Source organism: Alteromonas sp. 4NS20-0143 (assembly GCF_057542855.1).
The window spans coordinates 1-57,671 of the sequence record NZ_BAAJLR010000006.1 but is presented as its reverse complement, the minus strand read 5'-3'; the positions used below and the strand labels follow the sequence as shown (position 1 = coordinate 57,671).

Annotated in this window: 48 protein-coding genes and 1 tRNA gene (1 of these 49 running past the window's edge); 32 read left to right on the top strand and 17 right to left on the bottom strand. The window is 45.2% G+C overall.

What is annotated here, in order from left to right:
• The 4 genes from AC27HD_RS13205 to AC27HD_RS13190 all read left to right on the top strand — a co-directional run.
• On the top strand, positions 1-7 hold the end of the coding sequence (locus tag AC27HD_RS13205) for a lipase chaperone family protein (RefSeq protein ID WP_032097718.1). Its footprint begins 968 nt before the window's first position; the window shows 7 of its 975 coding nt (coding positions 969-975); the start codon falls outside the window, past its left edge; its stop codon occupies positions 5-7.
• Positions 8-122: 115 nt separating this feature from the next.
• The gene (locus tag AC27HD_RS13200; RefSeq protein ID WP_487106439.1) at positions 123-731 is read left to right on the top strand and encodes a glutathione S-transferase family protein; all 609 of its coding nucleotides are present in this window, start codon (positions 123-125) and stop codon (positions 729-731) included.
• Entirely contained in the window at positions 731-1,390 is a 660-nt protein-coding gene (locus tag AC27HD_RS13195) for a glutathione S-transferase family protein (protein ID WP_487106437.1), read from the top strand. The genes AC27HD_RS13200 and AC27HD_RS13195 overlap by 1 nt, the downstream gene beginning before the upstream one ends.
• Before the next feature lie 181 nt (positions 1,391-1,571).
• The gene (locus AC27HD_RS13190) at positions 1,572-3,548 is read left to right on the top strand and encodes an alpha/beta hydrolase family protein (protein ID WP_235207849.1); all 1,977 of its coding nucleotides are present in this window, start codon (positions 1,572-1,574) and stop codon (positions 3,546-3,548) included.
• A gap of 81 nt (positions 3,549-3,629) precedes the next feature.
• Here the strand turns inward: AC27HD_RS13190 and AC27HD_RS13185 are convergent, their stop codons facing one another.
• Entirely contained in the window at positions 3,630-4,571 is a 942-nt protein-coding gene (locus AC27HD_RS13185; RefSeq protein WP_032097791.1) for a homocysteine S-methyltransferase family protein, read from the bottom strand.
• Positions 4,572-4,581: 10 nt separating this feature from the next.
• On the bottom strand, positions 4,582-5,718 hold the full coding sequence (locus tag AC27HD_RS13180) for an ROK family transcriptional regulator (RefSeq protein ID WP_052010369.1): 1,137 nt from the start codon (positions 5,716-5,718) through the stop codon (positions 4,582-4,584).
• Positions 5,719-6,112: 394 nt separating this feature from the next.
• On the opposite strand from AC27HD_RS13180, the gene AC27HD_RS13175 reads away from it, so the two are divergent.
• Positions 6,113-7,081, top strand: coding sequence for a carbohydrate kinase family protein (locus AC27HD_RS13175; RefSeq protein ID WP_032097721.1), 969 nt, complete (start codon positions 6,113-6,115; stop codon positions 7,079-7,081).
• 173 nt (positions 7,082-7,254) lie between these two features.
• Here AC27HD_RS13175 and AC27HD_RS13170 read toward each other — a convergent pair whose 3' ends face one another.
• The 4 genes from AC27HD_RS13170 to AC27HD_RS13155 form a co-directional block, all read right to left on the bottom strand.
• A complete protein-coding gene (locus AC27HD_RS13170) occupies positions 7,255-8,946 on the bottom strand; it encodes a cisplatin damage response ATP-dependent DNA ligase (RefSeq protein WP_487106434.1) in 1,692 nt (563 codons plus the stop codon).
• Positions 8,946-9,962 (bottom strand): ligase-associated DNA damage response exonuclease, encoded by a 1,017-nt coding sequence (locus AC27HD_RS13165; protein ID WP_487106432.1) that lies wholly within the window; start codon positions 9,960-9,962, stop codon positions 8,946-8,948. Before AC27HD_RS13165 ends, AC27HD_RS13170 begins: the two co-directional genes overlap by 1 nt.
• Positions 9,963-10,066: 104 nt before the next feature.
• Complete coding sequence (locus AC27HD_RS13160; protein WP_487106430.1) at positions 10,067-10,888, bottom strand: lipase family protein; 822 nt, start codon at positions 10,886-10,888, stop codon at positions 10,067-10,069.
• 43 nt (positions 10,889-10,931) lie between these two features.
• The gene (locus AC27HD_RS13155; protein ID WP_487106662.1) at positions 10,932-11,735 is read right to left on the bottom strand and encodes a UDP-2,3-diacylglucosamine diphosphatase; all 804 of its coding nucleotides are present in this window, start codon (positions 11,733-11,735) and stop codon (positions 10,932-10,934) included.
• A gap of 359 nt (positions 11,736-12,094) precedes the next feature.
• Here AC27HD_RS13155 and AC27HD_RS13150 point away from each other — a divergent pair, with 359 nt between their 5' ends.
• Positions 12,095-14,557, top strand: coding sequence for a ligase-associated DNA damage response DEXH box helicase (locus tag AC27HD_RS13150; RefSeq protein WP_487106428.1), 2,463 nt, complete (start codon positions 12,095-12,097; stop codon positions 14,555-14,557).
• Between the two features lie 10 nt (positions 14,558-14,567).
• On the top strand, positions 14,568-15,320 hold the full coding sequence (pdeM, locus tag AC27HD_RS13145) for a ligase-associated DNA damage response endonuclease PdeM (RefSeq protein ID WP_487106426.1): 753 nt from the start codon (positions 14,568-14,570) through the stop codon (positions 15,318-15,320).
• 105 nt (positions 15,321-15,425) lie between these two features.
• Here the strand turns inward: pdeM and AC27HD_RS13140 are convergent, their stop codons facing one another.
• From AC27HD_RS13140 to folM, 3 genes are all read right to left on the bottom strand, one after another.
• Positions 15,426-16,319 carry a carbon-nitrogen hydrolase gene (locus tag AC27HD_RS13140; RefSeq protein WP_487106424.1) on the bottom strand — a complete coding sequence of 298 codons (894 nt, stop codon included), beginning with the start codon at positions 16,317-16,319 and terminating at the stop codon, positions 15,426-15,428.
• Complete coding sequence (locus tag AC27HD_RS13135) at positions 16,306-17,370, bottom strand: agmatine deiminase family protein (RefSeq protein ID WP_487106422.1); 1,065 nt, start codon at positions 17,368-17,370, stop codon at positions 16,306-16,308. The genes AC27HD_RS13140 and AC27HD_RS13135 overlap by 14 nt, the downstream gene beginning before the upstream one ends.
• A 145-nt stretch (positions 17,371-17,515) precedes the next feature.
• Entirely contained in the window at positions 17,516-18,223 is a 708-nt protein-coding gene (gene folM, locus AC27HD_RS13130) for a dihydromonapterin reductase (protein WP_487106420.1), read from the bottom strand.
• 164 nt (positions 18,224-18,387) lie between these two features.
• Between folM and folE the strand changes: the two genes are divergently transcribed.
• Entirely contained in the window at positions 18,388-19,071 is a 684-nt protein-coding gene (gene folE / locus AC27HD_RS13125; protein WP_032097730.1) for a GTP cyclohydrolase I FolE, read from the top strand.
• A 140-nt stretch (positions 19,072-19,211) separates the two neighbouring features.
• Here folE and AC27HD_RS13120 read toward each other — a convergent pair whose 3' ends face one another.
• Both AC27HD_RS13120 and AC27HD_RS13115 read right to left on the bottom strand, forming a co-directional pair.
• Positions 19,212-19,451, bottom strand: coding sequence for a hypothetical protein (locus AC27HD_RS13120; protein ID WP_032097731.1), 240 nt, complete (start codon positions 19,449-19,451; stop codon positions 19,212-19,214).
• 312 nt (positions 19,452-19,763) lie between these two features.
• A complete protein-coding gene (locus tag AC27HD_RS13115) occupies positions 19,764-21,713 on the bottom strand; it encodes an alpha-amylase family glycosyl hydrolase (protein ID WP_487106417.1) in 1,950 nt (649 codons plus the stop codon).
• Between the two features lie 293 nt (positions 21,714-22,006).
• Here AC27HD_RS13115 and AC27HD_RS13110 point away from each other — a divergent pair, with 293 nt between their 5' ends.
• Together AC27HD_RS13110 and AC27HD_RS13105 are read left to right on the top strand one after the other, a co-directional pair.
• Positions 22,007-23,224 (top strand): MFS transporter, encoded by a 1,218-nt coding sequence (locus AC27HD_RS13110; RefSeq protein WP_163106144.1) that lies wholly within the window; start codon positions 22,007-22,009, stop codon positions 23,222-23,224.
• Between the two features lie 220 nt (positions 23,225-23,444).
• A complete protein-coding gene (locus tag AC27HD_RS13105) occupies positions 23,445-24,257 on the top strand; it encodes a mechanosensitive ion channel family protein (protein WP_487106415.1) in 813 nt (270 codons plus the stop codon).
• Between the two features lie 116 nt (positions 24,258-24,373).
• Here the strand turns inward: AC27HD_RS13105 and gloA2 are convergent, their stop codons facing one another.
• Complete coding sequence (gene gloA2, locus AC27HD_RS13100) at positions 24,374-24,763, bottom strand: SMU1112c/YaeR family gloxylase I-like metalloprotein (RefSeq protein WP_032097734.1); 390 nt, start codon at positions 24,761-24,763, stop codon at positions 24,374-24,376.
• 82 nt (positions 24,764-24,845) lie between these two features.
• Positions 24,846-25,796: an aldo/keto reductase gene (locus AC27HD_RS13095; RefSeq protein ID WP_487106660.1), complete on the bottom strand. Its 951-nt coding sequence runs from the start codon at positions 25,794-25,796 to the stop codon at positions 24,846-24,848.
• Positions 25,797-26,067: 271 nt separating this feature from the next.
• Between AC27HD_RS13095 and AC27HD_RS13090 the strand changes: the two genes are divergently transcribed.
• From AC27HD_RS13090 to AC27HD_RS13070, 5 genes are all read left to right on the top strand, one after another.
• Positions 26,068-26,604, top strand: a complete 537-nt coding sequence (locus AC27HD_RS13090) for a lipocalin family protein (RefSeq protein WP_487106413.1) — start codon at positions 26,068-26,070, stop codon at positions 26,602-26,604.
• A 108-nt stretch (positions 26,605-26,712) separates the two neighbouring features.
• Entirely contained in the window at positions 26,713-27,273 is a 561-nt protein-coding gene (locus AC27HD_RS13085; protein WP_487106658.1) for a PhnA domain-containing protein, read from the top strand.
• A gap of 227 nt (positions 27,274-27,500) precedes the next feature.
• Positions 27,501-28,550, top strand: a complete 1,050-nt coding sequence (pyrC, locus tag AC27HD_RS13080; protein WP_032097738.1) for a dihydroorotase — start codon at positions 27,501-27,503, stop codon at positions 28,548-28,550.
• A 262-nt stretch (positions 28,551-28,812) separates the two neighbouring features.
• Positions 28,813-30,192, top strand: a complete 1,380-nt coding sequence (dbpA, locus tag AC27HD_RS13075; RefSeq protein ID WP_487106411.1) for an ATP-dependent RNA helicase DbpA — start codon at positions 28,813-28,815, stop codon at positions 30,190-30,192.
• Positions 30,193-30,302: 110 nt separating this feature from the next.
• The gene (locus tag AC27HD_RS13070; RefSeq protein ID WP_032097740.1) at positions 30,303-30,731 is read left to right on the top strand and encodes an ACT domain-containing protein; all 429 of its coding nucleotides are present in this window, start codon (positions 30,303-30,305) and stop codon (positions 30,729-30,731) included.
• A 170-nt stretch (positions 30,732-30,901) separates the two neighbouring features.
• Here AC27HD_RS13070 and AC27HD_RS13065 read toward each other — a convergent pair whose 3' ends face one another.
• Positions 30,902-32,959, bottom strand: coding sequence for a M13 family metallopeptidase (locus AC27HD_RS13065; RefSeq protein WP_032097741.1), 2,058 nt, complete (start codon positions 32,957-32,959; stop codon positions 30,902-30,904).
• Positions 32,960-33,291: 332 nt separating this feature from the next.
• Here AC27HD_RS13065 and AC27HD_RS13060 point away from each other — a divergent pair, with 332 nt between their 5' ends.
• Positions 33,292-33,918 carry an RraA family protein gene (locus AC27HD_RS13060; RefSeq protein ID WP_487106408.1) on the top strand — a complete coding sequence of 209 codons (627 nt, stop codon included), beginning with the start codon at positions 33,292-33,294 and terminating at the stop codon, positions 33,916-33,918.
• 36 nt (positions 33,919-33,954) lie between these two features.
• Here AC27HD_RS13060 and AC27HD_RS13055 read toward each other — a convergent pair whose 3' ends face one another.
• The 3 genes from AC27HD_RS13055 to AC27HD_RS13045 form a co-directional block, all read right to left on the bottom strand.
• Positions 33,955-34,248 carry a hypothetical protein gene (locus AC27HD_RS13055; protein ID WP_032097743.1) on the bottom strand — a complete coding sequence of 98 codons (294 nt, stop codon included), beginning with the start codon at positions 34,246-34,248 and terminating at the stop codon, positions 33,955-33,957.
• A gap of 181 nt (positions 34,249-34,429) precedes the next feature.
• Entirely contained in the window at positions 34,430-34,936 is a 507-nt protein-coding gene (locus AC27HD_RS13050; RefSeq protein ID WP_487106406.1) for a helix-turn-helix domain-containing protein, read from the bottom strand.
• Positions 34,937-35,041: 105 nt separating this feature from the next.
• Complete coding sequence (locus AC27HD_RS13045; RefSeq protein WP_487106404.1) at positions 35,042-37,585, bottom strand: carbohydrate binding family 9 domain-containing protein; 2,544 nt, start codon at positions 37,583-37,585, stop codon at positions 35,042-35,044.
• 289 nt (positions 37,586-37,874) lie between these two features.
• On the opposite strand from AC27HD_RS13045, the gene AC27HD_RS13040 reads away from it, so the two are divergent.
• The 16 genes from AC27HD_RS13040 to AC27HD_RS12965 all read left to right on the top strand — a co-directional run.
• Entirely contained in the window at positions 37,875-39,716 is a 1,842-nt protein-coding gene (locus AC27HD_RS13040) for an ABC transporter ATP-binding protein (RefSeq protein ID WP_487106402.1), read from the top strand.
• A gap of 167 nt (positions 39,717-39,883) precedes the next feature.
• Positions 39,884-39,960 (top strand) — tRNA-Trp (locus AC27HD_RS13035).
• A 58-nt stretch (positions 39,961-40,018) separates the two neighbouring features.
• Positions 40,019-40,396 carry a preprotein translocase subunit SecE gene (secE, locus tag AC27HD_RS13030; protein WP_032097746.1) on the top strand — a complete coding sequence of 126 codons (378 nt, stop codon included), beginning with the start codon at positions 40,019-40,021 and terminating at the stop codon, positions 40,394-40,396.
• A gap of 3 nt (positions 40,397-40,399) precedes the next feature.
• Positions 40,400-40,948, top strand: a complete 549-nt coding sequence (gene nusG / locus AC27HD_RS13025; protein WP_032097747.1) for a transcription termination/antitermination protein NusG — start codon at positions 40,400-40,402, stop codon at positions 40,946-40,948.
• Between the two features lie 120 nt (positions 40,949-41,068).
• Entirely contained in the window at positions 41,069-41,596 is a 528-nt protein-coding gene (locus tag AC27HD_RS13020) for a methanogen output domain 1-containing protein (RefSeq protein ID WP_032097748.1), read from the top strand.
• The gene (locus AC27HD_RS13015) at positions 41,574-42,587 is read left to right on the top strand and encodes a GGDEF domain-containing protein (RefSeq protein ID WP_487106399.1); all 1,014 of its coding nucleotides are present in this window, start codon (positions 41,574-41,576) and stop codon (positions 42,585-42,587) included. The genes AC27HD_RS13020 and AC27HD_RS13015 overlap by 23 nt, the downstream gene beginning before the upstream one ends.
• Before the next feature lie 250 nt (positions 42,588-42,837).
• A complete protein-coding gene (gene rplK, locus AC27HD_RS13010) occupies positions 42,838-43,266 on the top strand; it encodes a 50S ribosomal protein L11 (RefSeq protein ID WP_032097749.1) in 429 nt (142 codons plus the stop codon).
• Between the two features lie 4 nt (positions 43,267-43,270).
• Positions 43,271-43,966, top strand: coding sequence for a 50S ribosomal protein L1 (gene rplA / locus AC27HD_RS13005; RefSeq protein ID WP_032097750.1), 696 nt, complete (start codon positions 43,271-43,273; stop codon positions 43,964-43,966).
• 309 nt (positions 43,967-44,275) lie between these two features.
• Positions 44,276-44,794 carry a 50S ribosomal protein L10 gene (rplJ, locus tag AC27HD_RS13000; RefSeq protein WP_032097751.1) on the top strand — a complete coding sequence of 173 codons (519 nt, stop codon included), beginning with the start codon at positions 44,276-44,278 and terminating at the stop codon, positions 44,792-44,794.
• Positions 44,795-44,851: 57 nt separating this feature from the next.
• Positions 44,852-45,226, top strand: a complete 375-nt coding sequence (gene rplL / locus AC27HD_RS12995) for a 50S ribosomal protein L7/L12 (RefSeq protein ID WP_032097752.1) — start codon at positions 44,852-44,854, stop codon at positions 45,224-45,226.
• Between the two features lie 327 nt (positions 45,227-45,553).
• Complete coding sequence (gene rpoB / locus AC27HD_RS12990) at positions 45,554-49,582, top strand: DNA-directed RNA polymerase subunit beta (protein ID WP_487106397.1); 4,029 nt, start codon at positions 45,554-45,556, stop codon at positions 49,580-49,582.
• A gap of 81 nt (positions 49,583-49,663) precedes the next feature.
• The gene (gene rpoC, locus AC27HD_RS12985) at positions 49,664-53,836 is read left to right on the top strand and encodes a DNA-directed RNA polymerase subunit beta' (RefSeq protein WP_487106395.1); all 4,173 of its coding nucleotides are present in this window, start codon (positions 49,664-49,666) and stop codon (positions 53,834-53,836) included.
• Positions 53,837-54,146: 310 nt separating this feature from the next.
• The gene (gene rpsL / locus AC27HD_RS12980; protein ID WP_032097755.1) at positions 54,147-54,521 is read left to right on the top strand and encodes a 30S ribosomal protein S12; all 375 of its coding nucleotides are present in this window, start codon (positions 54,147-54,149) and stop codon (positions 54,519-54,521) included.
• 75 nt (positions 54,522-54,596) lie between these two features.
• Entirely contained in the window at positions 54,597-55,067 is a 471-nt protein-coding gene (gene rpsG / locus AC27HD_RS12975) for a 30S ribosomal protein S7 (RefSeq protein ID WP_032097756.1), read from the top strand.
• Between the two features lie 27 nt (positions 55,068-55,094).
• Positions 55,095-57,197 (top strand): elongation factor G, encoded by a 2,103-nt coding sequence (gene fusA, locus AC27HD_RS12970; protein WP_032097757.1) that lies wholly within the window; start codon positions 55,095-55,097, stop codon positions 57,195-57,197.
• Positions 57,198-57,260: 63 nt separating this feature from the next.
• On the top strand, positions 57,261-57,671 hold a 411-nt coding region (locus AC27HD_RS12965), incomplete at its 3' end, for a GTP-binding protein (protein WP_487106393.1).

Genomic DNA, 57,671 nt, shown 5'->3' with positions numbered 1-57,671 from the left:
TCAATAATTGGGCAAACAGGTATAACCATTCAGTGACTGAATAGACTCACCTTAATTTAGAGTGATTTGATCCCTGTTTTACTAAGTTCTAATCTACTTAAAACAAATAAGGCCCTATAAGTATGAAAATTTACGAAACCAAAACCGCACCCAATCCCCGTCGCGTTCGCATGTTTCTCGCCGAAAAAGGTATCGATATGGACTATGTTCAGGTCGATATCCAAAAAGGTGAAAACTTGAGTGCAGAAATGCGTGCGAAAAACCCCCTTGGTAAAATACCTATTCTTGAGCTTGACGATGGAACATGCATTGCAGAAACAGATGCAATTTGTACCTATTTTGAGGCGCTTCACCCAGAGCCATCATTAATGGGAAGTAGTGCACTTGAAAAAGGCACTATAGCAATGTGGCAACGGCAAGTAGAGCTGGCACTTATGCTTCAAGTTGGCATGTGTTTTCAGCACACCACAGGCTATTTCAAAGATCGTATGGTGCCAGTCCCGGAATATGGCAAAGAAGCGGGTATTAATGCGTCTAAGTATCTCAATATTCTTGAGCGCAGGTTAGAACTCAATACGTTTATCGCAGGAGACACATTCTCGATAGCAGACATAACCGCCTTATGTGCCATCGATTTTGCCCGGGTTGTTGATATTAGAATTAAAGATGAACAAACCAACCTTCTTCGTTGGTATGACAGTGTGAATAGCAGAGTGAGTGCCAAAGCCTAATGATTGACCTATATACAGCAGCAACACCGAATGGCTGGAAGGCCTCCGTAGCACTGGAAGAAATGGGATTAGAATACTCTGTTGTGCCCGTTAATCTCTTGAAGGGCGAACAGAAAACGGCATCGTTTCTCGCTAAAAACCCTAACGGTCGCATTCCGGTAATTGTGGATAAAAGTGAAGACGACCACGTGGTCTTCGAATCTGGCGCCATAATGATTTATCTAGCAGAAAAAACCGGTATGTTTTTACCCAGTGATGTGAAAGGGCGCAGCAAAGTGTTGCAATGGTTGATGTTTCAGATGGGCGGCGTAGGGCCGATGATGGGACAAGCCAATGTTTTCTATCGATACCTAGAAGAAAAAATGCCCATAGCTATCGATCGCTATCAAAACGAAGTACGTCGACTGTTTACGGTGTTAGATGGTCACCTCGCCAACCACGAGTACTTGGTTGACGATTACAGTATTGCTGATATGGCAAACTGGTGCTGGGTAAGAACCTACGAATGGTCGGGAGCCAGCATAGACGGGCTAGATAATCTCATTCGTTGGAAGAACAGTATTGAAGCTCGTCCCGCTGCGAGGCGCGGCGTGGAAGTCCCTAATAAAATAGACAAAGAAGCTTTGCTGAAAGGTGCAAAAAACGTGGTAACTCGGTAGTGCAAGTTTGTTAGTAACACTTAAGATGGCTAACCACATTTAGTGGGTCTTTGCAGGCATAACTCACCAAAAAATAAAACATTAAATATTACTTGGTGGCTTATGCCTGTTATTGAAAACAACATGGCAGTCATGTAGATTCAACAAAAAAAAGCCCTACTAATAAGTCAAAAGGACATTTATGAGACGGATTTTAGGGGCCATTTTGGCCTTTTATTCTTTATTTATTTCTGCAAACGATCAGCTTCCCCTCGATTATTTTATCAAGCACGGTGATTACCTCGATCTTCAGCTCTCCCCAGACGGCAAGCATTTAGCTGCGCGGGTACGGGCAGACAACAAAGTTATTCTTGGTGTTTTGTCTACAGATACTATGGCGATTGTCGGCGGGATTCGTCCTCAAAATAACGACATTATCCATAGTGTCACGTGGGTAAATAGTGAGCGCCTTTTATTTGAATATGCTGAAAAGCAATTTTCTTATGATAGACCAGTACCCACTGGTGAGCTTTTCGCTATGAATGTTGATGGCAGTAAAACAGAAATGCTTTATGGCTATAGAGCAGGAGATGCAAAACTAGGCAGCCGTTTATCAAGTCGAGATGATGTGTTGGCCAGTCAAGAGGTGCTAAGCCTTTTAGAAAATGATGAAAGACATATTTTAATCACTGAATATCCATGGGATAAGCAAGGCGATGTTTACTATGACAACCGAGTAAAACAGCCCATCATTAGTAAGTTAAATATCTCTACAGGTAGAAAGCGAAAAGTAGACGTGCTGCCGCACAACCGCAGCAGCGCGTTGGCAACAAAAGATGGCCAGGTTCTATTTATGCGTTGGCAGGATGAAAGCGGCATCTTCCACGCAGCATATCGAGATAGCAACGACAGTGAATGGAAAAACTTAGGCGATGCGTTTAGCGTAGCTCAAAACCTAATTCCACGAGGCTTAAGTGAAGATGAGAAGTTCGTTTATTTATCAGGCTTTACTGGTGAAGAGGTTATTTATACCTACTTTAAGCTAGACCTTGAAAGTGGAGAGTACACTGAAATTTTTGACTCTCACGCTACCGATATCGAGCAAGTATTATATGACGAAAATGGTATGCCTGCAGTGGGCGTCACTTACCCGAATAAGTCTGAATATGTGTACGCGAAAGAAGAAAGTAGAACACGAAAAATTCATAAGCTATTAGCCGACGCTTTTGGCGATCAAACTGTTGCCATTGCTAGTCATACAAGAGATTGGAAAACACTACTTGTACATGTACGCAGCGATGTAAACCCCGGTGAGTACTACCTATTCGATAGTGAAACGCTAGATGCGCAATTTATATGGGCAAACAGCTCGTGGATAGACCCTAGATTACTAGCGCCGATGAAGCCGATTAGCGTTGAAGTATCAGATGGCGAAACAATTAATGGCTACCTGACCCTTCCAAAGCAATCAAGTGAGGAAAAGCCTCCTTTAGTGGTGATGATCCACGGCGGTCCACATCAAAGCGGTACCAGAGATTTCTGGGACTACAACAGCGAAACGCAGTTTTTAGCCAGCCGTGGTTACGCGGTTTTACAAGTGAACTTTCGCGGCAGTGATGGTTATGGAGAAAGGTACAAGAAGTTAGGTTATCGCGAGTGGGGCGGTAAAATGATTGATGATATCAACGACTCTGTGAAATGGGCTATCGATAAAGAGTACGTAGATGGAAACAACGTTTGTGCATACGGAGCGAGTTACGGTGGATACGCGGCGCTGATGTCTGCGGTAAAAGAGCCAGACCTTTACGAGTGTACAATTGGGTATGTGGGCATCTACGACTTGCAATACATGTTTACAGAAAGTGATATCCCTAATAACTGGGGCGGTAAAGCGTATTTAAAGCGTGTATTGGGCAGCGACAAAGAGCAATTAAAAGCCTACTCGCCCTTGTACCATGCAGATAAAATCAAAGCGAATGTAATGCTTATTCATGGGTCTAAAGATAGACGAGTGCCAGAAATTAACTCAGAAGCACTGTCTCAAGCGCTTATCAGAGCAGGTAATCCGCCAGAGTATCTTCAATATTCTCAGGCAGGCCACGGTGTGTTCGATGAGGAAGATAGGCGAGAGCTCTATCAGGGGTTAATTAACTTTCTGGATAAAAACTTAAAGAGCTAGCACGCTCTTATTGAAAAAAACGCCCCATGAGGGCGTTTTTTGATCCTGGCCTCTTATTACCTAGAGGACGATAGGTGACCCTTATTGCTTTTTTTTGGGGGAGGGGTTTTTAAAATAGTCCCATAATGCTTCTATATGTTCAGGGCCAATTCCGCAGCAGCCTCCAACGATCGACGCTCCCGCGTTAACCCACGTTTTTGCATAATGTAAGTATTGTTCTGGGGTTACATCGTTGCGCAGTGATGAAAGCAATGCATTAGCCTCATGTTGACGGTTGCGCTCAGAGAAGCTGTTGGCGTAGGCACCGATACGTATGCCACTGTTCATTTCACGGGTTATAGCAATGGCGTCTTCCATTTCTTCTGGTTGAGAGCAGTTAAATAAAACTGCATCAACACCATCAAGTGTTGCAGCAATGTGGGCTAGTGGCTCTTCAGAGCGAAGCTTTGGCGTTTCTGAGTCGCTGTGTCTATTGGCAAGAGAAAAAGAAAGCCAAATAGGTAAAGTAGAATATTCTCTTAGCATAGAGACAACGGCATTGGCTTCTTCAATTGACGATACGGTTTCAATTAACCAAAAATCCACGTCATCTTGCTGGCCTTTTATCAAGGGACGTAAAATGTTTTCAACCTGACTTTTATCAAATAAATCGGGGCGATATGAGCCAAATGCAGGTGGAATGCAGCCGGCAAGTAGCGGTGTGTTTTTTTCTTGTGCGTCCTGCTCAGTGACAAACGCGTCTATTTCTTGTCTCGCAATACGAGCGGCTCGTTGAGCTAAAGAAAGACTTTGCCCTTGAAATGCGTCGTCACCAATATGAAAAGGCACAATCGCATAGGCATTGGTTGTGATTATCTGAGCGCCGGCATCTAAAAAGTGGCGATGAACTTGCGCTACTTTTTCAGGGGACTGCATAAGCGATAGCGCGGACCACTCGGGCTGCTTGAAGGGAGCGCCCACACGCTCTAGTTCTCGCCCCATTCCGCCGTCTAAAATGTCTATGTATTCAAAGGGGTCTGTCATAACTCGCTCTTCAATAATAATTTGCAACTAAAGGAAGGTTTGCGCTTCCAATGGATTGAGCTTTTGCTCCCACTAGCCCTTCTATGATGCGCGGCGATGTAATGCCTCGCATGTCTCGTTTGGCAATTTCATTTTTTGTTTGCTCAACAAGTCGCGTTTTAACCCTCTTAGGTAGCGCACCGTCAATGATAACGCCATCAATGTCAAGTAAGCTCATCGCGCATTGTGCTGCATAAGCAAGACCTTGCGCTGCAGAGTAAACCCAATTATCAATCACGCTCTCTTCTATGTTCCAGTACTCGGTAGAGCTGTAAATTTGCCTGCCCTCTGCGCCAGTATTATCAAGCGTATTTTCTAAAACATATAATGAAGACTGTGTTAAAAGTTGATGTTCCTCATTGCCGTTAAAAAATGGTAAAGAACCTACCGCGCCGGCATTTCCCGATCTTCCCGTAAAAAGTGTGTCGTTAATAACCACACCACCGCCAAGAAATGTACCTACAAATAAATACAAAAAGTGCGAGAAATGGGCTGCATTACCGAATGACATTTCTGCACTGCATGCGGCTGCCGCGTCATTGCGAACGAATACTGGCAAAGAAACAAGAGATTCTAGTGCTAATGTCGGGTTGAATTGCTTCCATTGTTCTAGCATTTCTTTCGGTGCCCCGGCTTCTTCTGCCCAAGTCCAAATTTCGAAGGGCATGGCCACACCTAACCCGCGAATTCGAGGTAAATGGTCAGCAGCAATGTTTTTCGTCAACATGTTAATAGCGCGTTCTGTAAACGACATAAGCGTATCAACCGTTGGATAAGCCACCTTTTCTTTGACGGTAGCGCGAACATTTCCACAAAGATCTATAAGGGTCATATCAAAACTGCGTCGACCTACTTTTAAGCCTAGGCCAAACGCGCCGTCGGCATTAAGGCTGAAAGGCACCTTTGGTTGCCCTACTTTTCCCTTAATTGGTGCATTGCGTAACACCAAACCGTCGCTTTCTAACTTTTTAATAATTACCGTGGCAGATTGTGCAGAAAGGCCAGTTAATTCAGCTATTTGAGCTTTTGGTAACTCTTTATGCTTATTAATCAGCGAGATGATGGCCCGTTCATTGTCCGAACGATTATCTGCCAAATGTGTTGCCATAGTTAACTTGCTCTCTAGTGTAAAAGTAGTTGTTCAATGAGAATTATTAAAACATTGAAGTTTGCTTTGGGTGTGAGTTTTACCTGGTGATGTTAAATAAAAATAAGGCTTTCCCATCGCGTTTGTTAACACAGTTTACGGCGAAAAGTTTGACACACCCAACAGTGCTCGTGAACCAGAATGTAACCTATAAACACCAATGGGTCACTAATCTTCACCTAAAGTATACAATTTTTGTTGTCTTTATTTTAATTAAGTCAATTAGGTTGATTTAATTAAAAAGAAAGACAATACTATGCCCAATTGAATAACTAATTAACGACTTATTAACGTAAAGTGCGATACGTGAAGTGTGCACTATGGTTGTATGTATAACGAATAGAGTGAGGCTGGTATGAAAATATTATGTTTAGGTGAAGTACTTATCGATATGTTAAGCCAAGGTGCGGCGCCAAAAGACGGTGACATACCGGCAATGAAGCCCTTTCAACCCTATGCAGGTGGTGCGCCAGCCAATGTTGCTGTGGCAGTTGCGCAGCTCGGTGGACACAGTGCTATGGTATCAAAAGTGGGTGATGATACCTTTGGCGCTTTTTTAAAAGAAATGCTTGAGCATTATAAAGTTAATACCGATTTTGTATGGACTACCTCACAAGGCAATACAGCATTAGCGTTTGTGAACCTAGATGAAGACGGTGAGCGTTCGTTCGACTTTTATGTGGATAATGCAGCGCATAAACACATTACCGAGCAAGACCTGTCTACTATCGACTGTAATAAAGATGCGGTACTGCACTTTTGCTCAGGCTCTCTTGCCGGTCCAGAGTTAATACCGGGTACGGAGTTTATTTTAGACAAGGCGCGCCAAGAGGGCATGATGGCGTGTTTAGATATCAATTACCGCCCTGCTTTTTGGGACGACACGGCTAATGCACCTTCAAGAATAGATGCGGCAGCGAAACGAGTTTCCATTTTAAAGGCAAGCCGTGAAGAGCTCGACGAGCTATACGGTGCAGAAAATGCTGATGCGAAAGTACAACAATGGCTTGAGAGCGGCGTAAAAGTGGTATTGGTGACTGACGGCGGTGAGCCTATTCACTACATCACGACATCATTTAGCGGCACGTTAGCGTCGCCCAAAATGGATGTTAAAGATACAACGGCGGCAGGCGACTCCTTTATCGGTGGGTTCCTTTATTACCTATCAACCAAAGTTAAAAATGCTGACGAATTTGATAGCTGGGCATCAAGTTTTGAAAATGTAAGCGAGGCCACTGAGTTTGCGATTCGCTGTGGTGCATTTACCGTAACTCAATACGGCGCGTTTAGTGCATTGCCTACTCAGCAAGATATCGCGAAATAGCAAAATAGCCAAGGTAACAGCGAAGCTAACGGCTAAGCCGATAGACAAGCTGAGCGTTAAACAAGCGAAGCGCTAAATGAGCGAAGCGCTAAATGAGCTAAGCGCAGAATATGTAAAGCGCCAAGCAACGCAACAAAGAGCCTGTTACGCTACTACGTAACAGGCTCTTTTAATTAACGCTCTATCAGTTGTTTTAGCGCGTCTAAGGTATCTGCTTCATTCGCAGGTTTGTCCCAGCGTATCCGATGAATTCGCGGGAAGCGAAGGGCCACTCCCGACTTATGACGACTGGAAGGGTGCACTGCATCAAAAGCGACTTCGAAAACCAGCTCTTTTTTCACTTCTCTTACCGGACCAAACCGGCCAACCGCATTGCGTCGCACCCAATTATCTAATTTTTTCAATTCTTCGTCGGTAAACCCTGAATAAGCTTTGCCAATAGGCAGTAATTGCTCGCCTTCCCATGCGCCAAAAGTAAAGTCTGAATAAAAGCTTGAACGTTTTCCGTGTCCTCGTTGCGCGTACATGATCACCGCATCTACTACTAAAGGGTCTCGTTTCCACTTATACCACTGGCCTTTAGGTCGACCGGGCACATATGTACTGTCGAGTCGTTTAATCATTAGCCCTTCAACCGATCTGTTGTCGCAAACCGTGTTATGAAGGGCGCGCAAACTTTCGGGCGATGATGCACGTAAGGTGTTAGATAAAAATAGCCGAGGCGGCTTCTTTTGCTCAAACCAAGAGGCTAATTTTTTACGCCTAACCTCCAGCGTTAGAGAAGTCAGCTTCTCGCCCTCTAGTACAAGGGCATCGTAAACAATAAGCCCGACCGGGTTTGACTGCATTAAGGGTTTGGTTGGCTTTTTCTTGTTAAGTCTTTGCTGCAGCGCATTAAACGTATCAACGATAGGTTCTGATGTAGACGAACTGCTGGTCATATCTGATGGACTGGCGGTAGCCTCCTCGGTATTGTGAATAACCAGTAGCTCGCCATCGAGCACCATATTTCCGCTCATTGCGTCCAATAAATCAGGGAATGAGTGACTGATATCGTCGCCAGTTCTAGAGAACAGCGCCTTTTCGCGCTCTTGTTCATCAGCGGAATTGGTTGCGAGCTTTTCACTTTCTTTATCCTTACCAGCAAGCTCGGTACTCACCGCAAGCTGTACGCGAATTCCATCGTACTTATTTTCAATTTGCCAAACGTTGGCATCAAAGGTGTCGATATCATTGTCTTCAATGGGGTGAGAAAGCATGACGGGATGAAACGTGACGGCATTTTCTATATCAGGCTTGTCAGCCTTCCCTTCTAACCACTGAAGAAGCTCGGTATACGGTGGGTTTACAGCGTGCCATAAGGTTTCTATCTCTTTAATATCTTTGTTGCCGTAGTCAGCCAATATTTGCTTTATTGAGCGTGCTGATACGCCAATGCGCAGCCCTCTAGTGCCTAATTTCAGCAGTGCCCAGCGCTGGGACGGTGTCATCATGGTTAAGTATTCGGCCAGCGTTGCAGACACTTTTTGTTTAGATACAGTAGCAAAAGTATCTACAATACTATGCAGAGACGGTAAGGGTGACACAGGGCTATTGAACGGCCATAGATGCGCAACGGTTTCACTCACTTCACCCACATAATCGTAACTCATCGCAAATAGGGCGGGGTCGGTATGCTCGGTAATCAATTTTTTCACGGTATTGCGTTTAAAAAAGTCAAATCGCAGGGTGCCTGCCATGGCCGCAATAGCCCAGCCTCTATCTGGGTCTGGCGTATTTTCAATATAGTCTGCAATAAGCTGCGCTTTTGCTTTCGTTCCAGCGGTAAAGTACAGCTGCTCTAACAGGTTACTAAACGCCTCCATTAATCACCTCCTTGTTCTTCCTCGTCATAGCCCACCAATGACAATGCTCGGGCTTTAAACCCCATCTTTTCAGCTTGATACATCAGCGCATCTTCTCTTCCGTGAGTCACCCACACCTCTTTCGGGTTGACTTCCTCGATAGTTCTAAGTAGTTCAGGCCAATCACAATGGTCGGAAATAATAAGAGGGAGTTCGGCATTTCGCTGCTTCGCGCGGGCGCGAATTTGCATCCAGCCCGATGCCATCACCGTGCGCACATTAGGAAGACTTCGCGACCATCTATCTGCCAATGCAGAAGGCGGAGCAATCACAATTTCTCCCGCGAGCTCTTTTTTATCGTCAACCTGCGAGACGGGAATAAGTTCGCCAAGGTCAATATCAAACTGTTGGTATAAATCGCATAACTTCAATTGAGCGCCATGCAGATAAATAGGCTTGTGGTAGCCTGCCTCTCTAAGCGCAATAATTAAACGTTGGCACTTGCCTAAGGCATAGGCGCCTACCAAGTGACACCGAGTGGGGAATACCCGCAGTGAGTGAAGCAATTTCTCTATTTCGTTCTCAATGGGTGGGTGTTCGAAAACAGGCAGTCCAAAAGTAGCCTCGGTAATAAGCACATCGCAAGGTACCACCTGAAAAGGCGGGCAGGTGGGGTCGTGACGTCGTTTATAATCGCCAGATACCACCACGCTATAGCCACCGTATTCTAAGAGTATTTGCGTAGAGCCTAATATATGGCCCGCGGGATAAAAGGTTACCGTCACACCATTAAAGGTGAGCTTTTCACCTAATGCTACAGTGTGTTGTTTTTCGGCCATATCCTCGCCGTAGCGAGTTTGCATAATGGCTAGGGTTTCTACGCTGGCATATACCGTATGGTGTCCTGCCCGCGCATGATCAGCATGGCCGTGAGTCACTAACGCTGTGTCTACTTCGGTCATGGGGTCGATGTAAAACCCACCCGGTTCGCAGTACAAGCCAGTATTATCAGTTTTTAACCATGTTGATGGATGCACAGGCAGCGTTTCCCTCTGTATTTGCAATAAATGTACATACGACAGAAAAGATAAAGCGACCACTTAGCCTGCACAGCTCAAGTTTTTACTTCGCCCAACAGGCCCTAATGTTTATCAAAGAAGTCTTTGTTGCGAATGTATTTATGCATGTAGTGATATGAGATGGGGGAAATCAGCCACTGAGAAATAACCCGATATAGCCGCCATATAGGCTTGGCGTTGTCGTAAACACGCTCGTTATGTAACCAAAGCGAGCGTCCCAGGTGTTTAAACAACCCCGGAATAGGTGGGAGGAAGGTGACGATATCTAGGTCACAAACAACTCTAAATGTGCGGTGATGAAGTAAGTAATGCTTAAAGAATCGACGATAGCTGGTAGAAGGTTGACCAAAGGTGACAACGCGGCGCACACTTTTAGGAAATGCCAATTCAAGGCGCTGCGCTGCTAGCACCGCCATGGCACCGCCGGAAGAATGCCCAGTAAATGTTATGCGCTTGCCCGCGCAAATAAGTGGTGCCAATTTGGCTTCGATATCTTCATATATACTGAGCGTTGCGCTGGTTTTTTTATTGTCAGCAGGCAAGGAGATAGTAGTCTGACTTTTTTGATTGAGCAGAAGCTGATAACCAAAATGAACATAGCCGTTGTGCTTTGACTTATCTTTAAAGTTTCCCTTTGCTTTACTTGGGAAAATACAAAAGTTGAGTAACCAATCTCGAATAGATTGGGTGCCCCTAAACAGCACGATAACTTCTTTTTTCTTTGGGCGGCAGAGAATGCGTGCCACTACGGTGCCCCGTGAATCGCACACAGCATGGTGCTCATGGGCTGAAAAGCCCAGTGATGAATAGTCAAATTCTTTCGGATATGCCAACTTACACAGTACGGCATAGCGTTCGTACTGATACCGCTTAAGTTTCTTCAATGGCTAATGTCTTTCACATGCATTCATTTGGTTGACGTACGTATTACGCCGCCTTATTTTTCGAATCAAGGTGTCTAAGGTCTAATTCAGACACCGTTTCTTGTTTGGTATACACAACCCAGTCTATTAGCTGCAAGTTTCCGGCGTTGTCTTCAACTAGCGCAGAGCAATTTTCTATCCAATCGCCGTCGTTCACATAATGAATTCCATTCACCGTATCTGACTCCGGGTGGTGAATGTGGCCGCAAATGACGCCGTCAAGCTGTAGTTCTTTTGCCCGCTTAGTAGTAGCGTTTTTGTACCGTGCTATGGCCTTATTTGCGCCTTTCACTCGCTGCTTAATGTAGCCTGCTAACGACCAATAGCTTTGTTTTCTCCAGCTTCGCAGCAGGTTAAACCAACGGTTTGCAAATAGCAGCGCATCATAGGCCTTATCGCCAATCCAGGCGTGAAAGCGGCCTAAAGTCACATCGCCATCACATTGATCGCCATGCAACACCAAGTAGCGCTTGTTCGCTGCGGTTTCATGCACGTACTGGCGCTTTATCTCTATATCGCCAAACTGCATTCCTGAATACTTTTGTAAGGGGGCATCGTGATTGCCCGGCAGAAAGATGACTTTTGTAGATTCATGACTAAGCTGGATAACTTTATGTATCACTTCATTGTGCGCATCTGGCCAACGAAACTGTTTGCTCATCGACCACATGTCTACAATATCGCCCACTAGGTAAAGCCTGTCGCAGGTCATATTGTTGAGAAAGTGAAGAAGAAATTCTGCTTTGCAGTCTTTGTTGCCAAGGTGTGTATCTGAGATAAAAACGCTTCTGAAGTGAGGAGCCTTAATCATTGAAATGCTCAAATAATCATTTGGTGTGGGCATACCCTAACCAATCAACTTGACAGTTAATTGACACCTTCATGACGATATCGTTACGGTGCTGTTCTGAAGTGAGGGCACTGCATCAATGGAGGACAGCAGGCCGCGACAGCAGTTCGTTACAACAGCTCGTTACAACAGTCGCCTACAACAGTAAGGTGAGAGCTCTCTCGTTAAAGTACTTTTATTTAAATGCTTTCGTTTAAATGCCTTCTTTTGTTTGCAAGAACGCGAAAGTGCATGAGGATTGAGGAAGTTAGCCCGTGCAAATAAACCTAACTGGGTAACCTGCGTATAACGAGTAAAAAATGGAAGTAAGTTAATTAATGAAATCAGTACCTCCTGTATTTGCCAAGTGGTTTAAAAAGAAAGGGTGGCAGCTTCGCGATTATCAGCGGGATATGCTTGTTGAAAAAGACCAGCATGACTGCACCTTGCTTATTGCACCCACAGGAGCGGGAAAAACATTATCAGGCTTTCTACCGAGTCTAGTAGAGTTAGATGCGTTGCTGAGCACGTCAAACTTCACGGGGCTGCACACCTTATACATCTCTCCCCTAAAAGCGCTCACCCAGGATATCCATCGCAACTTGCTGCAGCCTATTGAAGAAATGGGGTTGGGTATTAGCGCAGAAACGCGAACCGGAGATACACCTTCCCACAAACGTCAGCGCCAGCGTAAAAAGCCCCCGCATATACTATTGACCACGCCTGAATCGCTGATGTTAATGCTGAGCTATGCTGATGCGGATAAACTATTTGGCAACCTGAAGCGGGTGATCATAGATGAAACCCACAGCTTAATGGCAAATAAACGTGGGGACTTCTTGTCATTAGCGTTAGCCCGGCTATCTATTTTATCGCCAGCCATGCAGCGTATTGGTCTATCAGCCACCGTGGCCTTCCCTGAAACACTTGGCGCCTGGCTAGCAGGGAGCGACAGTACAGCCAATATTGTTAAAGTAAAGGCAGGTGAGAAGCCCAAAGTAGAAATGCTGCATTCAAAAGCACGAATGCCCTTTGGTGGGTTTATGGCGCGCTATGCCATTGATGATATTTATCAGGCAATAGAAAAAGCGAAAACCACGCTGGTGTTTGTTAATACCCGAGCGCAGTCGGAATTGCTGTTTCAAATGCTGTGGGAAGCCAACAAACTGGCACTGCCTATTGCCCTTTACCACGGCAGTTTAAGCAAAGAGCAACGTCGCAAAACCGAAGCTATGATGGCAAGCGGTATGCTTCGCGCTGTAGTGTGTACATCCGCCTTAGAGCTGGGCATAGACTGGGGCGATGTGGATAAGGTAATACAAGTGGGGGCGCCGAAAGGGGTAAGCCGATTATTGCAGCGTATTGGGCGAGCAAATCACCGACTAGATGAACCTAGTGAAGCGCTGCTAGTTCCTGCGAATCGCTTTGAAGCGCTAGAATGTCAGGCTGCAATAGATGCTATTAACAAAGGTGAGTTAGATGGCGATGCCCCGCACTCGGGGGCGCTGGATATTATTCCCCAGTTTATTTTGAACTGTTTGTGCAGTCAGGCTGATAAACCTGACACCTTGTACCAGCAAATTCTTAACGCCACCCCTTATCAAGGGTTAGACAGAAGCGATTTTGATAAACTATGGCAGTTTACATTAGATGGCGGCAGTGCCCTTAATGCCTACGAGCGCTATCAGCGGTTATTAGAGAACGACGACGGTACGTTTGCCCCAGCGAATCGGCGGGTGATCCAGCGGCACAGGCAAAATATTGGCACGATTGTGGAATCTGGCCGTCTTAAAGTTAAACGAATACGCCGTGGTAATCAGGGCAAAATTATTGGTGAAGTGGAGGAGTATTTTGCTCAGCAGCTTACCCCAGGTGATACATTCTACTTTGCCGGTGAAATACTGAAATACGAAGCAATAAGAGACATGCAGCTTCACGCGAAGCCTGCCAAGGCAAAAGAGCCTAAAATACCGAGTTACGGTGGCGGGCAAATGCCGTTGTCTACGTATTTAGCCGATGGCGTGAGAGGGATTTTAGCTGATAGCTCGAAGTGGAAAGCACTGCCTAAACAAGTTCAAGAATGGTTAACCCTGCAAGAGGCTTTCTCTCAACTGCCTAAGCCCGGTAATGTATTGGTAGAGCAATTTCCATTTCGACAAGCGTATTACACATTGTATTACACCTTCGACGGACGAAAGGCTAACCAAACCCTTGGCATGTTGTTAACCCGTCGTATGGAAAAGATGAGTATTAAACCCCTTAGCTTTAGCGTTACTGACTACGGGCTATCAATAGCGTCGGTGAACCCAATTACACAGCAGCAGCTTCAGCGCTTGTTCCAGCCCGATATATTGGGCGACGAATTAGAAGACTGGATGCTGCAGGCACCTATGCTAAAACGGTCGTTTCGCCAGGTTGCTGTGGTGAGCGGGCTCACAGAGCAGCGCTATCACGCCAGTCAAAAAACCATGAAGCAGGTAACGTTTTCGACAGATTTAATTTACGACACCTTGCGTGAGCACGACCCTGACCATATTTTATTAAAAGTGGCGAGAGAGGACGCAGAGCGAGAGTTGCTAGATTTATCCAGGCTGGCAAACTTACTTATTCGCTATGTTGATAGCGCGACCTTGGTCAATTTAGAAAAAGTGTCTCCCATGGCTATTCCCATTGTGCTGAATGTTCGTAGTGAACAAATAAAAGGCGCAGGGGCTCAGGCAATTATAGAGCAAGCAGATTTGTACGCTGAGGCTGAAAACATGCTAGAAGACGTACGCGCACTGCTTTCGCAAACACAATAATAGGTATTCATTGGCAATCAGCGACAGTTGGCTAACGACTCAGTTAGCAAAAAGAAAACTCAGTATAACCAAATTTGCAGGGCTTCTGTGGGTGCTAGATGCGAGAGGCGTGGCGTATTTGCCGGCGCTTGATTGGCTGGTGGTGTCAGATTTGCATTTGGAAAAGGGAAGTTACTTACGAAGTTATGGTAACCCGCTGCCAAGTGTAGATTCGCAAGCAACTCTTAAGCGCCTAGCGCGTATTATTCAAGACTATCAGCCGGCAAGAGTCATTAGTTTAGGCGATAGTTTTCACGATAAGCACAGCATGGCTCGAATGACAGCTGAAGACCGCGTCTTTCTATGTAATTTAGTATCGCAAGTGACGCAGTGGAGCTGGGTAGAGGGCAATCACGATCCTGACTTGCCAGAGGGTATCCCTGGTGAAGCTTGTGAGGAGATACATCTTAACAAAGAGGGAGCTTATGATGTGGTGTTTCGTCATGAGCCCGAAGCTGGTTTAGAAAATAGTTTAGAAAGCAGCACAAAAACTGGCAGTAGGGCGCAAATTATTGGTCATTTTCACCCTAAAATGCGAACCGCAATCTCACGCAGACGCTACTCGGGAAAGTGCTTTATATCAACGAGTAAGCTATTTGTTATGCCAGCCTTTGGTCAATTCACCGGCGGCCTAGACATCGAGGATGAGGTGATGCTGGCACTGCTGGCAAAAAACGAAAGGAATACGTTTATGATGTACGACGGTATTATTTTTAAAACATAGCGTTTAAAGCATCGCATTTAAAACTCAGCAAAAATGGGGTCAGATTACAATTTAGAAGCTGCTTCCGCTCAGAAAAAATGCACTCTGACCCCCATTATGTTTGGGTTAGTCGCGCCAGCGTCTTGTTAGGTCATCATAGGCATCTATGCGACGGTCACGGAAGTAAGGCCAAATACGCTTAACCTGCTCGGTACGTTCCATATCAAGCTCGACTGATAGTGTAGTTTCACCCTCTGCATCGGCCTTTGCCAGTATTTCACCCTGCGGGCCTGCTACAAAGCTCTGCCCCCAGAACTGAATACCTGGGTCGCCTTCAACAGGTGACGCTTCAAAGCCAGTACGGTTCGCTACGATAACCGGAACTGAGTTAGCCACAGCATGCGAGCGCTGAATGGTTTCCCACGCGCCATGTTGACGGGTGCGCTCCTCGGAAGTGTCGTTCACATCCCAGCCAATTGCGGTGGGATAAAACAACAAGTCTGCACCGGCCATAGCCATAAGACGGGCCGCTTCTGGATACCATTGATCCCAACACACAAGTACACCCAACTTTCCAACACTCGTTTGTATGGGTTCAAAGCCGGTGTCGCCCGGCGTGAAGTAAAACTTCTCGTAAAAACCCGGGTCATCAGGGATATGCATCTTGCGATATTTCCCGGCAATCTCCCTACTTCTATCAAAAACGACCGCGGTGTTGTGATAAAGCCCTGAGCCACGCTTTTCAAAAAGAGAGGTAACCAAAACGATGTTGTGTTTTTCAGCGAGCTCACCAAAAAAGTCCGTCGCCGGTCCTGGAATTGGCTCTGCTAAATCAAAGGCGTCGGTGTCTTCTTGCTGGCAAAAGTATAAGGTGCTGTGCAGCTCTTGTAGCAAAATGCATTCACAACCTTGCTCGGCAAGTTTAGCCACTTGCTCAGCACTTTTGTTCCAATTTGTCGCTTTGTCGTTATCGCTTACAGCCTGCTGCACAAGGCCCACTTTTAACTTATTTGGGGGCATGTAGTGATACTCCTTTCCTTAATGACTCAATGATGTCGTCTTTCAACGTATTTTTTGGCACTTGCATAGAAATGCAGTGCAAACTGCCGTATTGCTTTACGAGTACACGACAATCAATTGGTTCAACAATGTAATTTGGAAACGCCTTTTGAATAACATTAATCGCTTCCCTGTCTTCGTCTTGCCCGTAAATAGGGAGCAAAATAGCGCCGTTGCAAATGAGATAGTTAGCATAAGAGGCGGGTAATCTATCGCCGTCCTCGTTGTTGATGAGCGGTAGCGGTAGGCGGTACTGCTGATGCTCTGGAAGTGCACAGGCGCATTCTTCGCAAAGTGCCTTCAACCCTTCAAAGTGACTGTCATCAGGGCGATTATCACACGCTTGAATGACTAGGCCTGTATTAGGCGTAAATCGCACCAACGTATCAACGTGACCGTCGGTGTCATCACCTTCAAGATGTCCGTGTTGTAATACGGTAACCTTGCTACACCCCAATATATCGCTGAACGCATCAGCATAAGAAGACAACGGCATATCGCCATTGCGTTTTGGGTTTAACAAACATTGTGCAGTGGTTAGCAAATGCCCTTGATCGTCAATTTCAAGTGCGCCGCCTTCGGCAACAATAGGGCTGCTTCTCAATACTGATTTACACAGAGCGGCCAGGTATCGCTGATTGGCAAGATTGTCGTCTTCAGCGTTAAATTTGTTGCCCCAGCCGTTAAAGCGAAATTCCACCGGCGAGCCGTTTTTGTCGCTATCTAAGCAGGTTATAAACCCATAATCCCGCATCCAGGTGTCGTTATATGTGGCAGGTACAATTAGTACCTTTGCATCAGATGCAAGGCGCGCCGTGAGGTCGTCGATATCGGCGGGTGCACAAAGTAGTATTACCCCTGCATTATATCGGTTTATTGCAGTTATGACGTTGAGATAGGTGTCCCTGGCTTCTTCAAGCCATAGTGCCCAGTCAGTCTGGGCATGAGGCCATGCCAGCATGATAGCGTCTGCATCATGCCATTCTGGCGCCATAGTGCGTGTGCCCTGCATAGTTCATCCAAGTAAACAGTGAAAGGCTAAGTATAACTGTACCGTGCAGTCCTACCAACACTCCGTCTAATAAATTTACGGCGTTGGCTACATGTTACAAAAAGCATCTAACCCACTATTTTTCTCGTTATTCTGAGCCTTTACATCATTTTAAGTGCCTACCACCGTTTAAGTGCAGGGTTTGCCCTGTAATGTAGTCGCTGTTCAGCAGATAGTGCATAGCCTTTACTGCTTCTTGAGCGCCAGGCACTGTCTCAAGTAACGATTTCTTCAATGCTTTTTGTTTATAAGTGTCGTCATCACCTTCATTAAACATGAGAAGGGCAGGGGCAATGCTATTTACCTTTACGTGGGGAGCCAGTTTTTTTGCAAAAGAGAGCGTTAAGTTGTGCAAAGCTGCTTTGCTGGCCGCATAGGCCATATGTTTTTCACTGCCCGTATCCTGTACATAATCTGTCATGTGAATAATGTCGCTAAAACCATCTTGATTTGAAAGCGAATGGGCTAAGGCGAGATTGATACGGTAGGGTGCGAGAGCATGAACATTCATCATGCGGTTAAACAAGCTGTGCTTATCGTCATGGTCTTTTTCTTGTGCCCAATCGGAGGCGTTGTGAATGATTGCGCGATAGCTTTCGCTTGCTGCCTTAATATCATCAATTGCTCGATCAATAGCCTGCTCAGTGCTAAAATCTGCGTATATAGCGGTTGCGCCCTTGTCTTTGAGTTTTTCTATTGTGGGTCGCAGTGTTCTGTAGGTTACGACAACGGCATTACCCTCTTCGAGCAAGCTGTCTGCCATAGCCAGTCCTAATCGCTGACTAGCGCCTGTAATAAGTATAGGTGAGGCCAATGTGTTTTCCTAAATAGTTAATATGTAAGGGAATACGTAAATAGTGTGCCATTGGTACATAACTTGGCAACTATATTAAAAAAAAGTCATTTACTAGCCTAGTCGATCTGTAACGCATTGATGTGCGTAGAAGTTAAAAAAAGAAGTCATATACGGATAATCCAATGTTAGCAAAAGAAGCGGTAATTGTGCGCGACGCACTCGATCCCTCTATATCTGAATCAGCGCAGCGTGTTCGAAACGTATTAGAAGCGAAAGGCTTAGAAACGCCCATGGTGCCTAATGGCCTAAGCGATGAGCAAAAGCGCACGCGTATTGCCAGTGCCATGCGCGACGTAATGGAAACGCTAGGTCTAGATTTGACGGACGACAGCTTGTGCGACACGCCTACGCGCATTGCAAAAATGTATGTGAATGAAATTTTTGGTGGCTTAGATTATAGGAAATTCCCTAAAATCACTGCCATTGAAAACAAGATGCAGATTGACCAGCCTGTACAAGTGTCTGACATTAGTCTAACCAGCACCTGCGAGCATCATTTTGTGACTATCGACGGAACTGCGACAGTGTCGTACATACCAAAAGATACTGTTATCGGTTTGTCCAAAATAAATCGTCTTGTTAGCTTTTTTGCCCAGCGCCCCCAGGTACAAGAACGATTAACACAACAGGTACTCGTGGCTATACAAACGCTAGCGAGAACAGATGATGTGGCAGTGTCTATTAACGCTACGCATTATTGCGTGAAAGCGAGAGGCATTAAGGATACAAACTCGTATACTAAAACGTCGGCGCTAGGCGGTGAGTTTCTTACTGATAAAGACTTGAAACGCAGCTTCTTTTCATAGCGAGCTTTTAAAGCCAGGTTTCAGCACTAGTTTTATCAGCAACACCCATAAATAATACAAAAAGCCGCGTAGTCATTGCTCTATAGGAGCGTTAACTACGCGGCTTTTTTCATAATTATACTATGAATACAGTTTTGAATTTATCGAGCTCGAAAATCGGGGTCTAAGGCGTCAATGACCAAGTTTATCTTTCCGCCAACGCCGTCAGCAGGTGTTAAACTCAGGTGTTTTTTACAGCCACTGCAGGAATCAAATTGTTCGGTATACATGTCTTTGAGTATACCAATTTGAACCGTGTTCGTTGCCCCACAATGTGGGCACATATATTCCAATCCGCTTTCGCCATGCATAATTTTTTCTTTCCCCATAATGATGTCCATATTTCACGCTTTGCGTGATATTTCCGTTGCGTGCTCAGTTTCCCGAGGCACAAAAATTGCGTGATGTATCAATCTTCAAAAGCTTAAAAGTGAAAAGCTATTTTGACGGTGGCGCTTCCTAGCGCAACGTCGCTAAACTAAGGCTCTCACTGAACTAAAGTATAGTGGTATTGGTAATATTTGCCTTAAAAAGTCATTAAAAAAAGGTAAGTGTTTGCTATGTATAATAATAAAAGCGCAGCAGCGATGACTGCTGCGCCCTTATTGTACGCTCAATGTCAGTTAATGCGGCGAATAAAGTAAAAATACTTTTTATTGCGTAATCCAAAACTGTTGGAAAGGACGAAGTGTGACTACCGTCTCATCGCCTTTAAAGGTGCTGTCAGATAGTAAGTCTTTACACGATGTGCCGTTTAGCGTTCTTAGTATCTCACCATCAACTTGCTGTACGTGTTCGCTGAAGTTACTTATTACTAATAATTTTTCGCCGTTTTCATTTTCTCTTAAGAATGCAAAACAGTGGTGATTGCTAGCTTCTAAAATGTAGGTGCGCGCCTTACCAAATACAGCGTGGGTTTTGCGAATTGCCAACATGTGCTGAAGGCCTTTAAATACCTTTAAGCTCGCATCTTCTTGAGGACTTAGCGTACGCTGTACTTTTTCCATGGCCAGTGCAGTGTCTTCAGGGGTAACGGCTATTCTATTTACCCAGCGGTCGTCGTGTTGCTTGGTCACGTCATCGCGATAGCTGTAGTCATTAAGCTTTGCAATCTCATCACTTGAGTACAAAAGCGGTATACCACCAATACTGAATGTAATGCCGTAAAGTAACAACATACGGTTGACTGCTTCCTCAATACCCTTCGCATCATTATTTTGTAGAGCACTTTCCAGTCCACACAGAGACGCGAGAGACCCACAAACGCGACAATCGCCATTCGATGGATTTTCTGCAAACGGCACGCCGTTAGCAAAGCTGCCTTCAAAGCGTCCGGTAAAGAATTGGTTTAAGAAAAAGCGGTGATCATTGCCGTTAATACCAAGCTCCTGTGCCACATCATCGTCGAAGGTCCATCCAATATCATCATGGCAGCGAACATAATTCACCCAAGTGCAATTATCAGAAATAGCAAAGCTCTTTTGCATTGAGCGAGTCAGTAGTCTCGTTTTTCTGGTTGCTAGGCTATTCCAAAGCAGCGCCATAAGAAGTGGGTTATAAGACAACTTACATTCGTCTTCGCCAATGTATTTGTTGACTTCATCGGGGTGCACAATCGCTTCAGATTTAAATACCACCGCAGGTGCCGCTATTTCTAAACAGCAATTAAACGCTTGAATTAAAACGTGGGCCTTGTCTTGGTTTTCGCAGTTAGTCCCCATTTCCTTCCAAATAAATGCAAGGGCATCTAGGCGAAGGGCTGCAGAGCCTATATTAGCTAAAAACAGCATTTCAGATGTAATGGCATTAAATACTTCTGGATTACTGTAATTCAAATCCCATTGAAAGCTGTTAAATGTAGTCCACACCCATTTTTGCATTTGCTCGTTGAAGGTAAAACTTCCTCGACGAACCTGAGGGAATATTTCCCTGAGCGTGGTTTCATATTGGTCGGGTATGGTTCTATCATCATACACATAGTAATAGTTCTGATATTGCTTTTTACCCTCAAGCGCTGCCTTTGCCCAGCGATGCTCGTCAGAGGTGTGATTAAACACAAAATCGAGTACGAGGTTAATTCCCTCTTTGAGCAGAGCGTCAGCAAGCTTTTCTAAATCTGCTGTGGTGCCAAGGGTTGGGTTCACCTTGCGATAATCAGACACAGCGTAGCCACCATCGCTGTCGCCAGCAGGGGCGTCGTAAAGTGGCATTAGGTGAAGATAGGTAATACCCAGTGCTTTGTAGTACGGAATGCGGTCGTGTAGATCGTTAAGGGTGGGGCCCATTAAGTCAACGTAACACGCTAAACCTACTTGTTTTTCGTCGCGATACCATAGCGGTGATTTAAGCCTGTTTTCATCAAGCTTTTTAAGAGCAGGCTTTCTTTTCTTAACCCCATCTCTTAACGTTTCTACTAAATTTTGTAAATGGTAGTAACAATCGTATTGGTGGCCATATACATAAGTGTATTTTTCGAAGAGCGAAGGAAAATGCGCTTCAAGACGTCGGGTGAATAACGTCGCGTCCTTCTTCGTTAGGCCTGATAGATCGGTAGATTCCAAGATGCGGTCTAGGCAAACACTAACGTCAGCGGCATAGTTCATAGGTGGCTCCAAAATGTTACGCAAATCCGTTTTTTCTGTTGCGTTAAAAGAAAGATAAGAATTAACAAGTTTACAGGGATTTTAAATTCTGTTAACTTTTATCTTAAACGATTAAGTTATTTTATCAAATAAACTTACACATTTGTTCATCAAATAGTCTAGTACGTCTAGATAGTGACGGGCGAATAACATAAATTAGCTTGGTTTTAGGCTTTAATAGCAGTATTGATGCGAGACTCACTATGTCCAATCAGGATCAAAATAGCAGAATTATAAGATGGTTAACCTACCTGATGTTTATGATGTTCGCCATGACATCAGATTCGGTAGGGGAAATTATAAAGGAAGTGAAGGTGGCATTCTCTGTCACGAATGCACAAGCAAGCCTTATGCATTCCCTTCCTATGTTGGGCATAGCGTTGTCAGGCCTATTTTTAGGCTTTTTAGCCGACAAAATAGGTAGAAAGCCAACTATTATCATGGGTTTAGCCATTTTTGGTGTGGCGTGCTACAGCTTTTTGGTTGCTGATGATTTTCTGCTTATTGTAAGTTTGATGAGTCTATCTGGCGTCGCTGTAGGTGTATTTAAAACCGGAGCGCTTGCACTTATAGGCGATATTTCCTCATCCACAAAACAGCATACTTCAACGATGAACGGTGCCGAGGCATTCTTTGGCGTTGGCGCAATCATAGGGCCGTTAATCGTCGCTTACTTAATTCATCAAGGAGTGGCGTGGCAGTGGCTTTATGTGATTGCAGGTGGTGTATGTACTGTATTAATTGTAGGTGCACTATTTGTAAAATACCCAAATTATACCCGTGAAAAAAGTGAGAAAGTAAAGCAGGTTTCAGTACTGCAAAGTCTAGCGCTTATAAAGAATCCTTACGCCTTTGGCTTTTCGGTAGGCGCATTTTTATACGTGGCTGCGGAAAGCGCAATATACGTGTGGATGCCTAGCTATTTAGTTTGTGATGCCTCTACACTTCGAGCAACTTACGACTGCTACACAGAAGGCTTCAGCCAAACATTAGCGATTTACTCGGTAACGGCGTTTTTCATTTTACGTGCTGCAGGTCGCTTTGTTGGTATCTGGATGATGTCGCATTTTAATTGGGCACTTGTATTAATGTTATTCAGCGGCGGCATTGTACTTTGCTTTGGTGCCGGACTGATGGGCGGCAAACAGGTAGCGCTCTATTTATTCCCGCTAACGGGGATTTTCATGTCGGTTATTTACCCTACCTTTAATTCTAAAGGAATAAGCTGTTTCCCTAAGCACCAGCACGGCAGTGTTGCGGGAGTTATTCTTTTCTTCACTGCCGCGGGTGCAGCAGCTGGACCCTTTATTATGGGTTTGGTGAGTGATGCTAACGGTGGCGACGCTAAGTACGGGTTTATGGTTGCAACAGCATTTGCCGCTATTTTATTTATCGGCATGGTGTATAACTTTGTTAAAAACCCAACGCAAAAACGCCTAGCCGAAATTGAAGCGTCTGAATACAGCAATTAACGCCGTAAGCTAGCGCTTCAACAAAACGACAACATGGATATTATGAAACACCCCCAGTCATTGGACATTCCAATAACTGGGGGTGTTTTCATTTGGGCCATTTCTATTTGCGCAGACACTTCACGTCACCCACACGCTCTAGAGTCTTCATTTTATTGTATGTAGTTTCAATGTTGTTTATCCTCGGAACATCTCAATTATTGACGTATTTTTTTCACCTATGGACGAACTCAAGCAAGCCCAAGCACTCTACGATACCCTGGTAGAATTTGCAGTAACCTACAGTTTCCAGATGTTTGGCGCTCTGGTTATCTTTTTGGTGGGCTGGTGGCTATCCGCAAAAATAGGTGGCGTCGTCGAGCGCGTGATGATCAGCCGAGATATTGATATTACGCTAAGTCGCTTCACAGGAGGCGCCAGCAAACTGGTTATTCTCGGCATCGTTATCATTATTGCGCTGGGCAATATTGGAATAAGCGTTACGCCGTTAATTGCGGCCATAGGTGCTGTGGGGCTTGGTGCTGGACTCGCTATTCAAGGAATGCTTGCGAACTATGCGGCGGGCTTTACCGTTATCATTACGCGTCCTTTCGTTGTTGGCGATACCATTAGAGTGCAGGGCGTCTCGGGTGTGGTAGACCAAGTAATGCTGCCTTACACCCTGCTTATCGATGAAGATAATGTCACTATTCAAATTCCTAATAAACTGATTGTGGGGGAAGTGCTGCATAATTCTGCTGACAACATGCTTATTGAACTGTCTGTTGGCGTAGCCTATTCAAGTGACGTAAACCGCGTGCTTGCAGTAGTGACAGATGCAGTGAAGTCGGTAGACGGTGTTCCTTCAGACAAGACGCACTCTATTGGTATAGATAATTTCGGCGATAGCAGTATTAATGTTGGGATACGGGTGTTAGCTCCCTCAACGCGCCATTTTGAAATTCGGTATGCGCTGAATAAAGCCGTGTTCGACGCCCTCAAACAGGCGAAGATAGAAATACCCTTTCCTCAACGTGAAGTTAAAATGCTATAGCTTTTTTGGCCTACTGACCTTAAGAAAGCGGTGTTCTTTTGTTTAAAACTGCGCGGTTTAAAACAGCACGGCTCAGGACAACATTGTTCAGAACCGCATTGTTTAGGACATCACTGTTAGAGTGCGACCTCATAGAGTTCTAACGGCAAGCCGTCAGGGTCTTGGAAGAAGGTAAAGCGCTTGTCAGTATATTCATCTACGCGAATAGGTTCACATTCTACGCCTTTGTCCGTTAGTTTTTGGATGGCTGCATCTAGGTCATCTACTTTAAACGCGAGGTGTCTTAACCCTTGCGCTTCAGGCCTAGAAGGTCGAGTTGGAGCACTCGGAAACGAAAATAATTCAATTTGACTGCCGTCGGCAAGTGCAAGGTCACATTTGTAGGAATCTCGGGCTTCGCGATAGTTTTCCGCTATAACGCTAAACCCTAATATCTCTGTATAAAACTGTTTTGAACGCGGGTAGTCACTACAAATAATAGCGACGTGATGAAACCCGTTTAGCATAGCAAACCCCTATGCGCGAAGAACGCGCTAAGTATGTAATGGAGTACAGCGGCGTTGACGGCAACGCCACTGCAGAAGAGCGTTATGGAACTTCCTGGCCGCGAGCGGCTTCTACAAGCGCATACCAATGCTCACGCGATAGCGTCAAGTTATCCGCTTCTTTGCATGCTGCTAGTCTTTCAAGATTGGTCGTGCCAAGCACAGGCTGTATTTTAGCGGGGTGCCTCATAAGCCAACCTAATACAATAGCTTCTGGAGTGGTTTCGTACTCACTCGCTAATCGTTTTACGAGTTCTGCGGTGTTCTTGTCAGTGTCACTATTCGTGGTGGCACCTGTGTAGCGACCCTGGGCAATACTTCCCCATGCTTGCAGTTGAACATTGTTTAGCATGCAGTGTTCAACTGTACCCGATGCATAGCCAACTTGGCGATTGGCAGTGCTATTGGTGGTTATGCCGTCCTCTATCCACTCTCTAAAGCCTAAACTCATTTCGAGCTGATTGGCTACGATAGGCGTCGATAGCGCAGATTGTAAGTAAGCAATTTGGTGTCCGTTCATATTAGACACGCCAATGTGTTTAATCTTACCTTGCTGTTGAAGTGATGCCACACATTCAGCCACCTCATCAAGCTCCATAAGTGGGTCTGGTCGGTGAAGAAGAAGCACATCAATTTGCTCGATATGTAGACGGGACAGAATTCCCTCCACCGATGTGTTTATCCATTTCGCCGAGAAGTCGTAGCGCTTAGGGCCTAAGTTATCTTCAAAACGAATAGCGCATTTTGATTGGATAATCATCTTTTCCCGTAACGCAGGCGATGTTTTTAGCACCTCACCGAAGGCTTTCTCTGCTTTTCCAAACGTATAGATGTCTGCGTGATCAAATACGTTGATGTCTAGCTCTAACGCTTTATTGATAATGGCATGTGTTTCGTTTATGTGGTCTGACGTTACCGGGTTATTGTTCCAGCCACCGCCTAGGCCCATACAGCCGTATACGAGTCTGCTGGCAGATGGGAAATGTGCTTGCATGCCCTTATTAGCATGCTTATTTAAATCGGTACTCAAATCGTTACTCAAAGCGTTTCCTTTCAAAAGTGCGTTCTCCAAAATATGCTTTTTAAATCCTGTCTTCAAAAAATGTGTCTTTAAAAAAGTGTTCTTCAAAAAAGCTGTGACGTATAGAATATGCCGCGTCGGTTACAATATCGCTGTTGCAGGCCTTTTAAAAGCGACGTATCAATAAATAAAGTGACGGCATTAACGCCAATGCTATGAATACGTATGAAATCAGGAAATTAGTATGCGCTTACTACAAAAACTAACACTTGTTACCTTTCTTTGTGTACTGCTATCGAGCTGCACAAGCGTGCCCGATGGCGTGAAGCCCATCACCGATTTTAATCTCAATAAGTACCTTGGGCAGTGGTATGAGCTTGCCCGTTATGATCATAGTTTCGAAGAAGGGCTTTCCCGTGTTACGGCTACTTACTCTATGAGAGATGATGATGGCGTGAAGGTTATCAACCGCGGGTATTCAAAAGAAGCTGGTGAATGGGAGGAGGCAGAGGGTACCGCTTATTTTGTCGATGAGCCCACCACTGCGCACCTTAAAGTGTCATTTTTTGGGCCATTTTACGCAAGCTATATCGTGATGAAGCTCGATAAGGAAAATTATCAATACGCATTAGTAACCGGCCCAGATAGAGAGTATTTATGGTTGTTAGCGAGAACGAAAACATTGCCAGATGCCACTATCGCAGAACTAATGACGTTTGCTGAAAATACGGGCTACGACACCGACAAACTTATATGGGTAGATCAAAACACAGCACTTTAAGGGATAACTTTAGACAACAACTTTAGAAAGTAACTCTAAAAGGACCTGTTGAAGTTCACCTTGAGCAATTTATGCTATTATTGAACACAGTTTATTTTTGAGATGTAAATTGTGCTTCAAGACGCCGTTATAACCAGAGCTGATAATGCTTGCGAACTATGTAAATCCACCTCTGGTACTGAGGTTTACATGGTACCTGAATCACCCGACGACACCGCAGGGTGCGCTATTCTAACCTGTGATACTTGCCGTGCTCAGTTAGAGGGTGAAGCAGAACTTAACCCCGTGCACTGGCGCTGCCTTAACGATGCTATGTGGTCGACAACGCTTGCGGTGCAGGTGGTTGCCTATAGACTGTTGTCTCGATTGAACACCGAAGCGTGGGCGCAAGATGCGCTAGATATGATGTATCTCGATGACGATGCTAAGACCTGGGCCGAAGCTGGCCTTATAGAGCGGGATGCTACACTAGATAGTAATGGCACTGCGCTTGAAACCGGCGATAACGTACATCTTGTTAAAGACCTAAACGTTAAAGGTGCTGGGTTTACTGCGAAGCGGGGTACACCAGTAAGGGGGATCAGCCTTTGTGATAACCCGTTACATATTGAAGGCAAGGTCAACGGCACCCGCATTGTTATAATTGCGGCATACACGAAAAAATCATAGATAATACATTTTTACCACTGGCGTAAAGCACGTTAGAGCGCTTATCGTGCTGAGCCATGAGCCATGAGCCATGAGCCATGAGCCATGAGCCATGAGCCATGAGCCATGAGCCATGAGCCATGAGCCATGAGGCCTTTGTGAAATAAAAACTCCAGTGCACAGAAAAATTAAGTACGCAGTAAATTGCAGTAATCCGAAAACCCTGAAAAGTAATGAGAGAATTAGGCATGCAAACGTTAACCATCACTACTCCTGACGATTGGCATCTTCACTTCCGTGACAATGAGATGCTGGCTGAAACTGTTCCTGCTACGGCACGATGTTTTCAGCGCGCCATTGTAATGCCTAATTTAGTGCCTCCAGTGGTTAACGCTGCAATGGCGATGGAATATAAAGCGCGTATTGATGCAGCGCGTCCTGTTGGCAGTAGCTTCGAACCTCTAATGACACTGTTTCTCACTAACGAAACATCGGTACAAGATATTGTCGATGCGAAAAAAGCAGGGGTAACAGCGTGTAAGCTTTATCCTGCTGGTGCCACCACTAACTCAGATGCTGCAGTGAAAGGTATTAAAGCCTTGTATCCCGTATTTGAAGCCATGCAAGAGCAGGGTTTACTGCTACTTATTCACGGAGAAGTGACAGAAAATCACATTGATATTTTTGACCGTGAAAAGGTGTTTATCGATACCCATTTAACTCAAATTACCGCTGCTTTCCCTGAGTTAAAAGTGGTCTTTGAACATATTACTACAGCAGACGCTGCAGAATTTGTGGCGCAGTCCAATGAATTTGTGGCCGCGACTATTACGCCTCAGCATTTACTGCTTAATCGCAACGATTTATTAGTAGGCGGTGTGCGTCCACATAATTATTGCTTACCAGTATTAAAGCGAAATACCCACCAGAAAGCGCTAAGAGACATGGTAGCCAGCGGAAACAAGAAGTTTTTCCTAGGCACCGATTCAGCGCCTCATGCCAAACACAAAAAAGAGAATGCGTGTGGTTGTGCAGGGTGCTACAGCGCATGGTCTGCCATAGAGCTATATGCTGAAGTGTTCGAGCAGCTAGGAGCGCTAGACAAGCTTGAAGGGTTTGCCAGCCACTATGGTGCAGACTTTTATGGTTTGCCTCGCAACACAACAACGATGACCTTAGTGAAAGAACATTGGGATGTACCCGAGCAAGTAACCTTAGCTGATGGCACTGACATGGTACCGTTTTACGCGGGTCAAACACTGCAGTGGAAGCTTAAATCAGCTTTCCAGTCGGCATAGCACTGAGCGCAATATTTGCGCTATAGCGACAATTTCTTTTTATACTTGAACACGCGACCTTGGTAACAGTGGTAGTAGCAGTTATAAAAGCTGTTTTAGAAGCTGTTATGAAAGTGGTTATTGAAAAACCGCTCGCGTGTTTTTAAATTATCATGAGCCTTTCGTTTTTACCTCCTAATTGCCGCCAATGGTCAGTAAGACTGCCACTAGCGAGTGGTAAAAACGTTAAAGAAGGCCGTTGAATTCCCCATTGGATAGAATAATGACAGTTGAAACGATTAAAGACCTTGATATAAACCCCGCAGTTGTAAAAGCGCTAGACGCTCAAGGCATTCACCAACTGTCGCCTATTCAAGCGCAGTCTTTACCTAGTGCCTTACAAGGCAGGGATATTATTGGCCAAGCGCAAACGGGCAGTGGCAAAACCCTGTGTTTTGTTATTCCTGTGCTGGAAAACATTGATGTTAATGACTTTACTACTCAAGCACTAGTCTTATGTCCTACGCGAGAGTTAGCAGATCAGGTCGCAGAGCAGTTTAGGCAGGCGGCAAAGCAAATTGGTAATGTGAAAGTGACAACCCTATGTGGCGGTAAACCCATGGGGCCGCAAATTCAGTCCCTTAAACACAGTCCGCATATTATCGTGGGTACGCCAGGGCGGATTATGGACCACGTAGAAAAACGTCGAATTACGCTAAAAAATGTGCGTTTTCGTGTACTTGATGAAGCTGACAGAATGTTGGATATGGGCTTTGAAGATGACTTGCGCGTTATTTTCTCTCCTATGTCATCAAAGGTACAGACACTGTTGTTTTCTGCCACCTTTACTGAACAAATTGAGCGTGTAGCTAATCAGTATTTACGAGACCCTGTGTCGTGCAAAGTGGAATCTCAAGACAATAAACCAGCGATTACGCAGCTTGGTTACAACGTGCTAGAGCACACACGGGTTCAAGCCCTAAAAGCCGTATTGACTCACTACCAACCTAAAAATGCCATTGTGTTTTGTAATCGCAAGTTTCAGGTGGCTGAGGTTGTAGAGGAGCTTGTAGAAGAGGGTTTCAGTGCAGCAGGCTTAAAAGGTGATATGGAACAGCATGAACGCACCGCTGTACTTATGCAGTTCGCCAGTGATTCACTGCAGGTTTTAGTTGCTACCGATGTGGCTGCCAGAGGACTGGATATTGATGATATCGCGTGTGTCATTAACTACACCGTAAGTGAAGAGCCAGAAGTGCATATTCACAGAATTGGGCGCACTGCACGAGCAGGCGCAGAGGGAATGGCCATTACGCTAATTAGCGATGATGAAGAGAACTCGCTACGAAAAATTGAGGTACTGCAGCAAGAAGACATCCCGCTTAAAGGCGCGCAGAGCCTTCGTTTTCATAAAAACAAAATTACCCAGCCAGAGTTTACTTGCCTGTCACTTAGCGCGGGTAAGAAACAAAAGCTTCGCCCTGGCGACCTCCTTGGTGCATTAACCAAAGATGCAGGTATTCCAGGTGATGATATAGGTAAAATTGCGGTACAAAATAGCGCAAGTTTTGTCGCAGTGAAGCAGCGCAGCGTGAAGCGTGCAATGACCCAATTTCGCGAAGGCAAAATAAAGGGCAAGCGCATTAGAGCTAAAAAGCTGTAGCAAGTCATAATCGTTATCAAAAAAACCGTTATCAAAAAACCGTTATCAAAAAATCGTTATCAATAAATCGCAATCTAATAAGATAAAATAAACGCTTACAGGTACTGACCATGGCAGCAGAAAAAGACTTGAGAGTGCTATTGAGTAACCTATCTCCGGTTGTTAGCGCAGATGAGTTTATCTTCGTTTCGTTGAGTGAACAAGAATCTGAAGATGACAAACATCGTGTGTTATTGACCAAGGCAAAAGGCATATTCAAAGAAGCTGAGGGCGTAACCTTTATCTTAGCGTGCCAGCTGGCAACGCAGCATGGACTCACAGGTGAAGGGCCATTTAAGTGTATAACTTGTGAAGTGCATTCAAGTCTCGATGCTGTTGGCATGACGGCAGCGATGAGTACTGCGTTGGGCCGCGCTGGTATCAGTGCCAATGTGGTTGCCGCTTATCATCATGACCATATTTTTGTGCAGTCTGATAAAGCACCCCGCGCCGTTGAAGTGCTGAAAGAGCTATCAGCTGGCCAGTCTGTAGATGGCTAATTGCTACAGTCCGTTTTCTGCTTCACATAACTAAAGTAAGCGAAAACTAAAGCAAGTCAAAACCAAAGCCAGTTAAAACCAAAGCCAGTTAAAAAAATAGGGAAAAAGGGGCGCCTGTGAAGACAGGCGCCCCTTTTAATTGGTAGCAAAAAAACGGATTGGTACAATGCTTACCAAATTTTTACGCGGTCTGCCGGTGCAAGATACATCGCGTCTTCTTCGGTTACGTTAAATGCTTCGTAGAAGGCAGGTACATTTCGAAGTGCACCGTTAGTACGAAACTTAGTCGGTGAATGGGTATCGGTTTGAACTTGGCTTCGCAGTGCTTCGTCGCGGTACTTACTTGCCCACACTTGGCCATACCCTAAAAACACACGCTGGTCGCCGGTAAAACCGTCTAAAACAGGTGCTTCTTCACCATCTAAAGACAGGTGATAGGCTTTAAGGGCAATACTTATCCCACCCAAATCACCAATGTTTTCGCCAAGGGTATATTCACCATTAACATGCACATCAGGCAGCACTTCAAATTCGTTATATTGTTCAATTAAGTTGGCTGTGCGGGCTTCAAATTCTGAGCGGTCTTTATCGGTCCACCAATTGCGGAGCACTCCATCGCCATCAAATGTTGAGCCTGCATCGTCAAATCCGTGGCCAATTTCATGGCCTATAACGGCACCAATACCACCATAGTTAACGGCGTCTTCGGCATTCATATCAAAAAATGGCGGCTGAAGAATTGCTGCGGGAAATACAATTTCATTTAGCGGCGGATTGTAATAAGCATTCACGGTTTGCGGCGTCATACCCCATTCGTGAGTCCATACTGGGCCGCCCTGTTTCTTCAACATCTCTTCATAAAGCACATCAGAAGAGCGCTTTAAGTTGCCAAATAAGTCACCGGCTTTTACCGTAAGTGCTGAATAGTCCTTCCATTGATCTGGATAGCCAATTTTTACGGTAAATTTCGATAATTTATCAAGGGCTTGCTCGCGAGTTTCATCAGTCATCCACTCAAGGTTTTCAATACTACTTTTATAGGCAAGAAGTAGGTTGTTAACCATTTCCATCATGCGTTCTTTGGCTTCAGGTGGAAAGTGCTGTTTTACATAGACTTTGCCAATTAGCTCACCCACATGGGTATTCGATAAGTTTACTGCACGTCGCCACTGAGGCTGCTGTTCTTCGACGCCACGAAGTGTTTTGCTGTAAAAGTTGAAGTTTGCCTCATCAAGCTCACTATTCAATCGACTTGCTGATGCATTGAGCAGTCCCCACTGCAGAAAGGTTTTCCAATCATCAATAGAGGTTTGTTGAATAACGCCATCGATATTTTGCATGTAGTCTTTTTGCAAAATTCCCAATGCCTCAATGTCGCTTATATCAGCGCTCTCTAAATAGCTCGACCAATCAAAGTTAGGCATGAGTTCGCCAAGTTCTTCAATGGTCAACTTGTTGTAATTGGCCGCGAAGTTTCTCGCTTGCTCTTTCTTCATATGTAACTTTGCAATACGAGTTTCTAGCTCAAACAACATTTGCGCGCTTTGTTGTGGTGTGTTGAAACCGGCCAGTTCGAACATAGTTTGAATATGTTTTACATAGGCATCACGCACGGTCTGCGAGGTTTCATCGTCTTTGAAATAGTATTCGCGCTCTGGTAGCCCAAGCCCCGATTGCCAAGTATACATAAGGTATTGTTGTGGCGATTTTAAATCGGGATATTGAGTAAGGCTAAACGGCGTGCCGTAACCATACCGAGCCGCATAGGCAAAATAGGCCGCAAGATCTGAATAATTATCGATATTCGCAATTTTGTCTAACTCAGGAGTAAGCGGTGTGACGCCCAGTGAGTCTCGTGTGTCGACATCCATATAGGCGCGATAGAAATCACCCACTTTTTGCTCGTCGCTACCCGCTTTGAAGTCGCCTTCTGCCGATGACTTTATAATGTCCATCACATGGTCTTGTGCTTCATCTCGTAAAATAACGAAGGAGCCATAGCTAGATTTATCGGCAGGGATCTCGAAAGTATCGAACCATTTTCCGTTTACATATTGAAAAAAGTCATCGCCAGGGCTGACACTAAGGTCCATATTTTCAGTGATGATCCCCGAAGACAGCGTCTCCTTTTGTACTTCTGCAACGCTACCGGTTTCTGGTGCCGTGTTTTGCGGGCTACATGCCACTAATGCAAGTGCAACACTTAAGCTTAATACGCTACGTAACATTTTTTGCTATGTCCTTCTTATTAAAATGTAGCACTGCTTTGTATTACCTTTCTCTAAGTGTTGTAGGGCTACTTTATTAAGCGCTACACAATGTAAAGCTATGTAATGGGGCGGCTGTGCCTTGGTTCTGTGTGGCTATTCATCCTATTCGAAAAAGGAAAAATCGCTCACTTATTAGAGGTTTGATGCATCTTTTAGCATGAAGGTATCATTAGCAAAAGTATTTATAGTGAAAATACACAGGTTGTAACAACTTGTAATGGCTAATTGGTTATAGTGGATGCCTAGTTAGAGCTTGCACGCTTATCAGTTTGCTTAATCGAGGACATATCATGAAGCCATTCAACTCAACACTATTTGCCTCAGTCTCGCCCTGCGAATATGCAGATGCACTCTCGCGGGACCAATTTATGGGCTACGAGATAAAGCCTTTATGGGAAGGAATGGGGCGCATTGCAGGGCCTGCTTTCACGGTAAAATGTGCCCCTGGCGATCACCTTATGTTGCATGCTGCAATTTACCGAGCCCAACCTGGCGATATTATTGTGGTTCAAGCCGATGATAAATTTGCCGTGGCAGGTGGGAACGTGTGCGCTATCGCCCAAGAAAGGGGTATAGCTGGCTTTGTCATCGATGGCGTGATCAGAGATATTGCAGAAACGAGAGAAAACAAGTTTCCAGTTTTCGGGCGTGGAGTTGTGCCAAAGCCAGGCGCTAAGAAATGTATAGCGCCACTCAATGAGCCTATTGTGTGTGGCGGTGTTACCGTTAATGCTGGCGATATCATTGTGGCTGATGAAGAAGGTATCGCGGTTATTCCACGCGCTGAATCTGAAGAGGCCTTTAGCATCGCAAAAGCGCGGGCAGACAAAGATTCGTCAATGTCGTTAGCTCAGTGGCAAAAGCAACACAGGGAAAAAGTTGAAACAACACTTACTGCCCTAGGTTATGAAGACTGATTGAGCCTTTGAGCGAACCGCGCGAGGTATTCTGTACTAGCTCTGCTTAGTGCGTGACTCTTTAGGTCCGCACACAAACCGCTCTTCACCCATGTGATAAATATTATTTACCGCTACATAGGTTCCTGAAACCACGCCGGATACAGGCAGCAATATAAGACCGCTGATAGAATAAAACGTATTGGTATCTTCAAATCCGTTAATCACTTTGAGTGTTTTTCGGTCGGATGAGATTTCGCACTGATTAACTTTAGCAGTATCAGTTTCTGGCACTATCACACAAGCAGCTAAAAGAGGAATTGCTAAGGCGGTCAGTAAAAATAACTTCATTGTTTAAATCCTTTTATTAGTCTGAGTCCTGTGAAAGGAATGCCAGCATATACCACCTATTCATTATGAACAATGTGTAGCCTATCTAAGAGCTAAGGGATAAGAGATAGGCGATAAGCAAAAGGATATGCGTACCCTTAAAAACAGAAATTCAACCTGTTTGCAGTACGGCATTCACTACTCAGTCTTTAGAGGTAGAATTGTGACTATTGCTTTGCTGTTCTAAAATTTTCGCTATTTTCTTTTGCTCCCACCTTTCGCCAAAGGGCTGAAAGACAACTAGCGCGTGACCAACAATGATCATTACAAAAGACACAAATACGGCTATCAGCGGGCCCGCGTTTTCTCCGCCATTATAGTTTGGCACCATAAATAAAAAGAAAATGAGTGCTAGAAAGGCGGTATTGATGTAGAAATATTTGATAGATTTTACTTTTTCATGGGCCTCATTTCGTTGGTGCATGGCAGCGTCTACATCAACCTTTTTTGCCTCCGGTGTTTCTATTTCACGGTCTATTATATTAACCAACTCGTCCGTAGAGATTTCAAAAACAGCGGCTAAAGATTTCAACGTCTCAACCCCTACATTCTGTCCTTTCTCTACTCGCTGAATTGTTCTCACATTTAAGCCACTCATTTGTGCAAGTTGCTCCTGTGACCAGCGCTTTTCTAGTCTTAATGTTTTCATAGCTCGCAGACCTTACTCTTTCGACTTCGCCCATCGTACAATAAAATCACGCTAACAGTAGCGACAATAAGGTGACAGCAGCCGACAGTCCCCTAGTTTTTACTGTTAATACAGCCACGCGTAACTAAATTTCATAAACACTGCTTGCTCTGTTCGAAAAAGTCCGGGCGTTGCTTCATCTGCAAATGCAGAGTCGCCATAGCCAATGAACAAGCGCGACAAGGGGTTAATCATGTACGAATACACTAGCTGTGTACCCATATTGCGTTCTCTGGCATCTACATTTACCAGGTAATTATTGGGGTTTCTTCGTACATCTGAGTAGATAAGTGCAAGGCGGAGAAACTGCTTTGCATCAAATTGATAGCTCATTCGAAAGTCAGATAAATTAGCGGTAAACAGCATTTCATTGTTTACATCAATACGATTGTATTCATGGCTTACCGAGGCCTCTAAATGATCGCCAATATTCAGAGTTATTTGGGGTTCAAGCAGAATCTGATCGCCCAAGCGATTGTTGCGCAAATCAATTCTATCGCCTATTCGGGCAAAGTTTTCAAAATACAGGGTTCGGTTTGGTCGCGCTTCAAAATAGAAAGAAAACTGCTCTTCGGTAAACCGGGTGGTATTGCCGTCAATGGCAAGGCTTGCCCCGTTTTGGCGTAATCCAACTCGGTCTCGCTTCACCCATTGGAAGTTGAAATACGATTGATAAGCCGCGTTCATTTCTATTTGCGCCTGAACTTCTCGTTCTATTAACTCGCCATTGTCATTGTGAGTGATATCCCAGTCGCCACCAAACTCTAGACGGTTCCACCACGCATTATCTTTCCACCACAACAGCCCACCACCGAGTACCGATTTGTGTCTATCTACATTACTTTCAAAACCAAGGTCGGCGCGAAAGTCAGACTGAGTGCTGGTTCTGTTTGCAATGACATACCATTCTCTTTCTTCATGGCGGTAATCAATCTTGTAGGTACTTCCAGAGAAGGCGCCTTCTTTGTCTGTTCTTAAGGTAGTCTCGGTAACATCTTCTTGATTAACGCAACTGCCTCGACAAAATTGTGAGGCAAGGGCGTCAGGGTATTGAGTATCAGAGCGAAGCAATTGCGCACGTAGAGTGTCACTAGGTGTAATTTGATAGCGCAAGTCAACGCCGGTGACTAGGTTGTGATATTCATCAGCATGTCTGCCCGTCAGTATAGAACCAACAGACAGGGTGTCGGATATGTCATAGCGATAGCGCGCAGCAAGGTTTGTACTGCCTTGTTCGAGCTGAGCAACGCTTGAGCCTAAATTCCCCGGAACAAGGAACGTGGTAGTGTCATCATTTGCCAGCAGTAAACCAAAGGTATGGTCGTTAATTCTGCCAGTAAGTTTGCTGCCAATATCAGGAGCGCCAATGTTGCGGGTGTACACCAAGTCGTACTGAGTGCTGAAAAAGTCGGCGTTCTCCACAAAAAAGGGACGTTGTTCAGGAAAGAAAAGTACAAAAGGATTATTGATCCCAAGCTGTCCTGCGTCGGCCTCTACTTGTGAAAAGTCTGGGTTAATCATGGCTTGAAGCAGCATGTCAGAGGTAATGCCCCAGTTAATATCCACACCCACTTCTTGATTGTTGCCGTATTCCCATTGCTCTGGCGTTGCTGGCGTTCTACTGCGTGCCGCTCCGGCAACGGCGTAGGGAGTAATTGACAGGTTTTTCCCTTGCTTAGCACGACTAAAGCCTTCCATTTTTCCCATTTGGCATAAGCTACACGCGTTATTGCGATCCACAGGGCGGTTCGAGATACGTAGGTTGTTATCTCTTGGGTAAAAGCGAACAAATTCTGCGCGCCATTGCTTAAGCCCATCAATATCCAGAAAATTCATAATGCGAAACGGCAGTGCTATCTCTACCGTATAGCCTTCATCGGTGATTTTTGCTTCAGCGTCCCAAATTGCATTCCAACTGGCACTTTCACTTAGCGTCATTTGGTTTTCGATAGAGTCGGTTTGTATGCCGTGAGGATTGACAAAAAATTGATACGAGAGGCGACTATCGCCGAATGTATCCAGCTTAACGCCTACCAAGTCGTTATCCCACACGCTATCGCGGTCGCGAAACAATGCGCGTATTGCAGAAGGGTCATCGTCATATGCAGTAAAAGCGATATAAATCATATCGCCATTTTCGAATATTCTGGCGATGGTCTTAACGGGTGGGGCGGTATTTTCAAATGGGCGAGTCACCACATTTAGCGGTATTTCCTTAGCCCGCTGCCATGCTTCATCGTCTAAGATACCGTCTAACGTAATCGTCTCTGAAAGATAGGGAACAACGATAGTGTCAAAGGTACGGGACTCGTTAGGTGAAATAGTCTCATCAACGTCGGGTGAGCCGCTATCTGAAGAGAATGACTCAGCCGATTGAGTGGCAGACTCTGTAGTGTTTTGAGCAGCAGATTCCGTAGTGCTCTGAATAACCACGGCTACCGGTTTGTTGTCTTCTTTTGTTTGTTGGCTATCCTGCTGTGCTGAATTACCTTCAACAGCATTGCCAGAAAATGCTAGTGCAAGCAATAAAACGAGGCAGCACGAGCGCCAATACGGGCGCCAGAAAGAACAGATGCAACGCAGAGGTGCCTTATATATCCAAGTGTCCATTTTTTAAAACGTCTTTTTTGTCGTTATAGTTTTTATGAGCGCAGTATGAAGCATCCCGTTAAATGTCAAAAGAATGTTAATCGCATATAACAGGAAGCTTAACGAAAGACCTATAGCAAACATACATGCTCAGTCATTACGCCCTTTATCCACGTTCCCAGCGATTTTCATCAAGGAGTTAATTAATTGACTGAACATATCGTGTAGAATTGCGTACTCACCTCAACGTAAATCTTAACGCCGAGATTCAGTACGCATCTGGCGATTCAATAACAAAAAGAGTTTTTGCATGTTTTCTTTTTTTGAAAGGCTCACACAGCCTTTTCCAGATACGCCGCCCACGCAACCGCCCACGGGATTAGTCGCATTTTGTAAGTACTACACTAAAGGCATGTGGCATATCATCCTGACCGTTTCGGTGTTAAGTGCCATAGTGGCGGTGTTAGAGGTGGCGCTATTTGGCTTTTTAGGACAGCTCGTTGATTGGTTTTCAGAGCAAAGTCGAGAAACGTTTTTAGAAGAGCAGAAACTTACATTAATTGGAATGGGAGTAACGGTTCTTGTCTTTATTCCTGCATCTATCTTCTTGCGTTCATTGTTTTCTCGCCAATCACTGATGGGTAATTACCCTATGCGAATCAGGTGGCAGGCCCACCGATATTTACTTGGACAAAGCCTTACCTTCTTTCACAATGAGTTTGCCGGCCGCGTGGCCACAAAGGTAATGCAAACCGCGCTTTCCGTGCGAGAAACAGTCACCAAAATGCTTGATTTGTTGGTGTATATCAGCGTTTATTTCATCTCTATGGTGGTGCTGGTATTTAGCACTGACTGGCGATTAGCGCTTCCACTGGTGGTGTGGTTCTTTGTGTATATCGGTATTTTGCGGGTACTCGTACCAAAGCTAAAGGCGGTTTCACAAGCGCAAGCCGATGCTCGCTCATTAATGACTGGGCGAATAGTCGATAGTTACACCAATATCACCACGGTTAAACTTTTCTCTCACAGCCGCAGAGAAGCAGACTATGCCAAAGAGAGCATGGACGGCTTTTTGCAAACGGTGTATCCACAAATGCGCCTTGTTACCATTCTTGAATTCTGTGTTGAGATGGCAAATGCCATTTTGATCTTCACAATTGGCGCGCTATCAGTATTTCTTTGGTTGGAGCAGATTGCGACCCCTGGAGATATCGCCATTGCGGTTAGCTTATGCTTGCGACTAAACGGCATGTCCCATTGGATAATGTGGGAAGTCTCGGGGTTATTTGAAAACCTAGGAACGGTACAAGACGGTATGAATACCCTTGCGCAGCCAGTAGCCGTTAAAGATAAGCCCGATGCCGATGCATTGAGCGTAGGCGGCGGTAAAATTCATTTTGATAATGTTAACTTCTCTTACTCAGGTGCAAACAATCAGCCTATCGACGTGTTTAGGCAGTTAGATTTAACCATTAAGCCCGGAGAGAAAGTAGGCTTGGTAGGTCGCTCTGGTGCAGGTAAATCCACACTCGTTAATTTATTGATGCGTTTTTACGATACCCAAAGCGGGCGTATCGTTATTGATGGTCAGGACATTACTGAGGTTGGGCAAGAAACACTACGAGCTAAAATCAGTATGGTGACCCAAGATACATCACTGATGCACCGCTCAGTGCGTGACAATATTCTGTATGGACGCACCGACGCAGGCGAAGCAGATATGATTAAAGCGGCGAAACAAGCGGAAGCCCACGACTTCATATTGACCCTTACCGATAATCAGGGGCGTACAGGGTACGATGCTCACGTTGGAGAGCGCGGTATTAAACTGTCTGGCGGACAACGACAGCGAATAGCGATTGCCCGTGTGTTGTTAAAAGATGCCCCAGTGCTCATTTTAGATGAGGCTACATCGGCGCTAGATTCAGAAGTTGAAGCAGCCATTCAAGCCTGTTTAGATAAAGTGATGGAAGGAAAAACGGTGTTAGCTATTGCTCACAGGTTATCAACCATCGCCCAAATGGACAGATTACTAGTGCTAGACAAAGGTCAAATTGTGGAGCAGGGCACCCATGGCGAGTTAATTGCTTATAACGGTATTTATGCCAAGCTGTGGGCGCACCAAACGGGTGGATTTATTGGCGTGGAATAACCCACGCCCCGTTAGCGATATGCACAGTGGGAGGGGAATAAACCGCTTGTAACTTGAAAGTGGTTAAGTATAATACGCGTCCCTCCCTTGCGATACCGCACTTTCCTTCGAAAAGACGCACAAATCACAAGGGTAGTGTAAGCAAATTTTAAGAGTAAAAACGCCACAGGGGTGTAGTTCGAATTGGTAGAACAGCGGTCTCCAAAACCGATGGTTGGGGGTTCGAGTCCCTCCACCCCTGCCAAATTATTAACTTGCGCGTGTAACGCAAGAAAACGACGCTGTAGTGCTAGGATCGTGACATGAGCGAAAAGACGGAAAATCAGTCCAACGGGTTGGACATGTTTAAATGGGTAGTGGTTTTTGCACTACTTGCAGGGTTGGTTACTGCCAACACAGTATACGGTGAACTTTCGGTATTATATCGCGCTCTCGCAGCGGTAGTTGTTGCTGTAGTGGCTGGCTTTATTGCTGCATCTACAAACAAAGGCAGTGCGTTTTTAAGCTTTGCTAAAGAGTCACGTACTGAAGTACGCAAAGTAGTATGGCCTACACGTCAAGAAGCTAACCAAACCACATTGATTGTTTTGGCTGCAACCTTGGTTATGGCACTTATTTTATGGGGACTAGACGGCATCATCGTTCGTGTAGTTGGCTTTATAACGGGAATCGGAGCATAACGTATGTCTGAAGAAGAAATTAAAAAGAGATGGTACGTAGTACAAGCATTTTCTCAGTATGAAGCTCGAGTCAAGAAAACCCTTCTTGAATATATCAAAATGCACAACATGGAAGAGCACTTCGGCCAAATACTTGTGCCAACTGAAGAAGTGGTTGAGATGCGCGCTGGTCAAAAGCGTAAATCTGAGCGCAAGTTTTATCCTGGTTACGTGCTAGTCGAAATGGCCATGAATGAAGATTCATGGCATTTAGTGAAAAGCGTTCCTCGCGTTCTTGGTTTTATTGGTGGCACTTCAGACCGTCCAATGCCAATTACGCCTAAGGAAGCCGATGCTATCTTAAACCGTCTTGAAGAGTCGGTAGATAAGCCTAAGCCGAAGACATTGTTTGAGCCGGGTGAAGTGGTACGCGTTACAGACGGTCCATTTGCCGACTTCAACGGTGTGGTAGAAGAAGTAGACTACGAAAAGAGCCGCGTAAAAGTATCGGTACTTATCTTCGGTCGTTCTACACCGGTAGACCTAGAATTTGGTCAGGTAGAGAAAGGTTAGTCATAAGACATATCGTGTAAAGCCCGCTTTTAGCGGGCTTTTTTTTGCCCAATTTTTATTTGCACAACGAGTCAAGTTCGCCTAATACTAAAGTATCGTTATTAAAAAGAGGCCAACGCTATCGATACTTTAGAGCAGCGCATTGCATGTAAACAAATCGACATTGATGTAGCGTCCTTCTATCAAACCATCTTATTAGAGCTGGAAACGCTAATGGAAGATGTCATTGGCACCGAGGAGTCAAAAGGCTTCGTAGGTATGGTTGCCGATCATGTTGGAGCCATGTTTCATGAAAAATATAAGGCTCAGTTAGGTGATGAGAGAATGTCTCCTGAAGTTATCGCACAGGTACTTGTGGATTTAAAACGACGGATAGGGGGCCGTTTCAGTGTTTCAACCATCACTCCCGATACCATTGTATTGCAAAATTCGCTATGTCCATTCGGAGTCAATGTGGTGGGCAAGCAGCCTCTTTGCCATATGACTGCGAATGTATTTGGTAAGATAGTTTCATCAGAAAATGGGTATGCTGCTGTAGAGTTAAATAAAACAATCGCAAATGGAGATGGGCATTGTCATGTTGTCGTGCATCTTAAGCCACAACAGGATCAAAAGGATGTTGCCCATGAGTACTTTGGTGTCCAGTAGCGATTCTTTTGAAAGCACGGATGAAAACAATAGCGAAAACACTGCCACCCAACAGGCTGATACCAGCAAGCTAGGCATCACATCTATACTGGCAAACGTTACAGAAGCTGCCGTTATCACAGACTTAAGTGGCAAAATCGTTGGTTATAACAGACAACTAAAAGACGTAGTGCCTCATATTCATGATGCGCATTGCATTACAGACCTATTTACCCTTTCTTCTAAGTCACTTAATACAACATGCCTCACCAATATCGGGGATATCGTCGGACGACGTTCAGGCAGCTTCCCAATTCAGCTGACAAGAATTCATGCCGGCGCTGAAAATCAGCCGTCTATTCCCAGTTTTGTTTCTATGCTTAGAGCGCCAGACACGGGGTTACCCGCTGCATTACTCTATAAACTGGATGAGCATATTTTGCGATTTTCTATGCGACTTAGGCAAATACACGCTGCAAAGAAAGAACATGCAAGGTTTGCCAGGCAAGCGACTCTTGATGCGGTAACCGACCCGCTGACAGGATTGAAGAACAGACGCTTTGTACAATCATTTATGGATTTGCAGTGGCATGGGCAATTTAGAAAAGAGGAAGATTCTGTATTAATCCTGTTCGATATTGATCACTTCAAGCAGATAAACGATAGACACGGTCACCCAGTAGGGGATGAAGCGATAAAAGTGTTTGCAGATTGTTTATTGTCACAGGCAAGACCAACAGATGTCGTGGGCCGTTGGGGAGGCGAAGAGTTTATCGTGTTGTTGACCAACTGTTCTTGTGAACAAGCTCGAGTGTACTTAGAGCGGGTAATGACGCATATACGTTTACTGAAGGTACCATGTGTCCAAGGACATATATCGATGACGGCGAGCGCCGGGTACTGCGCTTTTTCCCAAGCGAAAAGTGTAGAACATTCCTTCACGCAGGCAGATACAGCGCTATACGCGGCTAAGTCAAATGGCAGAGACAGATACAAAAAAGCCAGTGCCTAAGAAATCCGCGCCATCACATTTAATCATCACATTTAGCGATTACATTTAGATAGTTAAGCTATTTGTTCTTGCACTTTTCAAACATTTAGGCCCTATTTGCGATTAAGATCGTTTTTTAATCACGTAGGGGCTTGCATAGCAATTAATCAGCCCTTATAATGCGCGCCCTTTTAAACGGAAACGGGAAGCCAATTGAGCAAATATTCTCTGTATTTGCGAGGCGTTAGACCCAAACAAGAGAGCATTTAAAATGGCTAAAAAAGTAAGCGGTATTATCAAGCTTCAGGTTGCGGCAGGCGCTGCTAACCCAAGTCCACCAGTTGGTCCTGCACTAGGTCAACACGGTGTGAACATCATGGAATTCTGTAAGGCTTTCAATGCAAAGACTGACAGCCTAGAGAAGGGTGCTCCAGTACCAGTAGAAATTACTGTGTACGAAGACCGTTCTTTTACATTCGAAACGAAGACTCCTCCTGCGTCATACCTTCTTAAGAAGGCAGCTGGCATCAAGAGCGGTTCTGGCCGTCCTAACACTGAGAAAGTAGGTAAAGTTACCCGCGCTCAGTTAGAAGAGATTGCTAAAACTAAAGAGCCAGACTTAACAGCTGCTGATCTAGATGCAGCGGTACGCACTATCGCGGGTTCTGCTCGCTCAATGGGCTTGAACGTAGAGGACTAATCGAATGGCTAAATTAACAAAACGCGCTCGTCTAGTACGTGACAAAGTTGACTCAACTAAAGAGTATGAAATCAACGAAGCAGTTGCACTTCTAAAAGAATTAGCGACTGCTAAATTCGCTGAGAGTGTTGACGTTGCTGTAAACCTTGGTATCGACGCTAAGAAATCTGACCAAAACGTTCGTGGTGCAACTGTACTACCTAACGGTACTGGTAAAGATGTACGCGTCGCTGTATTTACTCAAGGCGCAAACGCAGAAGCGGCTAAAGAAGCTGGTGCGGACATCGTTGGTATGGAAGACTTAGCTGAACAAGTTAAGAAAGGCGAAATGAACTTTGACGTAGTAGTTGCTAGCCCAGACGCGATGCGCGTTGTTGGCCAACTAGGTCAAATCTTAGGTCCACGTGGCCTAATGCCTAACCCTAAAACAGGCACAGTAACGCCAGACGTTGCTACTGCTGTTAAAAATGCAAAAGCTGGTCAGGTTCGTTACCGCAATGATAAAAACGGTATCATCCACGCTAGCCTAGGCAAGATTGCATTTGAAGCTAACCAAATTCAAGAAAACCTAGAAGCACTACTTGAAGCATTGAAGAAAGCTAAGCCTTCTTCTGCGAAAGGTGTGTATATCCAGAAGATCAGCCTAAGCACCACAATGGGTGCGGGTGTATCTCTTGATAAGGCTTCTGTAGGTCTATAGTTTTGAAGCTAGTGGGCATTGCCCGTTAGTTCTCTTAAAGGTTATGGGTTGGAGTTGTGTACATAGCAGTGCTAGTAAACAACTCCCGTCCAAGACCGCAGGTGCGGTGTGGTGAAAGAAGTAAGAGAGCTTTCACAGTCAACATACTGCTTAATAGAACAACCTGCGCAGACGGTGGTTTGACTCAGACTCTCTGGGATAACAAACACCGTAGAGCGGTACCAAATATGATGTTTGGTATCAATCTGTGAACCCTGACGGCGATGATAGGTAACTATCAACAATGTCAGATACAAAGAGGTGAACTCAGTGGCACTAGGTTTAGCAGCAAAAAAAGAGATCGTAGCAGAGGTATCTGAAGTTGCGTCTCGCGCTCTATCCGTTGCCGTCGCTGAATACCGTGGGATGGAAGTTGCAGAACTGACTGACCTTCGCATAAAAGCTCGTGAGCAAGGCGTATACCTAAAGGTTGTACGTAACACACTAGCTAAGCGTGCATTGGCAGACAGCAAATTTGCAGACTTAGAAAGCGCACTTACAGGTCCGCTTATCTATGGTTTCTCTATCGACGCACCAGGCGGTGCGGCACGTCTTTTTAAAGACTTCGGTAAGACCAACGATAAGCTTAACGTAACAGCACTTTCAATTGGTAGTGGTCTACTTGGTCCAGAGAAATTGGACGCAGTTGCTTCACTTCCAACTCGCGACGAAGCGCTTGCAAGACTACTTGCGACCTTCAAAGCACCAGTTGGGAAATTCGTTCAAACAATCAACGAAGTTCCTGGCAAGTTTGTGCGCGTATTGGCGGCGATCAAAGACGAGAAGTAATTTTCGTTTTTGGCATATTGATTTTTTTAACATTAAAACCCCAGGAGTTTAGAGAACATGGCTCTAACTAAAGAAGATATTTTAAACGCGATTGCTGAAATGCCAGTTATGGAATTGGTTGAGCTAATCGAAGCAGCTGAAGAAAAATTCAACGTATCTGCTGCAGCTGTTGCTGTTGCTGGTCCTGCTGCAGGCGGTGAAGCTGCTGCTGTTGAAGAGCAAACTGAATTTGACGTTGTAATGACTTCATTCGGTGCTAACAAAGTTGCAGTTATCAAAGCAGTTCGCGGCGCGACTGGCCTAGGTCTTAAAGAAGCTAAAGAAGTAGTTGAATCTGCTCCTAAAGCTATCAAAGAAGGCGTAAGCAAAGAAGAAGCTGAAGAACTTAAAACGACTCTAACTGAAGCTGGCGCTGAAGTTGAAATCAAATAATCTGATTTAATCAGATTATTTGCCTGAGACGGCAAGGCTGGTGGTTTTTTAAACCACCAGCCTTTTTGCGCTGTATAATGTGTAGAATATAACCCTGATCTACACTGTGTTAAGCGCAATTCGGACAAGACCATTAAAAAGCATAAAAATCCAACAACTTAACTAATAATTGGTTAAAAATTGTTGTATGCTGGTGAACTTGCCCGAATTAGGGTTGTGGAAGTTTGTTGCTTATTGCGCCATTTGAAACGCAGCTTTTAGCCCATAGCACGCGTTTTAAAGCATTTAGCAGCAGGTTGGGTCATAAATCAGCAGGCTGAGGAACCCATGGTTTACTCTTATAGCGAAAAGAAACGTATCCGTAAGGATTTTGGCAAACGCCCACAGGTATTGGAAATTCCATACCTTCTTTCAATTCAGCTTGATTCTTTCAAAAAGTTTATTGAGATCGACGCCGATGCTCAATACGGCTTGGAAGCAGCATTTCGTTCCGTTTTTCCAATTAAAAGTTACTCAGGTAATTCAGAGCTTCAATATGTAAGCTACCGCCTGGGAGAGCCAGTTTTTGACGTTAAAGAATGTCAAATTCGCGGCGTAACTTTCTCTGCTCCGTTAAGAGTAAAACTACGGTTAGTATTGTTTGACAAAGACGCAGCCCCAGGTACCGTAAAAGATATTAAAGAACAAGAAGTGTACATGGGAGAAATCCCATTGATGACAGAGAACGGAACGTTCGTTATCAATGGTACAGAGCGTGTAATAGTGTCACAGCTACACCGCTCACCTGGTGTGTTTTTCGATCACGATAAAGGCAAGACTCACTCGTCTGGAAAAGTGCTTTATAATGCACGCGTAATTCCATACCGTGGCTCTTGGTTAGACTTTGAGTTTGACCCTAAAGATAATCTGTTTGTGCGTATCGACCGTCGTCGTAAATTGCCTGCAACAATTATCTTGCGTGCATTGGAAATGACGTCAGAAGAAATTTTAGATACTTTCTTCGAAAAAGTTAACGTTCGCATCGACAAAGACCGTCTGATGATGGAAGTGAAACCTGATCGCCTTCGTGGTGAAACGGCTGCTTTCGATATCATCGATGGCGATGGCAATGTGGTTGTTGAAACTGGTCGTCGTATCTCTGCGCGCCACACTCGTGCATTAGAGAAGTCTGGTTTAACAGAGCTGGAAGTACCTGCTGATTATCTAATCGGTCGTGTATTTGCTGCCACTTATGTTAACGAAGACACCGGTGAAGTCATTGTAAGTGCGAACGATGAGCTTGCACTTGAGAATTTAGCTGAGCTAAGTCAAGCCGGCATAAAAGAATTCGAAACGCTTTACATCAACGAACTCGATCACGGTTCATACATTTCAGATACGCTACGTATTGATTCTTCGACAAACCGCTTAGAAGCGCTTGTTGAGATTTATCGTATGATGCGTCCTGGTGAGCCGCCGACGAAAGACGCTGCAGAAACGTTATTTGAAAACTTGTTCTTCTCTGAAGAACGTTACGATCTTTCTTCTGTTGGTCGTATGAAGTTTAACCGTCGCTTAGGCCGTGAAGAACTGATTGGTTCTGGTACGCTAGCCAAAGAAGACATCGTTTCTGTAATGAAACAGCTAATCACCATACGTGACGGTAAAGACGAAGTTGATGATATTGATCACCTTGGTAACCGTCGTATTCGTTCTGTTGGTGAAATGGCAGAAAACCAATTCCGTGTTGGTTTAGTTCGTGTAGAACGCGCTGTTAAAGAACGCCTAAGTCTTGGCGACCTAGACAACGTTATGCCACAAGATCTTATTAACGCTAAGCCTATTTCGGCTGCCGTTAAAGAGTTCTTTGGGTCGTCGCAGTTGTCTCAGTTCATGGACCAAAACAACCCATTGTCAGAAGTAACGCATAAGCGTCGTATTTCTGCGTTAGGTCCGGGCGGTCTTACTCGTGAACGAGCAGGCTTTGAGGTTCGAGACGTACATCCGACTCACTACGGTCGTCTATGTCCAATCGAAACACCTGAAGGTCCAAACATCGGTCTAATTAACTCATTGGCGAGCTTTGCGCGCACCAATGATTTTGGTTTCCTTGAAACACCATTCCGTCGCATTGTTGATGGTGTAGTGGGCGAAGAAATCGATTATTTATCTGCGATTGAAGAAGGCCAATTCGCTATCGCTCAGGCCAACATTGCGTTGACTGAAGCTGGTGAACTGGTAGACGACCTTATTCCATGTCGTCACCGTGGTGAAACAACCTTGATGCCTAAAGAAGACATCAAATACATGGATGTTTCTCCACAGCAAATCGTTTCAATTGCAGCAAGCATTATTCCGTTCCTTGAACACGATGATGCAAACCGTGCACTTATGGGTGCCAACATGCAACGTCAGGCTGTTCCTACACTTCGCGCTGATAAGCCGTTAGTGGGTACAGGTATGGAAAGAACTATCGCCGTTGATTCTGGCGTAACGGTAGTTGCTAAACGCGGTGGTACGGTAGATTACGTAGATGCGAGTCGCATCGTAATCAAAGTAGCTGAAGACGAAATGCTTCCTGGTGAAGCAGGTATCGACATCTACAACCTAACCAAATACACCCGTTCTAACCAGAACACCTGTATCAATCAGCGACCTACTTGTAGTGTTGGTGACCCAATTGTTACTGGTGACGTGCTAGCCGATGGTCCTTCGACAGACCTTGGTGATCTCGCACTTGGTCAGAACATGCGTATCGCGTTCATGCCGTGGAATGGTTACAACTTTGAGGATTCAATCCTTATTTCTGAGCGTGTAGCACAGGAAGACCGCTTTACGACTATTCACATTCAAGAGCTAAGCTGTATTGCTCGTGACACCAAGCTTGGTCCAGAAGAAATTTCTTCTGATATTCCAAACGTGGGTGAGTCTGCACTGAGCAAACTTGATGAATCAGGTGTTGTTTACATCGGTGCAGAAGTGAAAGGCGGCGACATCCTTGTAGGTAAAGTGACACCAAAAGGTGAAACTCAGCTTACGCCGGAAGAGAAACTTTTAAGAGCCATCTTTGGTGAAAAAGCGTCTGACGTAAAAGATACGTCACTACGTGTGCCTAACTCTGTTCACGGTACGGTTATCGACGTTCAAGTCTTTACTCGTGACGGCGTAGAGAAAGACAAACGTGCGCTTGAAATTGAAGATATGCAGCTTCGTCAAGTTAAGAAAGATCTTACTGACGAATTTGAAATCCTTGCGGATGGTATTTTCGCACGTGCTCAAACTGCACTAACGCGCGCCGGTGTTGAACAAGCTAAGCTTGACAGCCTGCCTCGTGAAAAATGGTTTGAAATTGCACTTAACAGCGAAGACGTACAGTTAGAGCTAGACCAAATTGCTGAACAGCATGCTGAGATCAAAGCTGACTTCGATAAGAAGTTTGAAACTAAGCGTCGTAAGATAACGCAAGGCGACGATTTAGCGCCTGGTGTACTTAAGATTGTTAAAGTTTACCTAGCGGTTAAACGCCACATCCAACCGGGTGATAAAATGGCGGGACGTCACGGTAACAAGGGTGTTATCTCTACTATTCAACCAGTAGAAGATATGCCATACGATGAAAACGGCACGCCGGTAGACATCGTACTTAACCCTCTTGGTGTACCATCTCGTATGAACATCGGTCAGATTCTTGAGACTCACTTGGGCATGGCTGCTCATGGTCTTGGGGTTAAAATTGACCGCATGATTAAAGAGCAGCGAGAGCTTGCCGAAATGCGTGATTTCTTGAAGAAAGTTTACGAACTGGGTGAAAATCACCAGGTCGTAGACATTGATAGCTTCACAGATCACGAAGTTCGTCGTCTAGCTGAGAACCTTCGTAAAGGTGTACCAATTGCTACGCCTGTATTCGACGGTGCTCGCGAATCTGAAATCAAGGAAATGTTGAAGCTTGCTGATATTCCAGAAAGCGGTCAGATTACCTTGTTCGACGGTCGTACTGGTAACTCGTTTGAGCGACCTGTTACGGTTGGTTACATGTACATGCTGAAACTGAACCACTTGGTAGACGATAAGATGCACGCTCGTTCTACTGGTTCTTACAGCCTTGTTACACAGCAACCTCTTGGTGGTAAAGCACAGTTCGGTGGCCAGCGCTTCGGTGAGATGGAAGTATGGGCACTTGAAGCATACGGTGCTGCATATACCCTTCAGGAAATGCTTACTGTTAAGTCGGATGACGTTAACGGTCGTACCAAAATGTACAAGAACATCGTCGATGGCGACCACAGAATGGAGCCTGGCATGCCAGAATCCTTCAACGTATTGCTTAAAGAAATTCGCTCGTTGGGTATCAACATCGAGCTTGAAGAAAAGTAATACGGCAATTGCCGCGTAATGTTATGAGATGGCCCGGCGCTTGCGCCGGGTTCTAGAGACTGACTCCGCTGGGAGAGTAATGTGAAAGACTTATTAAAGTTTCTAAAGCAACAGCATAAGGCCGAAGAGTTCGATAATATTCGAATCGGCCTTTCTTCACCTGACATGATTCGTTCATGGTCTTTTGGTGAAGTGAAGAAGCCTGAGACTATCAACTATCGTACGTTCAAGCCTGAGCGTGACGGTTTATTTTGTGCCCGTATCTTTGGCCCTGTTAAAGATTACGAGTGTTTGTGCGGTAAGTACAAGCGCCTTAAGCACCGTGGTGTTATCTGTGAAAAGTGTGGCGTTGAAGTTACACTGACTAAAGTTCGTCGTGAGCGTATGGGCCACATCGAGCTAGCAAGTCCAGTAGCACACATCTGGTTCCTTAAGTCACTTCCGTCTCGTATCGGCTTAATGCTTGATATGACGCTACGTGACATTGAGCGCGTGCTTTATTTTGAATCATACGTTGTAACAGAACCAGGTATGACGACATTAGAGCGCGGCCAGTTATTAAACGAAGAAGATTATCTTGATTCGTTAGAAGAGCACGGCGACGAGTTCGACGCGAAAATGGGTGCAGAAGCAGTATTTGACCTGTTAACTGTACTTGACGTTGATGCCGACGTTGCAGCAATGCGTGAAGAATTGCCTTCAATCAACTCTGAGACAAAGCGTAAGAAAATTACGAAGCGTCTTAAGTTACTTGAATCGTTCCAACAGTCTGGTAACAAGCCAGAGTGGATGATCATGACAGTACTTCCAGTATTGCCACCCGATCTTCGCCCTCTAGTACCACTAGACGGTGGACGTTTCGCTACGTCTGACCTGAACGATTTATACCGTCGTGTTATTAACCGTAACAACCGTCTTAAGCGTCTTCTAGACCTTGCTGCTCCAGACATTATCGTACGCAACGAAAAGCGTATGTTACAAGAGTCTGTTGATGCACTTCTAGATAATGGACGTCGCGGCCGTGCGATTACCGGTTCTAACAAGCGTCCACTTAAGTCGCTTGCAGACATGATCAAAGGTAAACAGGGTCGTTTCCGTCAGAACCTTCTTGGTAAGCGTGTTGACTACTCTGGTCGTTCTGTAATTACTGTTGGTCCAACACTTCGTCTTCACCAGTGTGGTCTTCCTAAGAAGATGGCACTTGAGCTATTTAAACCGTTTATTTACGGTAAGCTTGAAGGTCGTGGTCTAGCAACAACTATCAAAGCTGCTAAGAAGTTAGTAGAGCGCGAAGCACCAGAGGTTTGGGACGTACTAGATGACGTTATCCGCGAACACCCTGTGTTGCTTAACCGTGCACCTACTCTTCACCGTTTGGGTATACAAGCATTCGAACCAACACTAATCGAAGGTAAAGCGATTCAGCTTCACCCGCTAGTGTGTGCGGCGTATAACGCCGACTTCGATGGTGACCAAATGGCGGTACACGTTCCGTTGACTATCGAAGCACAGCTTGAAGCTCGTGCGCTAATGATGTCGACGAACAACATCTTGTCACCTGCTAACGGTGAGCCGATTATCGTTCCTTCACAGGACGTTGTATTGGGTCTTTATTACCTTACGCGTGACAAAGTAAACGGCTTAGGCGAAGGCATGGTATTTACCAGCCCTAATGAGGCAGAAAAAGCATACCGTACAGGTAATGCCGAGCTTCATTCTCGCGTTAAAGTACGTATTACTGAATACGACATCGATGAAAACGGCAACAAGACAGAGAAAGTAACACTGACTCAAACTACGGTTGGTCGTGCCATTTTCTCACTGATCCTTCCAAAGGGTCTTCCGTTTGAAATCATCAACCAGCCTATGGGCAAGAAGCAAATTTCAAAACTATTGAATGCTTGTTACCGTACGCTTGGTCTAAAAGATACTGTTATTGCAGCTGACCAAATCATGTATACCGGTTTCCACTACGCGATGATCGCGGGTGCGTCTGTTGGTATCGATGACATGGTAATTCCTGAAGCGAAGAAAGAAATCGTTGACGCAGCAGAAGCTGAAGTTATTGAAATTCAGGAACAGTTCCAAAACGGTCTTGTAACAGCCGGTGAGCGTTACAATAAAGTTATCGATATATGGTCAAATGCCAACGAAAAAGTTGCTAAGGCCATGATGGACAACCTTAAGACTGACATCGTAATTAACCGCGATGGCGAAGAAGAAGAGCAATCATCATTTAACTCTGTTTACATGATGGCCGACTCGGGTGCTCGTGGTAGTGCCGCTCAGATTCGTCAGTTAGCTGGTATGCGTGGTCTGATGGCTAAACCAGATGGTTCAATCATCGAGACACCAATCACGGCAAACTTCCGTGAAGGTCTTAACGTTCTTCAGTACTTCATCTCAACGCACGGTGCGCGTAAAGGTCTAGCCGATACAGCACTTAAGACAGCGAACTCGGGTTACCTAACTCGTCGTCTTGTAGACGTTGCGCAAGATTTGGTTATCACTAACGATGACTGTGGTACGTTCGGTAGCGTTTCCATGACACCACTAATCGAAGGTGGCGACGTTGTTGAACCACTTCGCGAACGTGTACTAGGTCGTGTGGTAGCAGAAGACGTGGTTAAGCCAGGTACTAGCGAAGTATTGGTTGAGCGTAATGTACTGCTAGACGAAGCGCTAGTAGACATGCTTGAAGCCAACTCTGTTGACCAAATCCAAGTACGCTCGGTTATCACCTGTGATAACGACTTTGGTGTATGTGCTAACTGTTACGGTCGTGACCTTGCTCGCGGACATATGGTGGGTAGCGGTGAATCTGTTGGTGTTATTGCAGCACAGTCAATCGGTGAACCTGGTACACAGCTTACCATGCGTACGTTCCACATCGGTGGTGCGGCATCTCGAGCGTCTGCTGAGAACAGCGTTCAGGTTAAAACGGCGGGTAGCCTTAAGCTACACAACGAAAAATCTGTACGTAACTCTGATGGCAAAATGGTTATTGTGTCTCGTTCAACAGAACTTACTGTTATCGATGAGCAAGGCCGTGAGAAAGAACGCTATAAAGTGCCATACGGTGCAGTATTGAGTGTTGATGACGGTGCGAAGATTGCAGCTGGCGACGTTGTTGCTAACTGGGACCCGCATAGTCACCCAATCGTTACTGAACGTGCAGCTAAGATTAGCTTCGCGGACATCGACGACACTAACACAGAAATGCAGCAAGATGAGCTTACTGGCCTAACGCGTATCGTTGTTAAAGATTTAACAAAGGCAAACGCAAAAGAGCCTAAGCTAATCCTTGAAAGTGATGAGTTCGGTCTTCAAGAGATTCGTCTTCCAAGCTTCACAACCATTGAAGCAAAAGAAGGCAAAGTAGCTAACGAAGGTGACGTGCTAGCGCGTATACCTCAGGAAAGCTCGAAGACACGTGACATCACGGGTGGTCTACCACGAGTTGCTGACTTGTTCGAAGCACGTAAACCTAAAGAGCCTGCTATCTTAGCGGAAATCTCAGGTACTATCGGTTTCGGTAAAGAGACTAAAGGTAAGAAGCGCTTAGTGATTACACCTGCTGAAGGTGATGCATACGAAGAGATGATTCCGAAATGGCGTCAGCTTAATGTGTTCGAAGGTGAGAAAGTGGAAAAAGGCGAAGTTATTGCCGATGGTCCAGAGTCTCCACACGACATATTGCGCCTTCGTGGTATTTCCCATGTAGCAAACTACATCGTGAACGAAGTTCAGGAAGTTTACCGTCTACAGGGTGTAAAAATTAACGATAAGCACATCGAAGTTGTTATTCGTCAGATGTTGCGTAAGTGCGTTATTACTCACGCAGGCGACACGCAGTTCCTAGAAGGTGAGCAAGTAGAAGTTTCTAACGTGAAAGTGGCAAACCGTGAAATTGAAAAACACGGTAAGATACCAGCACAGTACGAAACACAACTACTTGGTATCACTAAAGCGTCACTGTCTACTGAGTCATTTATCTCAGCGGCATCGTTCCAGGAAACAACGCGCGTACTGACTGAAGCAGCGGTTCAAGGTAAAGAAGATGATCTTCGCGGTCTGAAAGAGAACGTAATTGTTGGGCGACTTATTCCAGCAGGTACGGGTTTCGCATACCATGAACGCCGTGCTCAACAGCGCAAAGAGCAAATCGAAGAAATGTCAGTATCTGCAGCAGATGCAGAACAGGCATTGACCGAAGCGCTTAACGCTGGTGCAGACGACGATTCGGCCGAATAAGGCATGATCATAGGAGTGCGTTAACGTACTCCTAACATAATGGCAGCTTAGGCTGACAGATTTTAAGAATATTAAGTGCTTAGAGTTTGTACAGCTTGACAGTCAGGGCGATGATCATTAATATTCCGCGACCCGATTTTGGATAGCCCCGAAAAGGCTCGATAAACGGTCGCGGTTTTTTGTATCAGAGCCTGGTAAATATTGACGAGCACAATACTTACCGCAAACAGGGCGACGAATTGAAAAGTCGCATTATATGGACCCAATCACAGTGATTGGGTTTTCGTAGTTTTTAATCAGGAGCTAGTTAATGGCAACAGTTAACCAGTTAGTGCGCAAGCCACGCAGAAAGCCCGTTGAAAAAAGCAACGTAGCTGCACTGCAAGCTTGTCCACAGAGACGTGGTGTATGTACTCGTGTATATACAACTACGCCAAAGAAACCAAACTCTGCACTACGTAAAGTATGTCGTGTACGTCTAACTAACGGTTTTGAAGTTTCTTCATACATCGGTGGTGAAGGTCACAACCTACAAGAGCACAGTGTAGTACTTATCCGTGGTGGTCGTGTTAAAGACTTACCAGGTGTTCGTTATCACACAGTTCGCGGTACATTGGACTGCGCAGGTGTAAACGATCGTAGACAAGCCCGTTCTAAGTACGGCGCGAAAAGGCCTAAGTCTTAACGGTTCTCCGTTAGTAAGGCCAAACTGAAGTTTAAGAGTTTTGGGTATTCCCTGAATTCATACGGAGAATAGAAAATGCCAAGAAGAAGAGTCGTAGGTCAACGTAAAATCCTACCAGAGCCAAAATTTGGTTCACAACTGCTTGCTAAATTCATGAATGTCGTAATGCTCGACGGCAAGAAGTCAGTCGCTGAAAAAATCGTTTACGGTGCGCTAGATATTGTTGCTGAAAAAACCAGCAAAGCACACCTAGATGTATTCGAAGAAGCCCTTGATAACATCCGCCCAACGGTTGAGGTTAAGTCTCGTCGTGTTGGTGGTTCAACTTATCAGGTTCCAGTCGAAGTACGTCCAGTTCGTCGTAATGCACTAGGTATGCGTTGGATGGTTGATGCTGCACGTAAACGTGGCGAAAAGTCTATGGCACAGCGCCTAGCGGCTGAAATGATGGATGCATCAGAAAATAAAGGTTCAGCGGTTAAGAAACGTGAAGACGTTCACCGTATGGCCGAAGCAAACAAAGCGTTTGCTCACTACCGTTGGTAATCAACGTTATATAACTGAGAGAGATTTATGCCTCGTAAGACCTCGATTGAGCGTTATCGCAATATTGGTATTGTGGCTCACGTGGACGCGGGTAAAACCACGACCACAGAGCGTGTCTTGTTTTATACAGGACTGTCTCACAAAATCGGTGAAGTGCACGATGGTGCTGCTACCATGGACTGGATGGAACAAGAGCAGGAGCGTGGTATCACTATCACGTCTGCTGCTACTACTTGTTTCTGGTCTGGTATGGAGCAACAGTTCGATCAACACAGAATAAATATTATCGACACGCCGGGACACGTGGACTTCACCATTGAGGTGGAACGTTCATTACGTGTTCTTGACGGAGCGGTAGTCGTGTTCTGTGGGTCTTCTGGGGTAGAACCTCAATCAGAGACAGTCTGGCGACAGGCTGACAAATATCAAGTACCACGCCTTGTCTTCGTTAATAAGATGGACAGGGCTGGTGCTGATTTTGAACGTGTTGTGGGTCAAATCCGCAAACGTTTGGGCGCTAACTGTGTTCCGATTCAAATCAACATGGGCGCTGAAGAAGAATTCCATGGTGTCATCGATTTAATTAAGATGAAATCAATCAACTGGAATGGTGACGACATGGGTATGACATTTACCTATGAAGACATTCCGGCTGAATATTTAGAAAAAGCCGAGCAGTATCGCACTGAAATGGTTGAAGCAGCGGCTGAAGCCTCTGACGAGTTAATGGACAAGTATTTGGAAGGCGAAGCGCTAACCGAAGAAGAAATACGATTGGGGCTACGCACCCGTACGCTGAACAACGAAATTGTTCTTGCCACTTGTGGCAGTGCCTTCAAAAACAAAGGTGTTCAAGCAGTACTAGACTCGGTTGTTCATTACCTGCCTTCGCCAAATGAAGTCAAAGCGATTACCGGTATTCTTGACGACAAAGACGAAACAGAGGCAGAACGTCACCCTACAGACGAAGAGCCGTTTTCTGCACTGGCGTTTAAAATAGCGACCGACCCGTTTGTTGGCACGCTGACGTTCTTCCGCTGCTATTCAGGTGTGGTGAATACAGGTGATACTGTATACAACCCTGTAAAAGGCAAGCGAGAGCGCTTTGGTCGTATCGTGCAGATGCACGCGAAAGACAGAGAAGAAATTAAAGAGGTACGCGCGGGCGATATCGCAGCAGCGATAGGCCTTAAGGATGTCACGACGGGTGACACACTGTGCGATCCAAATAACATCATAACGTTAGAACGTATGGAATTTCCTGACCCGGTAATTTCAATTGCAGTAGAGCCTAAGTCGCAAGCTGACCAAGAAAAAATGGGCATAGCGCTTAGCAAGCTTGCTGCAGAAGATCCGTCATTTAAAGTGAAAACTGATGACGAAACGGGACAAACGATCATCTCAGGGATGGGTGAATTACACCTTGATATCATCATTGATCGTATGAAACGTGAATTTAAGGTTGAATGTAACGTAGGTAACCCTCAGGTTGCTTATCGTGAAACCCTCCGCAAAGATGTTGAAGTGGAAGGGAAGTTCATTCGTCAGTCAGGCGGCCGCGGCCAGTTTGGTCATGTATGGTTGCGCATTGAGCCTCAGGAAGAGGACTTTGGCTACGAATTTGTGAACGAGATCGTCGGTGGAACTGTTCCAAAAGAGTTCATTCCAGCGGTCGATAAAGGAATTCAGGAGCAGATGCGAAGTGGTGTTCTTGCAGGGTATCCGGTACTTGATGTAAAGGTTACTTTGTTTGACGGTTCATACCACGATGTTGACTCTTCTGAAATGGCGTTTAAGATCGCCGGCTCTATGGGTTTCAAAAAGGGCGCCGCAGAAGCAAATCCGGTGTTGCTTGAACCCACTATGAAAGTTGAAGTGACGACTCCAGAAGACTGGATGGGTGATGTTGTTGGTGATTTAAATCGTCGCCGCGGCATGATCGAAGGTATGGAAGATGGCGTAGCAGGTATTAAAATGATTCGTGCTAAAGTGCCTCTTTCAGAAATGTTTGGGTATGCGACAGACTTGCGTTCACAAACGCAGGGTCGTGCTTCATACTCAATGGAGTTTTTCAATTATTCTGAGGCGCCTAACAATGTGGCGCGGGCTATTATTGAATCTAGAATCTAATCTAAATGAAGGTTCGGTCCGGTCTATTTGTGGGTCGGACTTTTAACTTAGGAAACGAGAAAAATGGCAAAAGAAAAGTTTGAACGTACGAAACCCCATGTAAACGTGGGTACTATCGGCCACGTTGACCACGGTAAAACTACACTAACAGCAGCTATCACTACTGTTCTAGCGAAGACCTATGGCGGTTCTGCAAGTGCATTCGATATGATCGATAACGCGCCTGAAGAAAAAGCACGTGGTATCACCATCTCTACGTCACACGTAGAATATGATACTCCTGCTCGTCACTACGCGCACGTAGATTGCCCAGGACACGCTGATTACGTTAAAAACATGATCACTGGTGCTGCACAGATGGACGGCGGTATTCTAGTAGTTGCTGCGACTGATGGCCCTATGCCACAGACTCGTGAGCACATCTTACTTGGTCGCCAGGTTGGTATTCCTCACATCATCGTGTTCATGAACAAG

Coding starts and splice junctions, on each gene's coding strand:
- AC27HD_RS13200 (WP_487106439.1), top strand. CDS start 123: ATGAAAATTTACGAAACCAAAACCGCACCCAATCCCCGTCGCGTTCGC.
- AC27HD_RS13195 (WP_487106437.1), top strand. CDS start 731: ATGATTGACCTATATACAGCAGCAACACCGAATGGCTGGAAGGCCTCC.
- AC27HD_RS13190 (WP_235207849.1), top strand. CDS start 1,572: ATGAGACGGATTTTAGGGGCCATTTTGGCCTTTTATTCTTTATTTATT.
- AC27HD_RS13185 (WP_032097791.1), bottom strand. CDS start 4,571: ATGACAGACCCCTTTGAATACATAGACATTTTAGACGGCGGAATGGGG.
- AC27HD_RS13180 (WP_052010369.1), bottom strand. CDS start 5,718: ATGGCAACACATTTGGCAGATAATCGTTCGGACAATGAACGGGCCATC.
- AC27HD_RS13175 (WP_032097721.1), top strand. CDS start 6,113: ATGAAAATATTATGTTTAGGTGAAGTACTTATCGATATGTTAAGCCAA.
- AC27HD_RS13170 (WP_487106434.1), bottom strand. CDS start 8,946: ATGGAGGCGTTTAGTAACCTGTTAGAGCAGCTGTACTTTACCGCTGGA.
- AC27HD_RS13150 (WP_487106428.1), top strand. CDS start 12,095: ATGAAATCAGTACCTCCTGTATTTGCCAAGTGGTTTAAAAAGAAAGGG.
- AC27HD_RS13140 (WP_487106424.1), bottom strand. CDS start 16,319: ATGCCCCCAAATAAGTTAAAAGTGGGCCTTGTGCAGCAGGCTGTAAGC.
- AC27HD_RS13135 (WP_487106422.1), bottom strand. CDS start 17,370: ATGCAGGGCACACGCACTATGGCGCCAGAATGGCATGATGCAGACGCT.
- folE (WP_032097730.1), top strand. CDS start 18,388: ATGTTAGCAAAAGAAGCGGTAATTGTGCGCGACGCACTCGATCCCTCT.
- AC27HD_RS13120 (WP_032097731.1), bottom strand. CDS start 19,451: ATGGACATCATTATGGGGAAAGAAAAAATTATGCATGGCGAAAGCGGA.
- AC27HD_RS13115 (WP_487106417.1), bottom strand. CDS start 21,713: ATGAACTATGCCGCTGACGTTAGTGTTTGCCTAGACCGCATCTTGGAA.
- AC27HD_RS13110 (WP_163106144.1), top strand. CDS start 22,007: ATGTTTATGATGTTCGCCATGACATCAGATTCGGTAGGGGAAATTATA.
- AC27HD_RS13105 (WP_487106415.1), top strand. CDS start 23,445: ATGGACGAACTCAAGCAAGCCCAAGCACTCTACGATACCCTGGTAGAA.
- gloA2 (WP_032097734.1), bottom strand. CDS start 24,763: ATGCTAAACGGGTTTCATCACGTCGCTATTATTTGTAGTGACTACCCG.
- AC27HD_RS13095 (WP_487106660.1), bottom strand. CDS start 25,796: ATGCAAGCACATTTCCCATCTGCCAGCAGACTCGTATACGGCTGTATG.
- AC27HD_RS13090 (WP_487106413.1), top strand. CDS start 26,068: ATGCGCTTACTACAAAAACTAACACTTGTTACCTTTCTTTGTGTACTG.
- pyrC (WP_032097738.1), top strand. CDS start 27,501: ATGCAAACGTTAACCATCACTACTCCTGACGATTGGCATCTTCACTTC.
- dbpA (WP_487106411.1), top strand. CDS start 28,813: ATGACAGTTGAAACGATTAAAGACCTTGATATAAACCCCGCAGTTGTA.
- AC27HD_RS13070 (WP_032097740.1), top strand. CDS start 30,303: ATGGCAGCAGAAAAAGACTTGAGAGTGCTATTGAGTAACCTATCTCCG.
- AC27HD_RS13065 (WP_032097741.1), bottom strand. CDS start 32,959: ATGTTACGTAGCGTATTAAGCTTAAGTGTTGCACTTGCATTAGTGGCA.
- AC27HD_RS13060 (WP_487106408.1), top strand. CDS start 33,292: ATGAAGCCATTCAACTCAACACTATTTGCCTCAGTCTCGCCCTGCGAA.
- AC27HD_RS13055 (WP_032097743.1), bottom strand. CDS start 34,248: ATGAAGTTATTTTTACTGACCGCCTTAGCAATTCCTCTTTTAGCTGCT.
- AC27HD_RS13050 (WP_487106406.1), bottom strand. CDS start 34,936: ATGAAAACATTAAGACTAGAAAAGCGCTGGTCACAGGAGCAACTTGCA.
- AC27HD_RS13045 (WP_487106404.1), bottom strand. CDS start 37,585: ATGGACACTTGGATATATAAGGCACCTCTGCGTTGCATCTGTTCTTTC.
- AC27HD_RS13040 (WP_487106402.1), top strand. CDS start 37,875: ATGTTTTCTTTTTTTGAAAGGCTCACACAGCCTTTTCCAGATACGCCG.
- secE (WP_032097746.1), top strand. CDS start 40,019: ATGAGCGAAAAGACGGAAAATCAGTCCAACGGGTTGGACATGTTTAAA.
- nusG (WP_032097747.1), top strand. CDS start 40,400: ATGTCTGAAGAAGAAATTAAAAAGAGATGGTACGTAGTACAAGCATTT.
- AC27HD_RS13015 (WP_487106399.1), top strand. CDS start 41,574: ATGAGTACTTTGGTGTCCAGTAGCGATTCTTTTGAAAGCACGGATGAA.
- rplK (WP_032097749.1), top strand. CDS start 42,838: ATGGCTAAAAAAGTAAGCGGTATTATCAAGCTTCAGGTTGCGGCAGGC.
- rplA (WP_032097750.1), top strand. CDS start 43,271: ATGGCTAAATTAACAAAACGCGCTCGTCTAGTACGTGACAAAGTTGAC.
- rplL (WP_032097752.1), top strand. CDS start 44,852: ATGGCTCTAACTAAAGAAGATATTTTAAACGCGATTGCTGAAATGCCA.
- rpoB (WP_487106397.1), top strand. CDS start 45,554: ATGGTTTACTCTTATAGCGAAAAGAAACGTATCCGTAAGGATTTTGGC.
- rpsL (WP_032097755.1), top strand. CDS start 54,147: ATGGCAACAGTTAACCAGTTAGTGCGCAAGCCACGCAGAAAGCCCGTT.
- rpsG (WP_032097756.1), top strand. CDS start 54,597: ATGCCAAGAAGAAGAGTCGTAGGTCAACGTAAAATCCTACCAGAGCCA.
- fusA (WP_032097757.1), top strand. CDS start 55,095: ATGCCTCGTAAGACCTCGATTGAGCGTTATCGCAATATTGGTATTGTG.